General features: G+C 43.1%; 45 protein-coding genes, 11 tRNA genes and 1 pseudogene (2 of these 57 running past the window's edge). 31 read left to right on the top strand and 26 right to left on the bottom strand.

The window, feature by feature from the left end:
• Positions 1 to 3,176: the 5' portion of a chromosome segregation SMC family protein gene (locus JF50_RS05155; RefSeq protein WP_039608413.1), read on the bottom strand. 214 nt of this gene lie to the left of the window's left edge; the window shows 3,176 of its 3,390 coding nt (coding positions 1-3,176); its start codon is at positions 3,174 to 3,176; its stop codon lies off the left edge, out of view.
• Between the two features lie 43 nt (positions 3,177 to 3,219).
• Positions 3,220 to 3,951, bottom strand: a complete 732-nt coding sequence (locus tag JF50_RS05150; RefSeq protein ID WP_039608412.1) for a TrmH family RNA methyltransferase — start codon at positions 3,949 to 3,951, stop codon at positions 3,220 to 3,222.
• Positions 3,952 to 4,166: 215 nt separating this feature from the next.
• Here JF50_RS05150 and JF50_RS05145 point away from each other — a divergent pair, with 215 nt between their 5' ends.
• Positions 4,167 to 4,460: a hypothetical protein gene (locus tag JF50_RS05145; protein WP_039608411.1), complete on the top strand. Its 294-nt coding sequence runs from the start codon at positions 4,167 to 4,169 to the stop codon at positions 4,458 to 4,460.
• Between the two features lie 73 nt (positions 4,461 to 4,533).
• On the opposite strand, the gene JF50_RS05140 is transcribed toward JF50_RS05145, so the two are convergent.
• Both JF50_RS05140 and JF50_RS05135 read right to left on the bottom strand, forming a co-directional pair.
• On the bottom strand, positions 4,534 to 5,121 hold the full coding sequence (locus JF50_RS05140) for a hypothetical protein (protein ID WP_039608410.1): 588 nt from the start codon (positions 5,119 to 5,121) through the stop codon (positions 4,534 to 4,536).
• A 52-nt stretch (positions 5,122 to 5,173) separates the two neighbouring features.
• Positions 5,174 to 5,446, bottom strand: a complete 273-nt coding sequence (locus JF50_RS05135) for a hypothetical protein (RefSeq protein ID WP_039608409.1) — start codon at positions 5,444 to 5,446, stop codon at positions 5,174 to 5,176.
• 231 nt (positions 5,447 to 5,677) lie between these two features.
• On the opposite strand from JF50_RS05135, the gene cysZ reads away from it, so the two are divergent.
• On the top strand, positions 5,678 to 6,403 hold the full coding sequence (gene cysZ / locus JF50_RS05130) for a sulfate transporter CysZ (RefSeq protein ID WP_039608408.1): 726 nt from the start codon (positions 5,678 to 5,680) through the stop codon (positions 6,401 to 6,403).
• Between the two features lie 64 nt (positions 6,404 to 6,467).
• The gene (locus JF50_RS05125; protein WP_039608407.1) at positions 6,468 to 7,682 is read left to right on the top strand and encodes a glycerophosphodiester phosphodiesterase family protein; all 1,215 of its coding nucleotides are present in this window, start codon (positions 6,468 to 6,470) and stop codon (positions 7,680 to 7,682) included.
• Between the two features lie 54 nt (positions 7,683 to 7,736).
• Here the strand turns inward: JF50_RS05125 and JF50_RS05120 are convergent, their stop codons facing one another.
• From JF50_RS05120 to hemA, 16 genes and pseudogenes are all read right to left on the bottom strand, one after another.
• The gene (locus JF50_RS05120; protein ID WP_039608406.1) at positions 7,737 to 8,006 is read right to left on the bottom strand and encodes a hypothetical protein; all 270 of its coding nucleotides are present in this window, start codon (positions 8,004 to 8,006) and stop codon (positions 7,737 to 7,739) included.
• Positions 8,007 to 8,226: 220 nt separating this feature from the next.
• The gene (locus JF50_RS05115; protein ID WP_039608405.1) at positions 8,227 to 9,855 is read right to left on the bottom strand and encodes an FAD-binding protein; all 1,629 of its coding nucleotides are present in this window, start codon (positions 9,853 to 9,855) and stop codon (positions 8,227 to 8,229) included.
• A gap of 293 nt (positions 9,856 to 10,148) precedes the next feature.
• A pseudogene (locus JF50_RS05110) lies at positions 10,149 to 10,409 on the bottom strand (23S rRNA (cytidine(2498)-2'-O)-methyltransferase RlmM); the annotation flags it as partial.
• Positions 10,410 to 10,918: 509 nt separating this feature from the next.
• Complete coding sequence (locus JF50_RS05105) at positions 10,919 to 11,287, bottom strand: hypothetical protein (RefSeq protein WP_039608403.1); 369 nt, start codon at positions 11,285 to 11,287, stop codon at positions 10,919 to 10,921.
• Positions 11,288 to 11,289: 2 nt separating this feature from the next.
• Positions 11,290 to 19,818 (bottom strand): FG-GAP-like repeat-containing protein, encoded by an 8,529-nt coding sequence (locus JF50_RS05100; protein ID WP_039608402.1) that lies wholly within the window; start codon positions 19,816 to 19,818, stop codon positions 11,290 to 11,292.
• A 169-nt stretch (positions 19,819 to 19,987) separates the two neighbouring features.
• Positions 19,988 to 21,073 carry a 23S rRNA (cytidine(2498)-2'-O)-methyltransferase RlmM gene (gene rlmM, locus JF50_RS05095; protein WP_039608401.1) on the bottom strand — a complete coding sequence of 362 codons (1,086 nt, stop codon included), beginning with the start codon at positions 21,071 to 21,073 and terminating at the stop codon, positions 19,988 to 19,990.
• A gap of 36 nt (positions 21,074 to 21,109) precedes the next feature.
• Complete coding sequence (locus JF50_RS05090; RefSeq protein ID WP_039608400.1) at positions 21,110 to 21,478, bottom strand: DUF423 domain-containing protein; 369 nt, start codon at positions 21,476 to 21,478, stop codon at positions 21,110 to 21,112.
• On the bottom strand, positions 21,471 to 22,112 hold the full coding sequence (locus JF50_RS05085) for an alpha/beta family hydrolase (protein WP_039608399.1): 642 nt from the start codon (positions 22,110 to 22,112) through the stop codon (positions 21,471 to 21,473). Before JF50_RS05085 ends, JF50_RS05090 begins: the two co-directional genes overlap by 8 nt.
• Positions 22,113 to 22,127: 15 nt before the next feature.
• On the bottom strand, positions 22,128 to 23,021 hold the full coding sequence (locus JF50_RS05080; RefSeq protein WP_039608398.1) for a transcriptional regulator GcvA: 894 nt from the start codon (positions 23,019 to 23,021) through the stop codon (positions 22,128 to 22,130).
• 97 nt (positions 23,022 to 23,118) lie between these two features.
• Complete coding sequence (kdsA, locus tag JF50_RS05075; protein ID WP_039608397.1) at positions 23,119 to 23,970, bottom strand: 3-deoxy-8-phosphooctulonate synthase; 852 nt, start codon at positions 23,968 to 23,970, stop codon at positions 23,119 to 23,121.
• A gap of 349 nt (positions 23,971 to 24,319) precedes the next feature.
• Positions 24,320 to 25,123 (bottom strand): tetratricopeptide repeat protein, encoded by an 804-nt coding sequence (locus JF50_RS05070; protein ID WP_039608396.1) that lies wholly within the window; start codon positions 25,121 to 25,123, stop codon positions 24,320 to 24,322.
• A 140-nt stretch (positions 25,124 to 25,263) separates the two neighbouring features.
• Positions 25,264 to 25,638, bottom strand: a complete 375-nt coding sequence (locus JF50_RS05065; RefSeq protein ID WP_039608395.1) for a SirB2 family protein — start codon at positions 25,636 to 25,638, stop codon at positions 25,264 to 25,266.
• A 7-nt stretch (positions 25,639 to 25,645) separates the two neighbouring features.
• Complete coding sequence (locus JF50_RS05060) at positions 25,646 to 27,193, bottom strand: DUF3369 domain-containing protein (RefSeq protein WP_039608394.1); 1,548 nt, start codon at positions 27,191 to 27,193, stop codon at positions 25,646 to 25,648.
• A gap of 67 nt (positions 27,194 to 27,260) precedes the next feature.
• Complete coding sequence (prmC, locus tag JF50_RS05055) at positions 27,261 to 28,103, bottom strand: peptide chain release factor N(5)-glutamine methyltransferase (protein ID WP_152614459.1); 843 nt, start codon at positions 28,101 to 28,103, stop codon at positions 27,261 to 27,263.
• A gap of 1 nt (position 28,104) precedes the next feature.
• Positions 28,105 to 29,190 carry a peptide chain release factor 1 gene (gene prfA, locus JF50_RS05050; protein WP_039608392.1) on the bottom strand — a complete coding sequence of 362 codons (1,086 nt, stop codon included), beginning with the start codon at positions 29,188 to 29,190 and terminating at the stop codon, positions 28,105 to 28,107.
• 7 nt (positions 29,191 to 29,197) lie between these two features.
• Entirely contained in the window at positions 29,198 to 30,454 is a 1,257-nt protein-coding gene (gene hemA, locus JF50_RS05045; protein ID WP_039608391.1) for a glutamyl-tRNA reductase, read from the bottom strand.
• Between the two features lie 83 nt (positions 30,455 to 30,537).
• Between hemA and lolB the strand changes: the two genes are divergently transcribed.
• From lolB to JF50_RS04960, 17 genes are all read left to right on the top strand, one after another.
• A complete protein-coding gene (lolB, locus tag JF50_RS05040; RefSeq protein ID WP_080760144.1) occupies positions 30,538 to 31,128 on the top strand; it encodes a lipoprotein insertase outer membrane protein LolB in 591 nt (196 codons plus the stop codon).
• On the top strand, positions 31,125 to 31,979 hold the full coding sequence (gene ispE / locus JF50_RS05035) for a 4-(cytidine 5'-diphospho)-2-C-methyl-D-erythritol kinase (RefSeq protein WP_039608389.1): 855 nt from the start codon (positions 31,125 to 31,127) through the stop codon (positions 31,977 to 31,979). The genes lolB and ispE overlap by 4 nt, the downstream gene beginning before the upstream one ends.
• An 84-nt stretch (positions 31,980 to 32,063) precedes the next feature.
• Entirely contained in the window at positions 32,064 to 33,011 is a 948-nt protein-coding gene (locus JF50_RS05030) for a ribose-phosphate pyrophosphokinase (RefSeq protein WP_023397324.1), read from the top strand.
• 202 nt (positions 33,012 to 33,213) lie between these two features.
• Positions 33,214 to 33,822: a 50S ribosomal protein L25/general stress protein Ctc gene (locus tag JF50_RS05025; RefSeq protein WP_039608388.1), complete on the top strand. Its 609-nt coding sequence runs from the start codon at positions 33,214 to 33,216 to the stop codon at positions 33,820 to 33,822.
• A 19-nt stretch (positions 33,823 to 33,841) separates the two neighbouring features.
• Positions 33,842 to 34,426: an aminoacyl-tRNA hydrolase gene (gene pth, locus JF50_RS05020; RefSeq protein ID WP_039608387.1), complete on the top strand. Its 585-nt coding sequence runs from the start codon at positions 33,842 to 33,844 to the stop codon at positions 34,424 to 34,426.
• Between the two features lie 46 nt (positions 34,427 to 34,472).
• Positions 34,473 to 35,564, top strand: a complete 1,092-nt coding sequence (ychF, locus tag JF50_RS05015; protein ID WP_039608386.1) for a redox-regulated ATPase YchF — start codon at positions 34,473 to 34,475, stop codon at positions 35,562 to 35,564.
• Positions 35,565 to 35,883: 319 nt separating this feature from the next.
• Positions 35,884 to 35,960 (top strand) — tRNA-Met (locus JF50_RS05010).
• A 47-nt stretch (positions 35,961 to 36,007) separates the two neighbouring features.
• Positions 36,008 to 36,092: transfer RNA gene (locus JF50_RS05005), tRNA-Leu, on the top strand.
• A gap of 42 nt (positions 36,093 to 36,134) precedes the next feature.
• Positions 36,135 to 36,209: transfer RNA gene (locus tag JF50_RS05000), tRNA-Gln, on the top strand.
• Between the two features lie 2 nt (positions 36,210 to 36,211).
• Positions 36,212 to 36,288, top strand: a tRNA-Met gene (locus tag JF50_RS04995).
• Between the two features lie 22 nt (positions 36,289 to 36,310).
• Positions 36,311 to 36,395, top strand: a tRNA-Leu gene (locus JF50_RS04990).
• A 42-nt stretch (positions 36,396 to 36,437) separates the two neighbouring features.
• A tRNA-Gln gene (locus JF50_RS04985) sits at positions 36,438 to 36,512 on the top strand.
• Between the two features lie 22 nt (positions 36,513 to 36,534).
• Positions 36,535 to 36,619 (top strand) — tRNA-Leu (locus JF50_RS04980).
• Between the two features lie 42 nt (positions 36,620 to 36,661).
• Positions 36,662 to 36,736, top strand: a tRNA-Gln gene (locus JF50_RS04975).
• A 22-nt stretch (positions 36,737 to 36,758) separates the two neighbouring features.
• Positions 36,759 to 36,843: transfer RNA gene (locus JF50_RS04970), tRNA-Leu, on the top strand.
• Positions 36,844 to 36,885: 42 nt separating this feature from the next.
• Positions 36,886 to 36,960, top strand: a tRNA-Gln gene (locus JF50_RS04965).
• Between the two features lie 29 nt (positions 36,961 to 36,989).
• Positions 36,990 to 37,074, top strand: a tRNA-Leu gene (locus tag JF50_RS04960).
• Between the two features lie 163 nt (positions 37,075 to 37,237).
• On the opposite strand, the gene JF50_RS04955 is transcribed toward JF50_RS04960, so the two are convergent.
• The gene (locus tag JF50_RS04955) at positions 37,238 to 38,401 is read right to left on the bottom strand and encodes an FAD-dependent oxidoreductase (protein WP_039608385.1); all 1,164 of its coding nucleotides are present in this window, start codon (positions 38,399 to 38,401) and stop codon (positions 37,238 to 37,240) included.
• Between the two features lie 266 nt (positions 38,402 to 38,667).
• Here JF50_RS04955 and miaB point away from each other — a divergent pair, with 266 nt between their 5' ends.
• From miaB to JF50_RS04915, 8 genes are all read left to right on the top strand, one after another.
• Positions 38,668 to 40,101 carry a tRNA (N6-isopentenyl adenosine(37)-C2)-methylthiotransferase MiaB gene (gene miaB, locus JF50_RS04950; RefSeq protein WP_039608384.1) on the top strand — a complete coding sequence of 478 codons (1,434 nt, stop codon included), beginning with the start codon at positions 38,668 to 38,670 and terminating at the stop codon, positions 40,099 to 40,101.
• A gap of 54 nt (positions 40,102 to 40,155) precedes the next feature.
• Positions 40,156 to 41,205, top strand: a complete 1,050-nt coding sequence (locus tag JF50_RS04945; RefSeq protein ID WP_039608383.1) for a PhoH family protein — start codon at positions 40,156 to 40,158, stop codon at positions 41,203 to 41,205.
• Entirely contained in the window at positions 41,202 to 41,663 is a 462-nt protein-coding gene (gene ybeY / locus JF50_RS04940; protein ID WP_039608382.1) for an rRNA maturation RNase YbeY, read from the top strand. The genes JF50_RS04945 and ybeY overlap by 4 nt, the downstream gene beginning before the upstream one ends.
• Positions 41,664 to 41,681: 18 nt before the next feature.
• A complete protein-coding gene (gene corC, locus JF50_RS04935) occupies positions 41,682 to 42,560 on the top strand; it encodes a CNNM family magnesium/cobalt transport protein CorC (RefSeq protein ID WP_039608381.1) in 879 nt (292 codons plus the stop codon).
• Entirely contained in the window at positions 42,538 to 44,115 is a 1,578-nt protein-coding gene (lnt, locus tag JF50_RS04930; protein WP_039608380.1) for an apolipoprotein N-acyltransferase, read from the top strand. The genes corC and lnt overlap by 23 nt, the downstream gene beginning before the upstream one ends.
• A gap of 191 nt (positions 44,116 to 44,306) precedes the next feature.
• The gene (locus tag JF50_RS04925) at positions 44,307 to 44,546 is read left to right on the top strand and encodes a helix-turn-helix domain-containing protein (RefSeq protein ID WP_039608379.1); all 240 of its coding nucleotides are present in this window, start codon (positions 44,307 to 44,309) and stop codon (positions 44,544 to 44,546) included.
• A gap of 1 nt (position 44,547) precedes the next feature.
• The gene (locus JF50_RS04920; RefSeq protein WP_039608378.1) at positions 44,548 to 45,084 is read left to right on the top strand and encodes a GNAT family N-acetyltransferase; all 537 of its coding nucleotides are present in this window, start codon (positions 44,548 to 44,550) and stop codon (positions 45,082 to 45,084) included.
• A 100-nt stretch (positions 45,085 to 45,184) separates the two neighbouring features.
• Positions 45,185 to 45,529, top strand: a complete 345-nt coding sequence (locus tag JF50_RS04915) for a hypothetical protein (RefSeq protein WP_039608377.1) — start codon at positions 45,185 to 45,187, stop codon at positions 45,527 to 45,529.
• A 500-nt stretch (positions 45,530 to 46,029) separates the two neighbouring features.
• On the opposite strand, the gene JF50_RS04910 is transcribed toward JF50_RS04915, so the two are convergent.
• Positions 46,030 to 46,428: a hypothetical protein gene (locus JF50_RS04910; protein ID WP_039608376.1), complete on the bottom strand. Its 399-nt coding sequence runs from the start codon at positions 46,426 to 46,428 to the stop codon at positions 46,030 to 46,032.
• Between the two features lie 402 nt (positions 46,429 to 46,830).
• Between JF50_RS04910 and JF50_RS04905 the strand changes: the two genes are divergently transcribed.
• Positions 46,831 to 47,196, top strand: coding sequence for a hypothetical protein (locus tag JF50_RS04905; protein ID WP_039608375.1), 366 nt, complete (start codon positions 46,831 to 46,833; stop codon positions 47,194 to 47,196).
• Positions 47,197 to 47,207: 11 nt separating this feature from the next.
• Positions 47,208 to 47,660: a hypothetical protein gene (locus tag JF50_RS04900; protein ID WP_039608374.1), complete on the top strand. Its 453-nt coding sequence runs from the start codon at positions 47,208 to 47,210 to the stop codon at positions 47,658 to 47,660.
• Positions 47,661 to 47,748: 88 nt separating this feature from the next.
• Here JF50_RS04900 and JF50_RS04895 read toward each other — a convergent pair whose 3' ends face one another.
• Entirely contained in the window at positions 47,749 to 48,492 is a 744-nt protein-coding gene (locus JF50_RS04895) for an SDR family NAD(P)-dependent oxidoreductase (RefSeq protein ID WP_039608373.1), read from the bottom strand.
• A 410-nt stretch (positions 48,493 to 48,902) separates the two neighbouring features.
• On the opposite strand from JF50_RS04895, the gene JF50_RS04890 reads away from it, so the two are divergent.
• The gene (locus JF50_RS04890) at positions 48,903 to 49,277 is read left to right on the top strand and encodes a hypothetical protein (RefSeq protein ID WP_039608372.1); all 375 of its coding nucleotides are present in this window, start codon (positions 48,903 to 48,905) and stop codon (positions 49,275 to 49,277) included.
• A gap of 744 nt (positions 49,278 to 50,021) precedes the next feature.
• Here JF50_RS04890 and JF50_RS04885 read toward each other — a convergent pair.
• The 3 genes from JF50_RS04885 to JF50_RS04875 all read right to left on the bottom strand — a co-directional run.
• A complete protein-coding gene (locus JF50_RS04885) occupies positions 50,022 to 50,471 on the bottom strand; it encodes a hypothetical protein (RefSeq protein ID WP_039608371.1) in 450 nt (149 codons plus the stop codon).
• A gap of 2 nt (positions 50,472 to 50,473) precedes the next feature.
• The gene (locus tag JF50_RS04880; RefSeq protein ID WP_160290452.1) at positions 50,474 to 56,410 is read right to left on the bottom strand and encodes a toxin TcdB middle/N-terminal domain-containing protein; all 5,937 of its coding nucleotides are present in this window, start codon (positions 56,408 to 56,410) and stop codon (positions 50,474 to 50,476) included.
• Between the two features lie 62 nt (positions 56,411 to 56,472).
• Positions 56,473 to 57,671, bottom strand: partial view of a fibronectin type III domain-containing protein gene (locus tag JF50_RS04875; protein ID WP_039608369.1) — the 3' portion only. The gene runs 3,856 nt beyond the window's last position; the window shows 1,199 of its 5,055 coding nt (coding positions 3,857-5,055); its start codon lies off the right edge, out of view; it ends in the stop codon at positions 56,473 to 56,475.

Raw genomic sequence — 57,671 nt, 5'->3', positions numbered from 1 at the left:
TCCAACATACAAAAAGGTGCTGGATTTAATCTGAAGATAGAAAATACCAATGATAATGCGGTCAGCGCTTTTTCTCCACCACTTAACAGATGAATTGTCGAGTTTTTCTTACCCGGTGGTCTTGCCATTATAGTAACACCACTTTCCAACAAATCATCACTGGTAAGCTCTAAGTAGGCATTGCCACCTCCAAACACTTTCGGAAACAACTCTCCCAAATCACGGTTTACCTGATCAAAGGTCGCTCGAAAACGTGTTTTAGTCTCCCTATCGATCTTTCTTATGGCATTTTCAAGGGTTTCCAATGCCGACGTTAAGTCATCTAACTGTCCATCAAGATACGTTTTTCGTGCCAGAGCTTCGTCAAACTCTTCAATGGCAGCCAAATTGACCGCGCCCAACATCGATAACTTTTGAACCGTGGCTGTTAGTTGACTCTGATACACGCCAACGCTTAACTTTTCATCCAATGTAGCTAACACGCCTTTTAACGTTTGTTTGAGCTCTAACAGCGGCTCAAGCGCGGCTTGAGCTTTAACAACTAAGCTTTGTTCTTGTAATTGTAGCTGCTGTTTTTGCTCTTTGAGCTTCAAACTATTTGCTTGCGCATCCTGCACACTGCTTTGCTTTTCAGATAGCTGTGTTTTTGCCTTTGCAACCTCTTGCTCCATATCCGTCAGCTTTTGTTGCTGAGTCTGGTGCATGGTCAATAATGTCGTTATCTGTGTTTGCGTGTCTAATAGCGGAGCCTCCAGTTGCATCAACTGCTCTGCATTGGCTTCTAACGCAACCACACACTGCTGCATACTCTCTTTTAAATGCTGAGTCTTTGTCGCACTTATCTGTTGATCACTTTGCGCTTGCTGTAACGCTAACTTTGCCAGATGCACTTGCTCTTGTGCTTGAGTTTTACCGACGAGTGTCGCTTGTATTTTCTGTTTGTTCGCCTCAACGAGTAGCTTTTTATCAGCTAACTCTGTTTGTAACCGCTCTATCTGTTCAGTCACTTGCTGATGACTTGTCGCACACTGCTGGACAAGCGTTTGCGCGGATGTGATTTCTTGTCGGATGTTTGTCAACTCGTCAGCGAGCTTATCAGATTGCGCTTGCCACCCTTGCTGCTGAAGTTCTAATACCTCTATACGACTTTTATTCGCGGCAACTTGCTGCGCAACGCGGTGCACGGCTTGCTTATTATTTTCAATAGCCGCTTCAAGCTCAGTATGTTTAGCAATAGAGCGTGCTTTGTCTTTTTCGGCGTTATCAAAAGCCACTTGCAGTTTAGGTAAGTCGGCATTCAAGTTATCCAGCTTTTGATAGTTGGCCAGCTGACTCGCGCTCCCCTCTGCGCGCGGCATTTTAAAATTATCGCCATACACGCACCCCATATCATCAATGGCTAAGATAAAGTGTGCATCTGAAGTAAACGCCCTAGATGAAGCCAACCATTTGATATGATTTATCACACTGGGGTAAATGCCTGACTCTATAAATTGAGCAACACTGTCTGGATCAGGCGCCTTTGCAAGGGCCCAAACTCCAGCACTCTTGGGCGTCTCACTCAAAGGCAATCCATTGAGACCCAGTAGCGCGCTTTCAACTATGTCAGCAAACCCATCTTTCACCTTTAATTGAGCCAAAAAAGAAGGCTGTTGAGCGGCCTCAATTTCACCTAACAATGAAATCAACGTGTCGCGCTCAGCGGTACTTTGCACTAACTGCTGCTGCGTGGCTTGAACACTATTTTGACTTTGCCGCACTTGCTTATCGCTATTTTGGCGTTGTTCCGCCAGTTTTTGTGCTTGACTTTGCAAGCTCGCCATTTCTTTAAGTAGTGACTGTTGCTTTGTACTTTCTTGCGCTAATAACTCGCTACTATTTTGCGACGATAATGTTTCACTATCGAGCACTAGGCTAGCATGACGCTCTTCAACATGAAGTTGCTGTTGCTTTGCCTGTTGCAAAGCAACATTACTGCCTGCATGTTGCTCTTTTATCTGTGCTTCTTGCTCAATGAGTACTTTCAGCGTGTCTTCAACGTCATTATTCAACTGCTGATTTTGCTCATACAACGCCATTCGCTCTTCCAGCTCTGCCTCTACAAGGGCTAAGCGTTCGGCCGCATCTTCGCATTTTTGCTGCTGTAAAGCACAACTGGATTGTTGCTCACTCAACAGAGCCTGCGCCTTTGCCTGCTCCGATTGTAATTTTACTTTTGCTTCGCCCAATTCAACCCGTTTTTCTGTAAGGTGAATTTTTTGCTGTTCAGCTCGGGTCAGCTCTGTATGTGTTTTATGTAACGCTTGCTGCAATACACCAAGTGCATCAGTTAAATGCGTCACTTGCTGCTCAAAACTCGCTACCACATCATTTTGCCCACCATGGGCTTGTTCTAAAAACTGTAGTTTTTCATCTAATTTAGCAATTTGCTGCACTTTTTGTTGCAGCTTATCGTTAAAGTCCTGCCACTTTAACACTGCCAATTGACCTTTTAAGGTTCGTTCTTTGGATTTTAATTCTTTATACTTTCTTGCGGCTTCCGCTTGCTGGGCCAATCTATCAAGCTGCGATTGCAGCTCTTTACGCATATCCAATAAACGCTCAAGATTATCTCGCGTGCTCTTTATTCGCGTTTGCGTTTCTCGTCTACGCTCTTTGTACTTGGAAACTCCGGCCGCCTCTTCTAAAAAGACCCTCAGTTCATGTGGCTTACTTTCGATAAGCCGCGAGATCATGCCTTGTTCTATAATCGAGTAGCTACGAGGTCCTAAGCCTGTGCCGAGGAAAATATCCGTAATATCACGACGACGGCACTTGCTACCGTTTAAGAAATACAAAGATTGACCATCTCGGGTCACTAAACGTTTGATAGCGATTTGATTTCTGTCTGCCAGCGAACCTGGTAATGTCCCTCGGGTATTATCAAACATCAGCTCGACAGAAGCTTGTGAAATGGCTTTACGGTTTGTCGAGCCATTAAAGATAACATCTGTCATCGCATCACCGCGTAAGTTCTTAGCCGAACTTTCACCTAATACCCAGCGTACCGCATCAATAACATTAGATTTGCCACAGCCATTTGGCCCAACCACACAGGTCATTTGATCAGGAAATGGGATCTTAGTTGGCTCTACAAAGGATTTAAACCCGGCGAGCTTAATGTGACTTAAACGCATAGACAGAGTTGTTTATTTTTATGACTACAGTAACAGTCGTACATTAGATTGAGCGGCGAAAGTTATCAAGTATGATACCCGTGGCCATCGCTACATTCAGTGACTCAGCTTGTCCATATGCGGGGATCGTAATAGGTTGGTTAACGTACTGCCCTGCTTGCTCACGGATCCCGTGTGATTCGCTGCCCATCACCAACACACCTTGAGTTGAGAAAGGTGTTTTATGCACACTTTGTCCATCTAGGTAAGCACCATAAATCGGCCCGTCATACTGACTTAAAAACTGGTTCAAATCGGTCCTAACCACATTCACTCGAACAAAAGAGCCCATTGTGGCACTGATCACTTTTGGATTTAAGTGATCTGCACAATCTTCACTGACCACCACTTGCTTAAGCCCATACCAATCCGCTAAACGAATGATCGTCCCTAGATTACCCGGATCAGATACTCCATCAAGCGCTAACACAAGACCGCTGTTATCAATGTCTTTTGTTTCAGGGATAGGCACTATGGCAAGCGCGGCATTATTACTCACTAAGGTGCTCACCTTACTGAGTGATTGCTCATCACATTCGATTACTGAGCACTGCTTTAAGGCTGTTTGATGCGTGCTGATAAACTGTGGCGTGGCAAATACCTGCTGTACTTCAACACCTGCTTGCAATAATTCCAAGACATTTTTTTCACCTTGAACAAGATATAGACCATGTTGTTTACGGTATTTTTTTTGTGCCAGAGCGCGAACAAGTTTTTGTTGATTTTTAGACAGCATACACACCTCATTTGGTTAAGGAGCGAAGTATATACACAATATAGAATAAAAGGCAGTGTAATTGCCCAAGACGAGGTAGGATGCACTACAAATGAGCAGAATAATCACACGCAGCTTACTTTGCACTCAGTTAAAAGAGTGATTACAATAGCGGCACAATATTCATGTGATACCGATTGATATCACTCTCACCAACCCCTAGTTGAGACGCCGTTATGTCCGCAGAGCTTCATGTAATTCTTTTAAATGTTGTCATCCTCTTTATTGCTTATTTTGCGATATACCCAACATATGCAGGAAATGACTTTAAAAAGATCTCTGCTCAGGATTTTATTGCTTCAATGGTCTCTTTAGGTATTGCAGGATCAGTTTATTTTGCGACAGGTGTCGAATTTACTCTGTTCTTTTTTGAAGTTAACTGGGCATGGTTTACCTTGGTGAGCTTTACCATCATCGAGTTACCATTATTTTATTGGTATGCCAAGCGCCATAATGTCAAACTTCCTTAGACTGCAAAAAGGCATTAAAAAAGGCATCATTAAGATGCCTTGGCTTTAATTTACATTAACTTTGGGGGAACTGTTACATTTCTTTATTGTGCAGAATTTGCGCAATCACATCTTTAAAATCATGACTCGGCTTCAAGGTTGAAATCACGCCATTACTGCTCTTAACCAGATCGATAATATCAAAATAGCCCACTGCTTTTTTCTGGCTATTTTGCACAAACAAATAAGATAGACCATCCGCTTCAATCGTCGCCTTGATATCACCTACATGCGCGTTAACCACCTGTGCAGTCGATATTTGTCTAAGCGAAGTCATCGGTACCATCAAGTCAGAGACCACCAGCTCACTGCGACTCAAGCCCATGGTTTGCGCCTTTTCTAGCACGTTACGGCTACCCAGTTGAGCCAATGCGATTAACCCCACAGGCTCATTCGCTGAACTCATAACTAAAGCCACCGACTGATGCGTTTTATTTAATACCAGAGTCGCATCGTCCAAACACGCATCAACATCAATATGTATTGCTGGCAATGGTCGAAGAAACTGCTCTGCTGGAAGCTGTTCAAATGTTTGAGTACTGGTAGTGACGACATTAAATGTATTGTTAATGACAGCGCCCTCGTCAACGGCTGCTGTTTTTAGTGCATGATAAAAGCTCATGATCCACCTCACGACGATTAATTAGAATTAATAATGTTGTTTTAAAAGGGGATTAATAAGCTGGGGGCGCGCGAATTCGAGTACTTTGCGGTTGAGAGTTAAAGGTGGCAGAAAAAACAAGCAGGATCTGTTGCGCATCAAACTGAGTACTTTTTGATGCAACAAACGGCAAAGCTTCATCAATATCGACATCTAAAAACTGAATGTCTAAATCGGCAATGAGCTCTACAACCTGTTGTCTTTCTTCTGCTGCATGCGCACCCGCCGCCGTTACACAAAGTAACGTCGCTAAGCTGACTGCAAACAATAGATGAAAGACGCGCATGCTATTTTTTCTCCACAAGAATCTAATAATTAGTGTATGGACTCACCTAACCGTTTACAAGGGGGAGGCGGTGAATATGTACCTAAGATAATTGTAAGAGAGTGTGACATAAGTTCATGAGCCTAAGAAAATCAAGCCTTTGACGTAATTCAATGAGACGAAAAAATCACTCACTAAAATGACAATAACGATTATAATAAGTGTCAACTGTTCCCAATTTAGAGTTTACTTATGCAAATTACCAAAGGGATGGAGTACTTTATCGCAGGCTTCTCAATGCTTGGCCAAAAAGGATTAAAACGATTCGTCTTTATTCCGCTTTTGATCAACATCGTTTTATTTGGCGGCTCGCTTTTTTTCTTGTTTGACTGGTTAACACAAGGATTTGAGTACTTAAACAGCGCCTTGCCAAGCTGGCTAAGTTGGCTCGAATGGTTACTTTGGCCACTGGCCATTTTAATTATTTTATTCAGCTACAGCATGGTATTTACGGTGATTACTAATTTTATCGCTGCACCTTTCAACGGATTATTGTCTGAAAAAGTAGAATTACATCTAACAGGCCAGCCGATCAATGACGATGGTTTTGCTGATATCGTTAAAGATGTGCCGCGTATGCTGGGTCGGGAGTGGACTAAACTCTGTTACTACCTGCCTCGCGCCATTATTTTCTTTTTAATGTTGTGGATGTTACCCGTCATAGGGCAAATTCTGTGGATCCTATTTACCTGCTGGATGTACAACGTGCAATATAATGATTACCCATTTGATAACCACAAGATTAGCTTCACACAAATGAAGCAAGATCTTAAAGGCCAGCAAGGGCTTTCATATGGATTTGGTTTTGCTGTTTTTGTGCTTACAGCCATCCCGTTTGTTAACCTCATAGTGATGCCTGCAGCAGTGTGTGGCGCAACCAAGCTCTGGGTAGAAAATTATCGCGGTAACTACCGCTAACGGCTCATACAAACGTCATAATTCATACCGATAATAGTTAAAAAAACAACCTTACTGGGACGTTATGCAATTTTTAACTACTATCGTACTTACCGGGGCACTGCTATGCAGTGCCTATTCACACGCCACTGCTCAGCTAGGGCCTCGACCTTTTTATTTGGTCGAACAAATGGCCCCTAGCGCTTTAAAAACAAAACTATCACGATGTATGAATAGGCCCGTATTTAAAAGTGATTTTTCTATTGGCCACCGTGGTGCGCCAACACAATTTCCTGAACATACCAAAGAGTCATATCTGGCAGCTGCGCGCATGGGGGCGGGTATCCTTGAATGTGATGTCACATTTACCAAAGATAAAGAACTCGTTTGTCGCCACGCACAGTGTGACTTACACACCAGTACCGACATTTTGCTACGCCCCGAGCTTGCCGCGAAATGTAGCCAACCTTTTACACCTGCAAATACAGAAACGGGCACGCCTGCCAGCGCGAAATGCTGTACGTCAGATCTAACGCTCAATGAATTTATGCAACTTAAAGGTAAAATGGATGGTGCCAATCCAAACGCGCAATCACCTCAAGAGTACGTTAAAGGAACTGCCAATTGGCGAACTGACTTATATTCTGCTTCAGGGACTTTAATGACACACGCGCAAAGTATTGAGTTGTTTAAGTCTTTGCGTGTCAAAATGACACCTGAATTAAAAGCCCCAGCGGTCGATCTGCCATTTGACGGGATGACTCAAGAGGATTATGCACAGAAAATGATTAAAGAGTATCGCTTGGCAGGCGTCTCTCCTCGTAAAGTATTCCCTCAATCATTCAATATTGAAGATGTACAATATTGGCGACATCAAACACGCTTTGGTAGACAGGCGGTGTATTTGGATGGACGCTACAGTGATGAGAATTTTGACCCTAATAACCCTTTGAGTTGGCAACCGAGCATGGGTGAAATCAAAGCCAGTGGAGTAAATATTATCGCGCCGCCACTGTGGGTGTTATTAACATTAGACGAAACAGGTAAACTTGTTCCCTCCCCCTATGCAAAAGCAGCCAGAACCGCAAATTTAGATATTATTACTTGGACACTTGAACGTTCAGGCTTAATTTCCCAAAACGGGGGATGGTATTACCAAGGGATCAATGACGCAATCAAAAATGAAGGCGACGTCTATACCGTATTGGATGTACTGGCAAAACACGTTGGCGTTAAGGGCGTGTTTAGCGACTGGCCTGCGACCACCACATTTTATGCAAATTGCATGAACCTGTATTAACCCTTTCTGTGCGATGTGCAATCTACTTTGCACATCGCACTTGTTACAACACGCTTAGAAGTACTTGCTTGTACCGATCGTGCCAGGGCCTGTGATTGGTCCAGTGATGGTACCTGGGTTTGTAATTGTGCCAGTGTAAGGACCATCTGGATCAGTTGGACCTGTCTGAATAATCGTGCCATGTGGCGTCACTGTGCCGATATGGTCGCCACCCACATTGACATATGCACCATCTGCACCACCGATATGGTTAGTCATCTTTGATGGGATAACGGCAGCATCTTGAGAAAGCGCTTTTAATTTACGTTTTTTAAGATTTAACATTTTTTACTCCTAATTAAAATCGCCTCAAATACTACAAACCAATTAAAGTTCAGCAACTTATACAATAAAATAAAAATAAAAAATTAGCCTAAATAATATAAGTGCACATTTTTTAGCACGCTCATATTCTAATAAAAACCCATTAATTAGGGTTTGATAACAAAAATATAAGGCAAATAAGCAAGCTTAATTTGCCTTATCTATGACAAGTAAAGTGAATTTATACTTCGATTGACTGGCCGTGATTTAAACGGTTGGTAGGGTCTAATAAACGTTTTACTTTTTGTAATCTAGGATAATTGCCTTTGTAATACAGATATTGCCAATTCACAATATCCATATCTGCATAGTTGACATAACAGCCATCCATAACACCATCAGGCACCGGACCTTTTTCACCATACATCTTATGATAAAAGCTGCTCATCCATCCTAAGTGATATGGATCTTGGCTTGGGTCAAACCAATAGGTTTGATATTGCAGCTTCATCACAGAGCTGCGATGTGACACCGCTGTATCTTCAGGTGACAGCGCGTTAATTTGTCCGCCATACGATGACAACTGCAACGTACCGCTTGGATTTAAATAGTCACCATGTCTGAGCTCATCCCACAACGTCCGAATTTGCGCTTCTGGAAAGGGCTTATTCATATAGGCAGACTTGTTTTTACCTCGGGCACCTATCAAAGGCCCCGCCGCATACTGGGTACCATACCACCAAGGCAAACTAAAATAACTGCCCGGCGGCGTGGGCCTTGGCGGTGCATCTTCTTGGCTCTGTATCCCCATGTGATCAGAAGTACGTAAACCCACTTTGGCTTGCGCTAATTGCGCCGCAGAAAAAATAGCATCTAAAAACTCATCAATTAAACCAGGGTTACCTGCACAGAATAACTGTAAGCGAATACTGCCCCCACCACCAACCGATTTTGGCATAGACATGGATGTATGCAGCGCATTAAAACGACTTTCTGGGCCGTTATTTTTGGTCCAAAACTCGCCGTAATTTTTAATCAAGGCAGCAAATTGCGGATAGTCTAAGCTTGCCCACGGCAGCGACACCTCTTGTGTATGAATAAAGGCAGGTACGTCAGGTAAGTCTTTGAAAAAGTATTTGGTTACGATACCAAAGTTACCGCCACCACCGCCTTGGTGCGCCCAGACAATGTCATCTGCCTGTGCAGATTGACCTTTAAAGTATTTACGTGGGTAAGTAGCCTGACCACCCCACTCATTAAATGCCACCAGCTCTACACCAGCCAAATAATCGCTCGACAAGCCATATTGACGTGAATGTACACCAAACCCACCGCCACAGACATGACCACCAATCCCGACGCCAAAACAAGACCCTGCTGGGATTATTTTGCCAAACTCTTTAAATAGCGTTTTATAGGTATGTCCTAAATTCGCCCCCGCTTCCACTACGTAGTAGTCACCCTCTTTGTAAATACGGTCCATATTACTGATGTCGATAACCACCCCATTGTCATTATCAACAAACCCTTCATAGCAATGCCCGCCTGAGCGCACGGTGATGCGTTTGCCCTGTGTGATCGCATCACGGGCAGCCATATACACTTCATGGGCAGAGCTACAGGCACCGATGTAAGTTGGCTGACTTAAAAAGCGCATATTAGACCCCAGTAACATAGAGATATACCGCGGATCATTGCCAAATACTTTGTGATATTGCCCATACTCTCCACGGGCCTCTGCAGGCGTTGATTGCAACGCCAAGGGTGCAGCCCCAACCACCCCACCGACTGCCAGTGACTTTTTCAAAAAACTACGGCGAGATGTTTGCTCTGTTGCCTGTAACACTAACTCTTGTTCTTTATTATCCATCGTACTGTCCTTACATGTTATTGTTATTGGTCACACAACGTCCTGCCACTATCCAAACCCGACACGCTACAGCATGCGACGTTTCCAATGTAGCAATAAACAAAACAAGAACTGTATATAAATTAGACTAAAGGCGTAGATTCAAAAGGTACTAATAGGAACTAAAAACAAGCATTGTAGAAACCTTTAGTGATAGTAAGTAATTACATTCACAATGTATCAAAATATTTCTTCTGCGTATGAGGAGTTTTGGGGGTGGGTTAAGCCACATCCATGTGACTAGAAAATAGTGATTAACTATACAAGTTTTGTGGGACTTTTAAGACCTGAATATGTACGGTGACTTCTTCGCGGTCATGGTATAAGTGTTTGGCTTGGAGCTGATAACCTACATTGTAATGCGCCAATTCATCATCGATCAGCTGCAAACATTCATACACGCTATCAAAGCGCTTTTTCATCGGCAGCTTGAGGTTAAATATTAACTCTTTAACAAAGCCATTCACTATCCAATCAATCATCAATTGCGTTACTTTACTCGGCTTTTCAACCAAAACGGTGCAGTGATGATGTGTGTTATGTACCTGCTAAATGGTCAACTTTAAAGTGCCATAAAAAAGCCGCCTAGGCTTCAATATTGATTAAATCTTAGGCGGACTTTAAATTATTACTCCCATGATAGTGAGTGCTTTTTATATTTATCTCGGTTGATAAGTCTCTTCTTTTATTTTGCTTTTTATGTGGTTCACTTGCAGGTTGAATTTTGGGGATGTATGTCAGAGCAACCCTTTATTACACATGGCTAGTCTTCGAAGCGTGGGTGGAAGGTATTAAAATAAACAATAACGGGGCAGTAAAAACCGCCCTGCTACAATTACTTAAATTGACATAAATGGTGTGTCCATATATGTCTGTTGTATTGATGTCTTTTCTCTTCAAAAGGTTGATAGCAAACTTTCTTAAAAAGACTTTGATTACGCCAAAATAACGACCAAATTTTGGTTTTATTAATGGGTTGGTAGGACCAGAAAAAGCCCCGAAGGGCTTTGGTGATCTTAGTTGCTTATTTAAGCTTTTCGCCCTTAAAGCTTGCTACACCACAAATAACTTTTAATGATACTTCTCCACCTTCTGCAGCAATTACAAAAAGATTACTGCTGAAAATTTCATCACAAGAAAAAACATAGCCGGAGTTTTTTAAATAATCTGATACTTCGCTTGCATGAATTACCTTATAGTTTACTTCGCCAACATAGGCTGCTAGTGAATCATCGTCTTTAAAACAGTTTTGATAATCAAAGGAGTATACAGATGAGCACTCTAGTTCACCAAGACTATCTCCTTCATACATATCAATGAAAGATAGCCTGACAGATTTTCCATCTTTTCCAAACGCAATATTATCTAAATTAACATCATTTAATAAATTCATAATCAATTATTCCCCTTGAAAGGGCCAACAATTGGCTCTACATAATGGTCTGTTTTGTGGGATTGGTCTCGCAATGGCTTAAAATTGTAGTCTTGCCTCTGAGGGAATTTACCCGAGCCGTCAGGCTTCCAAATTTTTCGTACAGGAATCACTTCACCAGTAGGTTTTACAGTTACGATTTTTCCCTCAGGGCCTTTATAGGTTGTATAACCTTGATTTCGGCTGACACCTTTAAACTTAAATCCTTTTTCTGTTAGATCAGCGTGTAGAGCAGCCCTAGTTGTAGGGAGATTGTCTGCTGCTTTATTTATAACACTTTTAACCCCATCTATAGCCTTACCGGCTAACTTACCGGCTAACTTACCGGCTATATGAAGCTTTGCAACTGCTCCTATGACTGAAGTGGCACTTGGGTCCTCCAAAGCCTCCTCTATTTCAGAAAAGCCGAATACCTTATCTAGCACATCTGGTGCATATTCCATTACTGTCCCAATGGAATCAGCCATATCTCCAAAAGTATACTTATCTGAAATATTAATATCCACACCGGCAGATCTAACATAAATTTTCTGGCGATCTTGAGAAGCTTCAAGCTGATGAGCTTGTACAGAAGTATTATCATTACGCTCACCACTACGTAAACTCATACGGCCTAAACGACACATTGTAAGTAAGCACTTTTTACCACCGCTATCAACGCCTTCATCCTTTTCGGCGTCACACACTCGTTTACCATCTGCCTCGCATTGGCTCGTATAACCGCTGGGATCTGTCCCCGCAAGAGGGTTATTCATGATATAGCTGTAGGGGTTGACACTCTGCGTGTTGGTCGGGCTTTGTATGACTGGATCGACCGATAAAAATCGACCAAGTAATGGATCATAACCACGGCCATTCATGTGGATCAAACCTACATCCGGCAAGTGTTCGTGCCCAGTAAATCCACGGCGGGTATGTAAAAAGCTCGCTAGTTTATCATTTTTGTAAGCATCAAATGCGCGCCCAAAACTATCATAACTGCGGCGCTGCAGTGTCATTGCTTCTTCAGTATGTTGCGCACCAAGCATTTCCCCGGATGTCATGCTAGCAATTGACCCTAGACGCTCAACATGGGTGTGAATAACCCGAGGGGACTTCGCCTCATTACTTAAAATGGTGTGGTTACCCACGTACACTTTAAATGACTTCGTGTTGTGCTGGTCAACTTCAATTTCATATCCTGATAAATAATAAACCGATTTACCAGCACTACTGCGTACTTGCTTGATCCGTTTATTATTTGCATCATAAGCAAACTGTACTGTATTGCCATTACGATCGATCTTATGTGGCTTCATACCAGGGGTATACTTGATAGACAAATCCCCATCGGAAGAAGACGTTAAATTACCATTGTTATCATAGGTAAATGTCGCCTTTTCACCTGAATTCAAAAGCACTTCGCGGATCGCATTAGGCCCTGCGTTACCACCTAAACTCCTTTGCCCGTCACCGTATACATAACTGGAAGCGTAATCTGATTTGAGTGTTAAATTACCAACTAGATCATATTCATAATCAGTTTGCACCGTGACTGTGTCAACTGAGATATCAACCTTATCCAGTCTGTGTAGCTGATCATAATAGAACTGTTCTTGGCGGCCACCAGCAATGTCATCGCGATATGTTAAGTTACCAAAACCATCATACAAATAAGACTGATATTGCACATTACCAATATTACAGCTCCCAGTTTTACTGGTACATACACTCTCCATCAAAGATGTATTAGTATGATAATTAAAGCGCTGTATTAGCCCATTACTGAATGATTGCTGAGTAATATTGCCTGTTGCACTGAATGCATCAAACTCTACCAAGCGCTTTTCAATGCCATTAACTAGCTGAATATCACCTTGATGGCGGCCGTAAGGAGTATAAACGTGCTTAATGTGTGCATCGGTACCGTATTGCGTTTCACTTAGGTTGCCAAATTCATCATGTTCATAAAGCTTAGTAAATGTGTGACCATCGATTGATAAAGTTTCCTGTTCAACACGGCCCAACCCCTCATAGTTATAGCTACGAACATAGCCACCTTGCGCATCATTATCTAAAAACCCAAGACCTACACGTGTCGTATCGTATTGCCAAGTCGCAATGCTGCCATCTGCGATACGCTTAACCATACGTCCCAACGCATCATAGTGAAGTGTTGTTAGTATGTTTTGCGCATCTTTTTGCTCTCGCAATTCATTGAGCACATTATACTTAAAGTGCCACGACCCCATATTTGGGTCATCAACTTGAATTTTATGACCCAAACCGTTATAGGATGCACTAAGTATGGAGCCTTTCGCATCGCGAATATAATTTGGCTGACTATTGGCATGATACGTAAAGTGCGTACTACTGCCATTAGCATCAGTGGTTTGCAATAATTGCTTTTGGCTATAAATACGAGATACCGAAAACTGGCCAACGCCCCCTGTGATCGCACGCTTTGGTGTTACGGTAATATCTGTTTTGAGTCCACTGTACGTATAATCTACCGTGTATTGCTGCGGACCAAAATAAGTTTCTTTTTGAGCTGGGCGACCTAACACATCAAAGCCGCTTAAAGCCTCATACGCTACTTGTGTATCCCCTTTAAAATGAGGCTGACTCTTATATACCAGGTTACCGTTCACGTCATACTCTGTGCGTGTGATCACCTGTTCATTGATAGATGGCATACTAAGTGTGCCTACCTCTCTACCTAGAGAATCTGTATATACAACATGTATCGGGCGGCCATCTTGAACTTGCCACACTTGATGCGTTGCACCATCCACACAGCTAGACCCCACCGGACAACCCAAATAAGCGTAATAGACGGTTTCCTCTGATTGCGGCTTATTTTCTTTGGTATTTTTTATCCCAGACGTTGTTTTACGTAATGGGCGACCTAATAAGTCTAATGCCGTGTTGGTATGAACACCTTGTATCGTAGACGTCGAAGTAACTTTGCCCCACATAGCATCATAGGCAAATGTGCTGGCATTAGTGCTCAAGCCCCATAAGTTATTTTGCTGAGATTGAGGAAAATAGCCTTCCGTTTCAAATTGAGTCGTGACTGTACGCGCGTGTTCAAGACTTGCTACAGACGCATCCTCACCCGTTTGAGACGTAGTTTGAGACTCTGTATTACCATAACTATCAAACGCCAAAACAACGGTTTTAGTTACGTCTTTATCTATGATGCAGCTTAATGCGTTTATATCAGTATGAGCAACACTAGTTTCACTGCCACAAACTCGGCGATCTCTGGCTTTATTGCCTACAAAATCGTCATATTTGGTATAACTATACGCGCTTGAGCTACTATTATCATGACTATAATCAGCAGCATAACTAACCGAAGACAAGCTTGCTTTAGACTGTAAGACATAGCTGCCACTGACATTGCCATCAATGTAATCATTTTTTGTTTGCTGTATGCGTGTCACCGCTTCGTCTGTTAGCGTCACAGATTTGGTTTTGACACGCCCAAAGCAAGTGTAACTTGATGTACTTTTTTTGGTTTCTTTTACAGCTTGTGATGTTAAGTCATAATGATATTCAATGCTTTTTGTGACTCGAGGTGAATAGGTTTTTGTGGTATTACTTTCACACCACTGTGCTTTAACTTCTTGGGCTAAAAACTCTGACACCAAGTTGTCATTCGAAGCCAGTTTAACCTGACGTGATTTCACCATACCCGAGTATGGGAATTCAGTGAAAAACTGCGTTTGCGTGACTAAACCACGGCTGGTATTGGTTTCTGTGATGGTTTCAAACCCCTGAAAACCTCGACCTTGAGTATGAAAAATACCATTTGCATAAGTAAAGTTTTTACTTTGCGTTAAGCCGTTACCCGCATCTAAAGACAATTGCGACACAACAGTCTTGCTGCCACCAGCACGCTGTAGCCTTGGGTCATCAAGTGGCGTATTGTCGGTAAAATAAATACCTTCACTGGTATTGGCATTAAGACCTAAACGCGTATAGCTGACTGACGCTTCAACAGCTGATTGCCCATTAACAGCCTTAAGCAGGTTCTGATTCTCTGCTTTTGCAAAGTACACATGCACACCTAGGTTATTACCTTGATAGCAATGTACCTGACCGAATTGCCCCTTGGGTTGACAGGACAATGTTTTTGCCTTCGTTGCATATCCTTCAGATGCAACAATATCCTGATGACCATCACCATTAACATCAGCAAGGCCGGTTGCAGTTAAGGCTCCACGGATCGTCTCAGGCAGCTGATGTTCATCAAAACCAGCGCCATCCTCTCGTGCAATGAGAATTTTCCATGACCATATATCATAAGCATAAAGCAAAGGGAGTACCCCACTGGCTTCTTCAATAGCCACTATACATTCTTGATTAGAGGCTAAATCCCAGCAAGAATATCGAGACAATACACGATTAGGCACTAATAAATCAGCTCGACCATCTTTATTAAAGTCTAGTGTTTGTACATACTGATTATAGGTACTGCCTTCGTCTTGAACTGTAAGAGACGGCAAACCAAATTCATCTTGACCTATATCAATGCCTTCTGAAAAGCTCCCTCCGCCTTGATTGTAATGCATTTTCCAATAGAGCCTATTTTGGTCTCTATCTAGGTTCATGGCCATAATATCTAATAGGCCATCGCCATTATAATCTAACCAAATTGCTCTTTTGCTTCTGTAACCTCGACTCACATTATGATGTAAGGCTAAATCATGTTTTTGAACAGTAATCGTGCCTTGTTCATGTTTAAGCTCAAACCATTTACTTTCGTTTGAAACATAAATATCTACAACGCCATCGTTATTTATATCGGCAAAGCTAACTCCGCTTGAATTGCCAAGACCTGTAATAATCCCGGCATTTGTAAACCCGTCGATCGGCAAGCCATCCCGCGTATTACGCAGATGAATGGAGACTCCACCAGCTTCTTCACTTAACGACAGAATATCCATATATCCGTCACCATTTAAATCAGCTTTGTGGGAGTAACAAAGAATATTAAGGTGATAAATGGTTTTACACTTACCATTGATCCCCGTATCAAATAAGTGCTTGCCTGTTTTAGTTACAGGATCGTATTCAGCAATCTGCCAAATAAATTGGCTGTTGTAGTACATAAAGTCAGGAATGCCATTACGATTGTAATCCATAACTGCGCCGTTCATGATATTCCAATAGACCTCAGGCAGCTCACGATCACCATCAACAGCTATTGCACTTTGATAATCAGGTAAAGACTTAACCCAGTCGTTGCTTTTTTTGGCTGTGCCAATAAAAGAAGTGCCTCCGAATGCATAACTTAGATCTGCGATCCCATCACCATCATAGTCTTGTGAAGTTGAGTAAGGCACTGAGCTCAAGGTCAAATCATACTCGTTAGTCAAATTCACCAAAGGATGGTCGTCACCTTTCACATACTCATCAACGCCTGCTCTAACCCAATCAAATGACTTTTTCGCCAGCTCAGTGGTACATAAAGCGTCATCACATAAACGGATATTTTGAAGTTGACTTTGATCATATTTAAGTACATAACTTTGCGACTTACTTGGGGTGCTATTTGTCACTGAAGACAGCTTGGCACCTGTTGCAAACTTACCTCCCCACAAAAAGGCGACGCCGACTGGATTTTCCCATGCAAAGTCAACAGTTCGACTACCTCGGGTATCTCCAAAACCAGTATATTCAATACGCGATAATACCTTTTGATAGCCTATTTGCGCATCCCCAAGCTCAGTGTATGTGTAGTGAATAGTATTGTTAAATGGATCCGATGTTCGGTTCATTAACCATTGATATGGCGCGGCCTGTCCTGTGTGTATTTCACGCGCATTCACCACTTCGCCAAAACGTTTTTCATTACCATTGCTATCTGTCAGCACAAAGTATGCTGAATTTGAATTAACACCACCACCAAACTGCTCTATAAGAATATTAGGAGCTCGCTCTGGTTGATAAATAGCACCGACTTCACCATATTGACCACTAGTCAAAATCAGGCGACTTCCATTTAGACAAAGCTTATCATTATGATAGGTTACATTTTTTTGATAACCATCAATGCTATAATTAGTACTACAGCGAGCTACCCCTTCGGTACCACTTAATGACCAGCCCATCCCTGCATTGCCAATACCCGACTGACTACTATAACTCAACGTTAATTTAGGCTGCATGCCATTTCGACCAGGAGCAACATGCAGAGGTAATTGATATGTAAAAGCACCGCCATCTACACCTGCTTGCCCTTTTAAATCAGCATCATATTCTGAGTCTGGCAGTGTAGCACTTGGTAAAGAAGCATCGACCTCAATTGATTCACCTGAAGTGTCAATTGTAATTGGAATAGTGGCATTCTCCACACCACCGTCACCATCTGTCGCCGTCAACACCAAGCTTGAACTTCCAACAGCTAACAAGTCTGCTTTAATTGTTAGGTCAAAGCGATTACCTTCTTTATGTATTTGTACAAAGCTTATACTGTCAGATAAAGCATCATGCGTTAATTGCAATGCGCTAACGGGTGAGTCCTCATCCTCTACACGTACGGTATAAACTTGCAACTCATTTGGTTTAAGTGTAATACCATTGCCCCAGAAAATAGTTGGCGCAGAGTTAACACATGCGACATCTACAACCACACGCACTGATTCTATCCCTGCCAGAGGTGTGTCTACATTCACATGAGTTTCAACAATAAAAGATGAAGTGCCACAAAAATCATGAGCCGGCGTAAACTCGATGCCATTACTTAGTATACTTGCACTGCCATTATGCACCGAATTGATACTTGAATATGCATGGCTAAATGGAATACCAAGTGATGACCAAGGTATGGAAACGGAGGTATTTTCTTGAGTAGAAAAAGAAACCGATTCACTCATGTTGTATACGATAACATCTGCTGACTGAGAGCAACCGTAATCATTACAAGCGCTGACTCTGAATCGCTCACTACTGCCTTGCTGTACTCGATAATAAGAACTTGTTATGTTGCCAGCAACTTCTTGCCAAACGCCATCCACCAACTGCTCTAAAATATAGTACTGTGCACCCGAAACCGACTGCCAACTGATATTATAGTAACCATTACTTGCCGTATTTGAAAATCCACCAGGTTGGCTCGGCCGCCCATCATAAGGCACGAAGATTGTAATATTTTCATTAATAATGGGAACAAATCGCGTTTTGCGTATTTGCCCGGGCACATGATTCACAGTCACCTTGAACGACTTATAAACGCTTGCATTACTGCTATCAGTAGCGCGCAAGGTTACCGTCGACTCTCCATGACCATCAGCTGATGGGACTATTTCTAGTGTTCGACTTCCACCACTTCCTGATAATTTTATACCCGATAAAGGGATTAGTGCCGTATTTGAAGAAGATACCGTTGAAACTCGGACCGCTGATGCGCCACTATCAGTATCAGCAACTGAAAAGTTGATGGCTTTTGTTGTGCCTTGCTCCATGGATAGGTTTGCTAAACCAAACCCACTGAATACTGGCGGATCATTTATACATTTAACCTCCACTTCAATGTCATGCTCCCAGGCTTTATAAGGCAGGTTGTCAGCATCAACTGGTGGCATATATGTTCTTATTGAGAAACTATCTGTACCACAAAAATTCTGCTTCGGCGTATAAAACAAATCAGCCAGCGTAAAAGATAAAGGGTCTTGAATTCGGATTGTGCCATGCTTGGGCTTTATGTGATTTTCAACAGCCCCCATAGCCGTGGGGTCTATATTTGATACATTGATCTCTAGTGTAGAATCCTCATTCATAGAGAAACTGCTTGAGCTGGGCACAGGTAATGGTACATAGTCAACCTTCACCTTGAACACTTTATCGGTACTGCCATTTCCCCCATCAGTAGCACGGATCCTGATGGTTGCTTCACCATAATATTGGGCTACCGGCTGAATTGTCATAGTGCGACTTGCCCCACTACCAGAAAAAGAGATACGAGATAGCGGGATTAGATTTATATCAGAACTTGATACAGCTGAGACATCGATAGTAGACACTGCATGATCGTCATCAATAAGCGTGAAATTAACAGTTCTAGTTGTCCGTTGGTCCATGGTGATATTACCGAGCTGATTATGACCAAACCTAGGCAACTCATTCATACAAACCACAGTAACCTTAACCGTACGCTGCCATGGTATCGAAATAGGAGCATCAATATCCTCTGGTGGTACGCTTGTTTCTAAAGAAAAGCTGTCTTCACCGCAATAGTCTTTGTCCGGAATATATGTCAGCTCAGCCGTATGAAAAGCGTACTCATTTCGCAAACTTAATCGGCCATTTTTTGGCCTCACCACATCATTTACCATACCTATTGGTTGAGAAGCACCAGCGGTTACTAACTCTCCTGAGATATCAATAAATAAGCTTGTGTCCTCATTAATCGTATAACGTTGTTCACTGGCGATACTTGCAAAACTGAATAATGTAAAAAAATAAATTATTAAAGTAAAAAATGAATGAAAATATAAAGGCATATCCCTAGTTCTTATAATTCGAAAAGTTAAAATTCTGAAACGATGAAGTAGCTATTTAAATAGGCGAGATTTTATTTTTTATTCATAAAACAATCAAATAAACAGGGGTAATTTGTACGCATTACTTGGCAAATCGCATTTACTTCCCTGTAAATGCAATAATCGCTCGTTAACTATACAAGTTTTGTGGGACTTTTAAGACCTGAATATGTACGGTGACTTCTTCGCGGTCATGGTATAAGTGTTTGGCTTGGAGCTGATAACCTACATTGTAATGCGTCAATTCATCATCGATCAGCTGCAAACATTCATACACGCTATCAAAGCGCTTTTTCATCGGCAGCTTGAGGTTAAATATTAACTCTTTAACAAAGCCATTCACTATCCAATCAATCATCAATTGCGTTACTTTACTCGGCTTTTCAACCATGTCACACACCAACCAATCAATGTTGCGCTTTTCTGGGCGGTATTTAAAGCCATCTTCTCGAAAGTGCTTCACTTGACCACTTTCCATCAATTTGTCGTTCATTGGACCGTTATCAATGGCCGCGACAAACATGCCACGTCTAACCAATTGATACGTCCACCCTCCAGGACAAGCGCCTAAATCGACACCGCGCATGCCTGGGCGAACGCGATCCTCCGCTTGCTCCTTAGTTAAAAAGACATTAAAAGCTTCGTCTAACTTTAACGTTGAGCGACTGGGACCATCTGCGGGCATTTTAAGTCTAGGGATCCCCATAAAAAATGGAGAGTTATTATCGCTAAACGAGTAACCCACATAAGCGGTATCATTTGCTAAAAACAAAATATGCAACACTGGCTTTTGTGGTTTCACGTTACGCGTTAGCTTATTTTGCTTTTCAAGCGATTTGGCCAATGGCGTCGAGATCTTCTTACAGAACTTCGACAGCTCTTTGCCTTCGTTTGTGTCTGGTGTTTCTACACGGAGATCGCCACACAATGGGAAATCCGCCACACATTGCTTAATTTCTCCGACGCGATCTTCCAATGGCATATTTGTCAGCAAAGTGCCTGCAAACCATTGTCTTGCAAATACCAAGCTCTTAAAATCAATTTGCTTGACCAGCCGCTCAGCCTCTTCTTTGGCGTAACATTCAAAGGTCACAAACCCAGTATTTGGCTTGGCTTTGACATAACCGGCAACACCTTGTTGCATCGCATGGTGATTAATTTCAGCAGCTGCATCACTTTCAAAACCGCTACGACAGTAAATTACTACACTCGACATTGTTTCAATACTTCCAAAGTTAAAGAGTTTCTAAGATTAAAGAGGTTGCCTAGCAGCTTTTACAATCAGTATTAGCCAACCAATAATAAAACACACTCCACCAATGGGAGTAATGGGCCCTAGCCACTTCGCGCCAGTTAGAGCCAGCAGATATAAACTGCCACTAAATAGCAAAATACCCATGATAAAAGCATAGCCTGCCCATTTAAGTTGCATGCCCCACTTAATCAACAGCGCCACAGCGATGAGAGCCAAACCATGTGTCATTTGATAGTGTGCTGCAGTTTTAAAGATACCCACTGCATAGTCACTCACATGGTGCTTCAAGCCATGTGCTGCGAATGCACCTAATGCCACTGATAACATGCAAAAGAGGCTGCCTGCTAATAAAAATAGTTTAGCCATGACAATTATCTCGAATAAATTGCACAGCTTTTTGTGCTGCTGCATCGCGATTTTGCGCTTCAGTTATGCCACTTGCCTTACGAGGCTTTAGTGAGTGATCGCCATCTGGCAACCAAAAGTATTCAGGTGTCGCATCCAATTGCAAAGCACTCACTTCAGTTTTATTGCCAAATGTATCTCGCTCCCCCTGCAACACTAAAAACGGACACGGTATGTCACCAAAGTGCTCTATCCTTAACTTTTCAGGTTTGCCCGGTGGGTGAAATGGATAACCAAACGCTAACACGCCTTTAACCCTGACTGTTGTCTCACATACCAACATAGACGCCATACGCCCCCCCATTGACTTACCGCCTATAAATATCGGCAACGTATCATCGAGCTGTGACAAAACCTGTTCGTAACACGCTAATAACTTGGGTGCTCTGTCCGGCGGACGCTTTTTGTTTTGCGCCTTGGCCGTGGCCATATACTCAAAGTCAAACAGTGCGACATCAATACCTTGTTCAGAAAGCTTAATCGCCATATCTTGCATAAAGTCTGAATCACACCCCGCACCTGCGCCATGGGCAAATACAAACTGTGCCACAGGGTTTTGGGCTTTGTGCCATTCAATGGCGACCTTATCACTCATAGTTAAAATACCTTATTATATTTGTTCTTGCTCAACCATGCTGAGCATCCACTCTTTAAACGACACAATTTTACCCAGTTCAGCCTGAGATTCTCGGAAAACCAGATAATATGCATTTTTACTTTCCAAGCTATGACTAAACGGGATGACTAGGCGGCCGGCATCGAGATCTGGTTTTGCCAGTACACTGTTGCCCAATGCGATACCTTGCCCGTGCACAGCCGCTTGCAATACCATCGACGAGTGACTAAAAATAGGGCCTGTATTGGCCGGTACATTACGCACTCCGGCCGTTTTAAGCCACGACTTCCATGAGCGGCGTGTCGTATCATGCAATAAATTATGATTTGCCAAGTCACTGGGTTGGTCGAGGGGCTTTGGGCCATTCAGAAGCAAAGGACTACATAGGGGCACCAAATATTCAGTATGCAACTTATGGGTCTGTACGCCGCTCCAATTGCCCCGGCCATAATAAATTGCCACATCGACATCATCAGTCAACGAGTTCTCATCCTGATCTTGTGCTTTGATCCGCACATCGATATCGGGAAACAATTCATTGAATTTACTTAACCGTGGCACTAGCCATTGAATGGCAAAACTTGGCGTTAAACTGACAGTGAGCGAGCCCTTTGCACCGCGCGCCAGTAGCTTTTCTGTTGCATCAATCAGTTGTGAAAAGATATCTTTGATATCTAAAAAATAACCTTGTCCTTCTTCGGTCAATAACAAGGAACGATTTTTCCTGAGGAACAGCTTTAACCCCAAGTGTTCTTCAAGCGTTTTTATTTGGTGGCTAATAGCCGCTTGTGTCACGAAGAGTTCTTCAGCGGCTTTGGTAAAACTCAAGTGCCTGGCTGCTGCTTCAAACGCTTTTAAAGCATTCAGTGGTGGTAACCTTCTTGCCATAGCAGGACGCCTTTACATGTTGTTATATTTTATGTTGTTGTATCTTTTGGGCAACCACCATCCTATGGTCACTGCCCGGCCTAACTAATCAGGCAATTTACACGCTCGCACTGGTATCAAGCGCGTCAAAGCTTTTGATTAATTCATCAACCGCTTTCATTTGCTTTAAGTAACCTTCCAATTTATCTAAAGGCAATGCGCATGGACCATCACATTTAGCGATATTTGGATCTGGATGTGCTTCAATAAATAATCCAGCTAAACCTAGTGCCATTCCACTGCGAGCCAGTTCTGCCGCTTGTGCCCTGCGACCATCTGCTGAATCTGCACGACCACCTGGGCGCTGCAATGCATGCGTTGCATCAAAAATAACTGGCGCCATATGTTTCATGTCATCCATACCCAACATATCAACGACTAGGTTGTTATAACCAAAGCTACTGCCACGTTCGCATAAGATCACTTGGTCATTGCCTGCCTCATTTAGCTTTTTAATGATATGGCGCATCTCATGCGGCGCTAAAAACTGCGGCTTTTTCACATTAATCACCGCGCCTGTTTTCGCCATTGCGACCACTAAATCAGTTTGACGCGCTAAAAATGCAGGCAACTGGATCACGTCTGCCACTTCAGCAACCGGTGCTGCCTGAAATGGTTCGTGTACATCGGTGATCACTGGCACATCAAACGTCTTTTTAATTTCTTCAAAAATTTTCAACCCCTCTTCCATACCTGGGCCTCGGTATGAATTAATCGAAGAACGATTGGCCTTGTCGAATGACGCCTTGAAAACATACGGAATATTTAACTTTGAGGTGACTTCTACATAATGCTCTGCAATTTGCATTGCTAAGTCTCGAGACTCTAGCACATTCATTCCACCAAATAAGACAAACGGTTTGTCGTTTGCCACTTCAATGTTTCCAACTTTTATAATCTGTGTATTCATATTTCAATCCAATTTAGACTGGTAACAAGCAAGTATTCAACTCGATTACCAAGCACACTGTATTTTTTATTCTCTTAGATAAGGGGTGCACGAGTGACAATCCAAGCATAGTCCCTAATTAATTAACACGCTATAAATCGTTTAATCCATACCAGTACCTTGTCGCAAGCATCGAATTGTACGTCACTACGGAGACCTGGTTCAGTTACTAGCAGCAATAAAGTGTTTTGAGCATATAGTCTTATGTGTAGTTTGACTACTCGCGCATAGTCGAACTTTAGAATTATACTTTCGGTAATTTAAACCCCAAGTGTATTAAAACACTGGGGGCGCATATGAAAATAATAGGTTAGTGCAGTATATTATTATGATCAGCGAGTTCTTCAATTTGGCTCTGTATCAGCTCAATGGTAGGGTCATCAGGGCACTCATCTACAAAATACTGTAGATCATCTTTGGCCATCTTCGGGCAGTTTAGCTGATTGAGTAGGTAGCCTCGGTCACGTCGCTCATACGGATCATCACCGAGTAGCTCCATAAGTAACTCAACACAACTTAGTGCATGACTAAATTTTTCTGCGGCAATAAAAGACCATTTCTGCTGTGCTAGATAAAGCTTAAACGCCTCATCACCTATCACCAACTCCATCGGCTCCTGCTCTTGTTCAGCCCCGTTTTCAGGCGTGACATACCAAGATTGCTGACCTGAGCTTGGATCTATGATGTAACCTTCTTCACTACTTAGCGCAACATGCACCATGATTTCACTTTGCAGCAGTGCAACAGTGGCATTAAAATGTGCGCGCTCTAGCAAATGCGAAAGTAGAATCGCTAAAGCCGTACTGGTACCACTGCGCATTTTGATCACATAACTTATATTGTTGAGCAGGTATTCTGGTACTTTTTGACCTGTGCCACTAAATAGCCATTTGGTGTAAAACGTATCGAGGATCAAATCGACACGCTTATGCAGGTCTTTTTCCTTCACACACATTTCATCGACTGCCAGTTCTAGCTCAGCCAATTGGCACAGCGTTTGTTCGGTGTCGGCTTGCGCATCCCATCGCTGTTCAGCATAAATGCTACGAAGTAATGCAGGAACGGAATAATCCATACCTAATTCTTGTTGTTCATCAAACCAAGTATCCGTCATAGACTGTACTGCTAACCCATGTGAAAATAATAAGCCGCTAGTGTAACACTTTTTAGTCCATTCCCAAGGGGAAATTTTACTCACACCTGTGTGTTGCGTAGGATAACTGCACCACATGATGTGAGTATTATTGAAGAAGTTTAAAGAATAAACGCACTCTTTGTGCTGGCAAGATAGCCAATGGCAAGTAGAGATGCTGTTGCCCCAATCAATGCAGGGATTTGTTTTGATTTATGTTTTGACTTTGCAATCACAAACCCCAGACCAATATATCCCACCACTAATATGATTTTTTCCATCAGCCACGGCTGAGAAGATGGTTTCATACCCAATGTCACAGCTAAATAGACCGCAGACACAAGCAACAGCGTATCCACACCATGACTGGAAATAAATACCAGTTTATTTTTTGCAAGCTTGCCCGTTGCTAGACGCGACACTGAACGGGTGTAAAACAAGACAATACTGAGTACTGCAAACACCATATGGGTATGCTTTAGAGCTAAATAATCCACGTTCACCTCATTGCTTATCTGGATAACGCGCAAGAATGGCTTCAAGGTCGTCAATAATGTCGTTAAATACGGAAACTAATTTAGGGTCAAAGTGTTTACCGCTTTGATTATTAACCTCTTTAACAACCTCAGGTAAGTCCCATGCTTCCTTATAGCAGCGTCTGTGACGCAACGCATCATACACATCAGCCATCGCAACAATGCGGCCGAACACATGTATATCCTCGCCTTTTGTGCCTTTGGGGTAACCAGTGCCATCCCACTTCTCATGGTGGTCTCTGGCAATTAACGCGCCGGCATTGACTATTTCGCGTTTAGAATCTCGCAATAGCTGATAGCCCTTTTTAGCGTGGCTTTGCATGACCGTCCACTCTTGCTCATCCAGCTTGGCTGGTTTATTTAAAATCGCATCTGGAATACCGACCTTACCGACATCATGCAGCGGTGAAGCAATGCGAACTAAATCCGCTTCTCGATTGCCGAGCCCATACCCAACAGCAAGTGCGTGACAGATATGCGCAACACGTTTTACGTGATTGCCAGACTCCGTTGAGCGCATCTCTAATGCCTCACTTAGACGGTATACCAGCTCTTGTTGCGTGTCTTCAATTTCCGCTTGTAACTGCACGTTTTCATATGCAAGTTGTACGTTTTGAGAAAAAATTTCGATTAAATGCTTTTGCGTATCGGTTAAGAACTCCGGGATCCCAGAGACAAATAACATAGATGCGTGATTGTACTCACTTGAGCAATACGAAAATAAGTAATTGTCTTTGTAAACAATACTTTTTTCATTCAGCGCCTTTTTGCACGCTTGTATTTGCTCTTCATTCAAAACATCTTCAATCGGTTTACCTTCACTCTTTGCAAACTCACCACGGCCAGTAAACACCACTAGGTCTTCGCTACAGGTATCTGGTTCATTGCTGGCCACCAAAGAAGTAGCATACATGGCTTCATCAACCGTGCCCAATAACGAAGTCAGCTGTTGCATCACCCCTTCGATAAATTGCTCAATTGAGTGCGTTGCAAAAATATCCCGAGATGCGGTAATGATTTTCTCAAGACCTTGACGAGACTGGTCGATAGACAAAATATCGCGGTAAGAACGCAAACTAGACATCACCACAGTAAAGAGCTTTTGAGCGGTCAGTTCAGTTTTCGATTTGTAATCATTGATATCGTAGTTCACGATAACTTGTCGCTCAGGAGCCTGACCTGGTTGCCCTGTCCTGAGGATAATACGAATATTATTATTTTTAGCCGTTTCGCGAATATACTGGGCGACTTTTAAACCCGCATCATCGGTTTCCATCACCACATCTAGCAGCACTATGGCTGCATCAGGGTGGTCGGTCACCACTTGTTTCGCTTCCTCTCCTGAGTATGCACTGAGAAACTCAAGCTTCTTCTTTTGAAACTCGAAGTCACTTAACGCCAGCTTGGTGACAGCATGTACTTCTGGTTCATCATCAACAATGATGACTTTCCAAGTGCCACTTTGCTCCGTTTCTATGACATCAGTCGGCTCATCTGAAAACAAAAAATCATCCATAGAGAGTCCTTAACGCTTGTTTGACGCGGGCTATAATTTAAAAATATTTAATGCATTCAACGCATCACTAAGGCATCTGTGCCAAAGTTACTCTATCACAGCCTGCCATATCTTTTATTGTAAGTATATTGCGATAGTTCATTTGTGCAAAAATCTCTCTTACACCGCCGCCTTGCTCAAAACCATGTTCTACCAATATAAAGCCGCCTGAGCTCAGGTATTCTCTCGCTTGCGAAGCAATATGACGTATATCTGCATAGCCATTTTCCTCAGCGACCAAAGCAGAGAGAGGTTCAAAGCGCACATCCCCTTGTGACAGATGTATGTCATCATTTTCAATATACGGGGGATTGCTGACAATCAGATCAAATTGCTGAGCAGGCACATTTGAAAACCAATCACTTTGCACAATAGTGACATTGTTCAGTGCATGTCTCTGCTGGTTACGTCTTGCCAACGCAACGGCATCCTGTGAGTAATCGACAGCCCACACCTGCCAAGTCGGCATTTCACTCGCTAATGACAAGGCTATCGCACCAGTACCGGTTCCTAGATCCAACACCTTTGCAGTCTGAGGCAAGGCGAGACCAAGGGCATATTCAACTAATGTTTCGGTATCAGGCCTTGGGATCAAAGTACTGTTATTGACATAGAACGGGAGACTCCAAAACTCTCTTTCTCCGGTAATATGTGCAACCGGTTCGCCATGCAGCCGCCTTGCAATATGGTCTTTAAACAATTGATGATGGTTGTCTGATAACTCGGCTTCAGGCCAAGTAAACAAATAACTGCGAGGCTTATCTAGAATGTGTAGTAACAGGACTTCTGCGTCAAGTTTAGGGGAATCTGAGTGTTCAATTAGCTGCTGAGTTGCCCAAGCGATTGCTTGGGCATTGGAGATAGGGCTCACCTTAATCATCACCTATCGCAGCCAATAGGTCTGCTTGGTGCTCAAGAAGAAGCGGGTCAATAATCGCGCCAAGCTCACCACCAACCACTTCATTTAAACGATATAAAGTTAAATTGATACGGTGATCCGTAATACGACCTTGAGGATAGTTATATGTACGAATACGCTCAGAGCGGTCACCACTACCCACTAAGTTACGACGCTCGCTCGCCTCAGCTGCTTGGCGTTTTTCGTCTTCAGCCTGCTGCAATCGCGCTCCAAGTACAGATAATGCTTTAGCACGGTTTTTATGCTGAGAACGCTCATCCTGACATTCAACAACAACCCCTGTTGGAATATGGGTTATACGAATTGCCGAGTCTGTTTTGTTAACGTGCTGACCACCGGCACCTGACGCTCTAAACGTATCAACCTTTAGATCAGAAGGGTTAATCTCGATGGCTTCTGCCTCAGGGATTTCAGCCATCACAGCAACAGTACACGCTGATGTATGAACACGACCTTGTGATTCCGTCTCTGGAACACGTTGTACACGGTGCGCGCCTGATTCAAACTTCAACTTGCCATACACACCATCACCTTTGATGTTAGCAATCACTTCTTTATAACCGCCATGCTCACCTTCATTGGCACTCACGACCTCTACTTGCCATTTTTGCGTTTCCGCGTAGCGGCTGTACATACGGAATAAGTCACCTGCAAAAATTGCGGCCTCATCACCACCGGTACCCGCACGTACTTCTAGGTAGACATTATTATCGTCTTTTGGATCTTTTGGCAGCATCAGTACTTGTAGCTGATCTTCTAACTCAACAATCGCCGCTTTGGCTTCTTTGTATTCTTCTTGCGCCATTTCACGCATATCAGGATCTGAATCCTTTAGCATCTCTTCTGCTGTAGCGACATCTTCTTGTGCTTGCTGATAAGCAGTAAATGTTTTTACAACATCTTCAAGCTCTGAGTATTCTTTAGAAAGTGCGCGAAAGCGGTTCTGATCGCCAATCACTTCTGGATCGCCTAGCATCGCTTCCACTTCTTCATGACGCTCAACTAGGGTTTCTAACTTACGATAGACAGACTCTTTCATCTAAATTTTATTCCTGTTCAATACCTAATGCCTGCTTAAGTACCATCAATCGCTCCATATCCCCTTCTTTTGCGGCTTTTTGAATCGCGTGCGTTGGGGCATGAGTGAGTCGATTGGTTAGCTTATTTGCTAGTTCAAGCAAGACTTTTTCTGAATCTTTACCCGATTGTAGCTGATTTACAGCCTTTTCCACGAGCTCTAATTTTATTTCTTGTGCTGATGTTCTGTACTGGCGGATCACATCAACCGATTTTAAAGAGCGCTGCCAATCTGCAAACTCTCTGGTTTTATCATCAATGATCGCCTGTGCTTGTGTTGCCGCCTGTTCGCGGCTGGCGATATTTTCATTGACGATGGCCTGTAGGTCATCCACCGTATATAAGTACGCAGCGTCCAATTCATTAACTTGGCTTTCAATGTCTCTTGGCACTGCAATATCGACGAACAACATAGGACGATACTTTCTTTGCTTTAATGCTTGTTCAACCACCCCTTTACCAATTATTGGTAGGGTGCTCGCTGTTGAGCTTATCACGATATCCGCATGCTGTAATTCGTCAGGCAGTTGAGCGAGAGAGATCACATCTCCACCAATTTCTTCGGCCAAATTTTTTGCCCGTTCGATAGTTCGATTGGCAACGGTAATATGCTGTGGATGATGTTGAGATAAATGTTTAGCAACTAATTCTATGGTTTCACCCGCACCGATTAACAAGACTTTGGTTTTATCGAGCTTACCGTAAATATGCTTAGCAAGATTTACGGCCGCATAAGCCACTGAGACGGCACTGGCACCAATCTCTGTCTCTGTTCGAACTTGCTTGGCAACCGAGAACGTTTTTTGAAATAACCGCTCGAACATGGGCTGGATCACATGATGGTGTTTCGAGCTATTATAAGCTTGCTTTATCTGACCAAGGATCTGTGGCTCACCCAATACTAAAGAGTCTAAACCACAAGCAACTCGCATCAAATGGTTTACGGCATCTTGATTTTGATGGATATACACATTGTCTGCTAACTCTTGTTGCGAGATATCATGGAAATTTGCCAGCCAACCGAGAAGTGCTTGGGAATTGTCATTGTCGAGGCTACAATAAATTTCGGTACGGTTACAGGTAGACACAATCACAGATTCATGAAATTCTGATAACTGATTGAGCTGCTCCAAAGCACGAGACAATTGCTCGGGTGAAAAAGCGACTTTTTCACGTAATTCGACGGAAGCGGTTTTGTGATTAATACCAAGTGCGATGATGGTCATAAATGCCAGTGTTGCCCAAGCCCTGCTTTAAAGCGGCCAATTTTACCAAAAATCAATCGAATATGGAAAGTAAGGAACCTCATTTGAAACAATTTCATTTGATTTTGCTCATGTTTTTTTTGTTTCTAGGCGGATGTGCGCAGTCTCCACGGCACCCGGTTCAGGGACAAGCAACGTTAAACACCCTTGCCGAGTTCAATAAATGGCAAGCACGAGGCAAAATCGCCTTTATCGCACCCGATGACAGACAGTCGGTCAACTTTAATTGGCAATACACAAATAAAAAGCAAGCGCTTACCTTAACCAGCTTCATTGGTACTCAAGTATTAAAACTGATGGAACTAGATCAATATAGTGAACTGGTTGTAGATGGCAAGTCTTATACAGGGCCCGAAAGCGCCGCCCTCATTCAACGTATCAGTGGTTGGCAACTGCCAATAACGCAAGCGCCAAACTGGTTCACTGCAACTCGCTTTGAAGATGGCTATGAACTCAACAAAGCGGGCAATATCCAACAAGCCAGTTGGCAGGACGAGCAAGGACAAATGTGGACCATCAATTATCAACGTTACCGAAATTTCAATGGCCTCACGCTACCTGCTAGGCTGACACTCACACATCAAGATATTACAATTAAAATTCAAATTAATGCATGGCAGTTCGATCCACAATGACCAAACTCACTTTAACAGCACCCGCGAAGCTCAATCTCTTTTTACATATTAATAGTCGAAGAGCAGATGGCTATCATGAACTTGAAAGCGTCTTTACCATGCTCGACTTCGGTGATGAGCTCTGTTTCGAATTGACTGAGCAAGATGACATCTGCATTGACGGTGATGTGGCGGGGATCAATCGCGACGATAACCTGATTTATAAAGCGGCCAATGCACTTTTACCCCATCGAACAGTAAAAAAAGGGGTAAACGTACATTTAACGAAACACTTACCTATGGGCGGAGGAGTTGGGGGAGGCTCATCTGATGCGGCGACGACCCTACTTGCCTTAAACACGCTTTGGGAATGTAAACTGTCACTGCAAGCACTGGCAACAATCGGCTTAAAACTAGGCGCAGATGTGCCCGTATTTGTACATGGTAAAACCGCGCTAGCCCAAGGTGTTGGGGAAGTTTTGACCCCTTTCGACTATCCTGAAAAGTGGTATTTAGTGGTGGCGCCAGGTGTACATGTAAGTACCGTAAAAGTGTTCACAGATCCGGACCTACCTCGCAGCACTCCGAAACTAAAAACCCCTTGGCAAATGGCTGATACACACAATGACTGCGAAGAGTTAGTTAAAAAGCTTTACCCTGAGGTTGAAAAGACCCTGACGTGGTTGCTAAAATATGCGCCGTCAAGAATGACTGGAACTGGAAGTTGTTGTTTTGCAGTTTTTGATGACGAGCAATCAGCACTGCGTGTACTCCAGCAAATGCCGTCATCTTGGCAAGGCTTTGTAGCCAAAAGTGCACGTGAGTCGATCACTCACAAGCAATTAGCTACGTGGCTAAACAAAGAGAAGTAAATTAGTTTAAGTTAGCCTGTATCGACTGTGCTATTTTAGTCTTTGCATGTTAGTCCAAAAATTCAGTGCCTGAGGAACCCTACCGTGCCCGACATGAAGCTCTTCGCTGGTAACGCAACACCCGAGCTAGCTCAAAAAGTTGCAAAACGTTTATTTATTGAGTTAGGTGATGCCGTTGTAGGCCGTTTTAGTGACGGTGAGATCAGCGTTCAAATCAATGAAAATGTACGTGGTTCAGACGTCTTTATTATTCAATCAACTTGTGCACCAACAAACGATAACCTGATGGAACTCATCGTTATGGTTGATGCGCTTCGTCGTGCTTCTGCTGGTCGTATTACAGCAGTCATTCCATACTTTGGCTATGCACGTCAAGACCGCCGCGTTCGTTCAGCACGTGTGCCTATTACTGCAAAAGTAGTCGCGGATTTCCTATCAAGTGTAGGTGTTGACCGCGTATTAACTGTGGATCTGCATGCAGAACAAATCCAAGGCTTCTTCGATGTCCCAGTAGATAATGTATTTGGTAGCCCAGTACTTATCGAAGACATGAAAGAGCGTGATTTCGACGATGTCGTTGTTGTCTCACCAGACATTGGTGGCGTAGTACGTGCGCGTGCTATTGCAAAACTACTTGACGACAAAGACCTTGCAATTATTGACAAGCGTCGCCCTCAAGCAAACGTATCACAAGTAATGCACATCATCGGTGACGTAGAAGGCCGTGACTGCATTATCGTTGACGATATGATTGATACAGGTGGTACGTTATGTAAAGCAGCTGCTGCGCTTAAAGAGCACGGTGCTAAGCGTGTATTTGCTTATGCAACTCACCCAGTGTTATCTGGTAACGCTGCTGAGAATTTACGTAACTCAGTCATCGACGAAGTCATCGTAACAGACTCTATTCCATTGTCTGACGAGCTTCGCGCAATCGATAAGGTTAAAGTACTAACCTTAGCTGACATGATGGCAGAAACTATTCGCCGTATCAGCAACGAAGAATCAATCTCGGCAATGTTTGAACATTAATTCATTGCAAGATTAAATAAAAAAGCACCGTTTGGTGCTTTTTTATTGCTCTAATGGTTTTAATCTAGCCATGATAGTGCTATATTAGCGCGCCTTTTTTACCTACTGGGCAGACAAAATTTGTTAGCTTGATAGGTATACGCCAGAAAATTTGGTCGCGAGTTTTCTGACATTATTAACTTTATATATTTTGGAGACAGTTATGTCACAATACGTTTTAGACGCTGAAGTACGCGTAGAATTAGGTACTGGTGCGAGCCGCCGCCTACGTCGCGCTGATAAAGTTCCTGCAATCCTTTACGGTGCGGGCAAAGAAGTTGTTTCTCTTACTCTAGATCACAACAAAGTGATCCACATGCAAGAAGACGAAGGTTTCTACACTCACATCCTTACGCTAAACATTGGCGGTGAGTCTGTTGAAGCTATCGTTAAAGACATCCAGCGTCACCCGTACAAGCCTAAGATCACTCACTTAGACTTCCAACGTGTTGATGCTTCTCAGAAGATCCACACTAAAGTACCAGTACACTTCATCAACGAAGACGCTGCTACTAAAGGCGGTAACACTGTTGCTCACCACGTAACAGAAATCGAAATCACATGTCTACCAGCTCAACTTCCTGAGTTCGTAGAAGTTGATGTTGCTGCAATCGCTGTAGGTGCAACTGTACACCTATCTGACGTTGCACTACCTGCAGGTGTTGTTTCAGTAGAACTAGCTAAAGGTGCGGACCACGACCAAGCTGTTGTTACTTTAAACGCTCCTAAAGGCGCTGCTTCTGAAGAAGAAGCTGAAGAAGCAGCTGAGTAATTTTTAAGGTGTTAACACCTTGAATAATATTCAAATGCTTGTGGGCCTGGCTAATCCAGGCCCCGAATATGCAAACACTCGTCACAATGCCGGTGCGTGGTTCATAGAAGAACTGGCAAAACGCTACAATTGCATTCTCAAACCTGACTCTAAGTACCATGGCCTTACGGGCAAAGTACTCATCAATAATCAAGAATTCAAATTGCTTATTCCTACCACTTATATGAATTTAAGTGGCAAAGCGGTCTCAAGCCTCGCAAACTTTTTTAAAATTCCAGCTGAAAACATTCTCGTTGCACACGACGAAATGGATATGGACCCTGGTATCGCCAAAATTAAAAAAGGCGGTGGTCATGGTGGGCATAATGGCTTGAAAGACATTATTTCTAAGCTTGGCAATAACAAAGAATTTATGCGCTTACGAATAGGCATTGGTCACCCGGGTCACCGAGACAAGGTCACGGGCTGGGTATTAGGTAAAGCACCAAAAGCTGACCAAGAAAAAATTGATGCGGTCGTTGATGAAGCGGTTCGTTGCATGGAAATTTTAGCGAAAGACGGTGTGTTAAAAGCACAAAACAGACTACATTCATTTAAGCCGTAAAGTATTTTTATACGGCAACAATTTGATTAACTGAAGGTTCAAAATTATGGGTTTTAAATGTGGCATTGTGGGTTTACCAAACGTTGGTAAATCAACCCTATTTAATGCATTAACTAAAGCGGGGATCGAAGCCGCAAACTTTCCGTTTTGTACAATCGAACCAAACACAGGCGTTGTTGCCGTTCCGGATCCTCGTCTAGACCAACTGGCTGCGATTGTTAATCCACAAAAGACCATCGCAACAACGATGGAATTTGTTGATATTGCCGGTCTGGTAAAAGGCGCATCAAAAGGTGAAGGTCTTGGTAACCAGTTTTTAGCAAATATCCGCGAAACAGATGCCATTGGCCATGTTGTTCGCTGCTTTGAAGATGAAAATATCGTACACGTGTCGGGTCAAGTAAACCCTGCTGATGATATTGACGTTATCAACACTGAGCTTGTTTTATCAGATATGGAAGCCGCAGATCGCGCAGCTCAACGTAATGCTAAAAAAGCAAAAGGCGGCGATAAAGAAGCTAAATTCCAAAACGATGTATTAGAAAAAGTTAAAGCACACCTTGATGAAGGCCTAACACTGCGTTCTTTAGAGCTAACTAAGGAAGAGCTTGCAGCTATCAAGCCGCTTAACTTCTTAACGATCAAACCGACAATGTATATCGCCAACGTCACAGAAGATGGTTTTGAAAACAACCCATTCTTAGACAAAGTACGTGAAATTGCAGCAGCTGAAGACGCCGTTGTGATCCCTGTATGTGCGGCGATTGAATCAGAGCTGTCTGAACTTGAAGAAGAAGACAAGCTTGAGTTCATGGCTGATCTTGGTCTTGAAGAGCCTGGCCTGAACTTAGTGATCCGCGGCGGTTACGAGCTTCTTAAATTACAAACCTACTTTACAGCAGGTGTAAAAGAAGTGCGCGCATGGACCATTCCTGTTGGCGCAACTGCACCACAAGCTGCTGGTAAAATTCACACTGACTTTGAGCGTGGCTTTATTCGTGCACAGACTATTGGGTTTGATGACTACATTGAATACCAAGGTGAAAGCGGTGCAAAAGACGCAGGTAAAATGCGTCAAGAAGGTAAAGATTACATTGTAAAAGATGGCGACGTGATGAACTTCTTGTTCAACGTTTAATGACCTCTTTTATATAATGACTAAAAAAGCCCTCATTCAGGGCTTTTTTTGTACCCGATCGACGCTTTTATCTATTCAAAAACGCCCCTGTTGCGCTTTTTACCTTAAAAGGTACAAAGCATGCCTATATTTTTTAACCTTGGTTGTTGTCGATAATTGTACTTTCCTGTTTGTTTTGGTATAAAAACAGGCCGTTTCGCTTAATTTATCTGCAAACAATCTGTGATACGAAATTTTTTCGAAAAAAGGTGTTGACGGCATGGGGGCATATACGCATAATACGCCCCGCACCAGCGATGGTGATGAACGAAAAAGAGATGGCTATGTAGCTCAGCTGGTTAGAGCACATCACTCATAATGATGGGGTCCCCTGTTCAAATCAGGGCATAGCCACCATGCTTTTTCAAGTTGATTAGCAACGTTAAAACTAACTACCTTAATGTGCGGGAGTGGCGGAATTGGTAGACGCGCTGGATTTAGGTTCCAGTATCTTCGGATGTGAGAGTTCAAGTCTCTCCTTCCGCACCATGTTCTTAAAGTTTGAACTAAAACAACTTTGACTACCTTTGTTGGAGTATCGCCAAGCGGTAAGGCAGCGGGTTTTGATCCCGCCATTCCCAGGTTCAAATCCTGGTACTCCAGCCAATGGCTATGTAGCTCAGCTGGTTAGAGCACATCACTCATAATGATGGGGTCCCCTGTTCAAATCAGGGCATAGCCACCATTTTCTTTATAAGAAAATACATGCGGGAGTGGCGGAATTGGTAGACGCGCTGGATTTAGGTTCCAGTATCTTCGGATGTGAGAGTTCAAGTCTCTCCTTCCGCACCATGTTCTTAAAGTTTGAACTAAAACAACTTTAACTACCTTTGTTGGAGTATCGCCAAGCGGTAAGGCAGCGGGTTTTGATCCCGCCATTCCCAGGTTCAAATCCTGGTACTCCAGCCATCTCTTTATGAGATAACTCTATGCGGGAGTGGCGGAATTGGTAGACGCGCTGGATTTAGGTTCCAGTATCTTCGGATGTGAGAGTTCAAGTCTCTCCTTCCGCACCATGTTCTTAAAGTTTGAACTAAAACAACTTTAACTACCTTTGTTGGAGTATCGCCAAGCGGTAAGGCAGCGGGTTTTGATCCCGCCATTCCCAGGTTCAAATCCTGGTACTCCAGCCATCTCTTTTTGAGATAACTCTATGCGGGAGTGGCGGAATTGGTAGACGCGCTGGATTTAGGTTCCAGTATCTTCGGATGTGAGAGTTCAAGTCTCTCCTTCCGCACCATGTTCTTAAAGTTTGAACTAAAATAACTTTGACTACCATTGTTGGAGTATCGCCAAGCGGTAAGGCAGCGGGTTTTGATCCCGCCATTCCCAGGTTCAAATCCTGGTACTCCAGCCAATTATCTACAAAGATAATTATTAAACATTGCGGAAGTGGCGGAATTGGTAGACGCGCTGGATTTAGGTTCCAGTATCTTCGGATGTGAGAGTTCAAGTCTCTCCTTCCGCACCATGTTTAATTAACCTCACTATTCTGTTAATTTCACCCCTCTATATTTTCTCCTATTTTTATTTGATTCCAATAGTCTCAGTTTAATTCCTTTGCTATTTCATCTACGCATAAAAAAGGAAGCCCGTAGCTCCCTTAACTTAACTAGTTCGCGGTTTTAACTAAATCAAAAGCTACCACCCATTGCATGCTTTAGCACTTCTCGTTTAATGGGACCCGCTTTATTCGCCACTTTTAATGCAAGACTGCGTAATGACTTAAGGGGCTTAATCTCATTTGAAAAGCCAAAATAGCAGGCGTCCATCATGCTCATCATTAATAAATTATCTTTTCGACGCATTTTTTCATACTGATGAAGACGAGCAAGCTCACCAACATCATCAAAGCCTTGCAAACATCCGCCAAGTGCTGCCACATCTTTAAAGCCAAGATTGACGCCCTGCCCCGCAAGCGGGTTTATCGTATGGGCCGCATCTCCAACTAACACCAAACGCCCTTTGCTATATTGGTTGGCATGTTGGCGCGCAAGTGGAAATACAGCGCTTTGTTCAACGGTAAAATCTCCCGGCAAGTCAAAAAAATGCGCCAGTATTTCTTGCTTTAACGCTTCATTTGATAACCCTTTTAAGCGTTTTAGTTCACTGCCATGGTGATACCAAATTAAATTAGCATAGGGTGCCTGCATGGGTAAAAATGCGATTGGACCTGTTGGTTTAAACTCTTGCCACGTTTTTACCTGTTGTGGTCCGTCAAGCTTAATCAGAATACCCATACAATGCTGCTGATATTGCCACCCCGTTACGCCAATGCCAGCAAGGCTTCGTAGCGCAGAGCGACCACCGTCAGCAGCAATCACTAAATCCGCGCTAAAACGCTGCTGAGGATACACTAGGTCAATGCTACTTAAGTGCTGCTCAATCGCCACAGGTGTGTCAGTGACCGTTTCAACTTGAATGTGATTGTCTTCAAACTGCGACCACAGCGACGCTTGAATAATGCTATTCTCGACCAAATGGCCTAAATGAGACGTCGATACATCGGCTCTATCAAACACCAAATGCTCGCTGCCTCGCTCATACGCCTCTAACTGATGATAAGGCGCATTGCGACTTGCTCTTATCAATGGCATTGCGCCGAGTTTATCTAATAACGCTTCTGAAAAACGGTTGATGGCAGAGACCCGAATGTCCACATGCTCGCCCTCAAGTATCGCTTTCGGATCTATGGGATTATTTTCTATCACAGTGACCTGACATCCTTGACGAGCAAGCTCCACCGCAGCCGCTGCGCCAACCATGCCGCCACCGACTATCAACACGTTATTTTTCATAAATTTGCCTAAATTAGCTGGTGTAATTACATTGTATCTTAATTAGTGAAAAAAAGATCTCTTTGCCTGATTGTAGTCGAATAATTACAACCGTCCTTGATCCCCATTTTGAAAGATGAAATCTATACTTGGCTAGTGACTATAGGTCAGATAAAATACGCCTCTTTTTAAGCTATTTTAGTAAGTGTTTGCCAGTTATTGGGGTATTTTTCACAACTGGCAAGGCGTTGTGCTGATCATCGAATTGAAAACGAGGCTTTATTTCAATGGGTAAAAAATTGCATATCAAAACCTGGGGCTGTCAAATGAACGAGTATGACTCCCAGAAAATGGCGGATCTGCTTGATGCCACTAATGGCTATCAGCTGACAGAAGAAGCTGATCAGGCGGATGTGATCCTACTCAATACGTGTTCAATTCGTGAGAAGGCACAAGAGAAAGTATTCCACCAGTTGGGTCGCTGGAAGTTATTAAAAGAAGATAACCCTGATTTGGTTATCGGTGTAGGTGGGTGTGTAGCATCGCAAGAAGGTGACACAATCCGTCAACGTGCACCATTTGTTGATATCGTATTCGGTCCGCAAACACTGCACCGTTTACCTGAAATGATCAAGCAAGTGCAAAGCAAAGAAGGCTCAGTGGTCGATATCTCTTTCCCTGAGATTGAAAAGTTTGACCGTCTACCAGAGCCAAAAGCAGAAGGCCCTACGGCGTTCGTATCAATTATGGAAGGCTGCTCTAAATATTGTACTTTCTGTGTTGTACCTTACACGCGTGGTGAGGAAGTAAGCCGTCCATTAGACGATGTTATTTTAGAAGTGGCGCAGCTTGCAGAGCAAGGCGTGCGTGAAGTGAACTTACTGGGTCAAAACGTAAACGCTTATCGCGGTGAAATGCACGATGGTGAAGTGTGCTACTTCTCTGATCTACTGCGTTATGTGGCTGCGATTGATGGTATTGACCGTATTCGTTATACCACGTCACACCCTGTTGAGTTTACGCCTGACATCATCGAAGCCTACGCAGACGTGCCTGAGCTTGTTGATCACCTGCACTTGCCGGTACAAAGTGGTTCTGACCGTGTACTTAATCTGATGAAACGTGGCCATACTGCGCTTGAATACAAGTCGACTATCCGTAAGCTACGTAAGATCCGTCCAAACCTAAGCATGAGTTCAGACTTCATCATTGGTTTCCCAGGCGAAAGCAAAGCAGACTTCGAAGAAACCATGAACCTTATCAATGCAATTGGCTTTGATATGAGTTTCAGCTTCATTTACTCAGCGCGTCCAGGTACCCCTGCGGCAGACTTACCAGATGATGTACCAGAGCAAGAAAAGAAAGAGCGGTTGTACCTATTACAAAATCGTATCAACCAAATGGCGCAAGATATCAGCCGTAAAATGTTTGATACTGAACAACGTATTCTTGTTGAAGGTCCTTCGAAGAAGAACCCAATGGAACTGCGTGGACGTACAGAAAACAACCGTGTAGTGAACTTTGAAGGTCCACACTCAGTGATCGGTCAGTTTGTTGATGTGCGTATTACAGAGGCGCTACCAAACTCATTGCGTGGTGAATTGATCCGAACTGAGGCTGAAATGGACTTGCGACGTGATGTTGCACCGTCTGATATCCTGAGTCGTGCACCGTCAGAACCAGAAGCTAATGAGATTGGTGTTGCAACCTTTACACCATAAAACACTTGTTTTGCGCCAGCACTTTGCTGGCGCAATCAATCTTAGGAAGTCATTTTGAGCAATCAAGTAAAAAATATTGAGTTTTATCTAGAACCTGCCGACAACAACCGTCTCTCCTCTCTTTGTGGTCCTTTTGACGATAATCTAAAACAAATTGAACGCCGTCTAGGTGTTGAGGTCGCACACAGAGATAACTGGTTCAAAGTAACAGGTAATCAAGTTACAGCTAAAGCTGCTGTTGATATTATAAAGTCTCTGTATGTTGATACTCAGCCAGTGAAAGGCAAAGCCAAAGACATAGAGCCTGACAATGTTCATCTCGCCATCACCGAAGCAAATTGCCTTGAGCAAGATGCCCCAAATGTATGGGAAAAAGAAGTTTTCATTAAAACTCGCCGTGGTGTTGTCAAACCACGTAACCCAAATCAAAGCCAATATGTGGCAAATATCTTAACGCATGACATCAGTTTTGGTATTGGACCTGCGGGCACAGGTAAAACTTACCTTGCCGTTGCGGCCGCGGTCGATGCGCTAGAAAGGCAAGAGATCAGACGTATTCTTCTCACGCGTCCAGCCGTAGAAGCCGGCGAAAAACTGGGATTTTTACCCGGTGATTTAACGCAGAAAATAGACCCTTACTTGCGCCCTTTGTACGACGCGTTATTTGAGATGTTGGGCTTTGAAAAAGTTGAACGCTTGATTGAAAAAAATGTCATAGAAGTAGCACCGCTGGCATACATGCGTGGTAGAACTTTGAACGACGCCTTTATCATTTTGGATGAAAGCCAAAACACCACCACAGAACAGATGAAAATGTTCCTAACGCGTATCGGGTTTAATTCAAAAGCCGTGATCACAGGGGATATTACGCAGGTCGACTTACCGAGAGGCGCACGTTCAGGTCTTCGTCATGCCATTGAAGTACTCAGCAATGTCGATGAAATTTCATTTAACTTCTTTAAGTCTCACGATGTCGTTCGTCATCCAGTTGTGGCACGAATTGTGGAAGCCTATGAAGCTAAAGAAGAGCAAGAGCGTCAAGAAAAAGTCGCGAAGCAAAAAGCGAAACAGCAAGCTGCTGAACAACAAGGTCCAGAGTCATGAGTGTCGATGTAGATTTACAGCTCGCCTGTGAGTTTGACAATTTACCCAATGAACAGCAATTTCAAAATTGGGCCGAAAAAGCACTTTTGCCGTATAGAGAATACGTCGAAGTGACCATTCGCATTGCTGACGAGGCAGAGAGCCAAGAGCTTAATAGCCAGTACCGCGGAAAAGACAAACCAACCAATGTGTTGTCTTTTCCATTTGAAGCACCGCCAGGCATTGAATTGCCGTTAGTCGGTGACTTAATTATCTGTCCTCAGGTGGTTTTTCGTGAGGCACAGGAACAAGAAAAAACGTTCCATGATCATTTTGCACATATGGTCATCCATGGGTGCTTGCATTTATTGGGCTTTGACCATATAAATGAACAAGACGCCATGGAAATGGAAAGTCTGGAAAAAGAATTTTTAGCCGATCTGGGCATTTCAGACCCGTATCGTGATGACATTAACTAATTGGAGTAAAGAACTACAATGAGCGACGATAACTCGCAAAGTAGCCAGGGTTCTTCTAGCAGAAACTGGCTGGGACGCATCACTCAGATGCTGCAAGGGGAACCCCAAAACAAAGAAGAGTTGGTAGAAGTTATTGCTGACGCTCAAGAGCGAGCACTTATCGACCCTGAGACTAAGGAAATGATGGAAGGCGTATTGAGCGTCTCTGAACTTAAGGTTCGCGATATCATGATCCCTCGCTCTCAGATGATAACGCTAGATATCGAGCAAGACTTGGAGTCTCAACTCCCTGCTATGGTGGAGTCTAGTCACTCTCGCTTCCCTGTGGTATGCGAAGACAAAGACCACGTAGAAGGTATTTTGCTTGCAAAAGATCTCTTGCCCCTGATAGTGCAGCAGAATGGCGCACTACCTGCGATTAAAGAGTACTTGCGTCCGGCTATTGTAGTACCAGAAAGTAAACGTGTAGACACTTTACTCAACGAGTTTAGACAAAAACGCTACCATATGGCGATTGTTATTGATGAATATGGCGGCGTATCAGGCCTTGTCACTATCGAAGATATCCTTGAAACCATCGTCGGTGAGATTGAGGATGAACATGATGATGAAGGCGAGCAACAAGATATTCGTCAACTGTCAAAGCATGTGTTTAATGTACAAGCGTTAACACAGCTTGAAGAATTCAATGAATTCTTTAAGACAGATTATGATACACAAGAAGCTGACACCATTGGTGGTATTATCCTGCATGCATTTGGTCATATGCCAAGCAAAGGAGAAACCATTGATGTAGGACCGCTACAATTCAAGGTAACCAATTCAGATAACCGCCGTATATTGCAACTTCAAGTCACTGTTCCAAAAACAGAGCATGTTGAAGACACCACTGAATAAACTCACCGCATTTGCAAAAGATAAAAACGCATGGCTTGCTCTCATTGCTGGCTGTGCGCTTACTTTTGCATACGCCCCTTTTGGCATATGGCCACTGACATTTATCTGCCTTGCCATTGCCTTTTATGTCACAGATCAACCCACCCCTAAGCAAGCTGCCAAATACGGCTTTTTATTTGGCTTTGGCTGGTTTGCGCTGGGTATAAGCTGGGTGCATGTCTCTATTGCACAGTTTGGCGGATTGCCCATTGTGCTGTCGCTCATGGCCATGGCGATGTTATGTGCGTACTTAGCACTTTACCCAGCTTTGGCATTTGCGTTTGCGACCCGCTACAGTAAACACCCCTGGCAGCGATTCGCCCTCTTAATAAGTGGTTTTGCCATCACTGAATATTTAAGAGGCACACTCTTAACGGGCTTCCCATGGCTCAGTTTTGGCTATACGCTTACTGACTCACCACTCAATACATTGGCACCCTGGATAGGTGAATTTGGCTTAACCGTATTGTGTGTCATCATCGCCTACTCACTTTATTGGTTGGTATATTATAAACAATATAAAGCAGCTCTCATGACGATGCTGCCTGTTTGTATCGCTTATTTATTATCGATGCAAAACACAGATACCAAATATACGGGTCAGCAATTAAAGACCTTACTGGTGCAAGGAAACATAGCGCAAAGCCTGCGTTGGGAACCCGAACAGTTTTGGCCTACCATGTCTAAATACCAAGACATGACCAGACCAAACTGGGCGGATGTTGATTTGGTTGTTTGGCCAGAGGCCGCAATCCCTGAGATTGAAGATTATGCGTTTGATTATTTGGTCAACTTAGACAAAGCCGCCGCTTTTAACAATACCGCCTTGATCACGGGCATTCCTGACTATCAATTCGACACACGCAATGTATACAACACCCTGATAGTGCTTGGTAAAAAACATCAAGATGATACCGAAGGGCAATATCAGTATTTGCACAGAAACCGCTATCAGAAGCACCAGTTGTTACCAATCGGTGAGTTTGTCCCCTTTGAGGACTTACTTAGACCCTTAGCCCCCCTATTTGATTTGCCCATGTCGTCATTTTCTCGCGGAGATGCGGTGCAAAATAACCTACTTGCCAATGGCATTCACGTGTTGCCAGCAATTTGCTACGAAATTGCTTTTAGTGAGCTTGTCAGAGGCAATTATACCGCCTCATCAGACATATTATTTACCGTGAGTAATGATGCGTGGTTTGGCGACTCGCATGGGCCACATCAACACATGCAGATTGCCAGAATGCGTGCTTTGGAATTGCAAAGGCCGATGGTAAGAGTCACAAACAATGGCATAAGTGGGGTATATGATCCTATTTCAAACCAACAGGTCACCATAGCCCAGTTTACCAGTGGTATTCTCAGTACAGATTTAAAACTGATATCCGGCCATAGTTTTTTTAGTCAGCATGGTCATACACCAGTTTGGATTTTAGTCGGTATTTTATTGCTACTGGTGTTAGTAATTAATAGTAAAAGTTACTTATCATCAAAAATGGAAAAGGCATTTTTTTAATGCCTTTGACTTTACTCCCCTTCGATATGCGCTTCAAAATGGTGCAAATTCAGAAACACAGCCCATTTTTGGCGCATTTGGTACACACCTAATAAAACTAACTTATTGAAATTATTAACCTTATATAACTGGCATTATTCTTTCTTGCTCAGAGGTTCACGATAACGACAAAGTCAATTAGGGAACCCAACTTGTTAAACAACACACCAAAACTCGTACAAGCCGTTTATATGGTGAGCAAACATGGATTGAGCATTAGCGATATCGCCGAGACTTATCAAATATCTAAGCAAGCGTTATATCGCGCGGTACGTGCGCACAATACCAGTCAAACCCAACAACTAAACAAGCTTTATAAACAAAAAGAAAAGTTATTACAGCAATTAAATGCGCTAGAAGCTGACATCGAACAGCTCAATAAGGGCTGCTAACATGCTCACAATCAAACAACTTAATACCCTAGATTTAAATGCGTATACTCAGCTGTGTACACTGCTAATAGATTGTATTGAGCAGGGCGCATCCCTAGGCTTTCATGCGCCAGCCAACCCCGACATTTTGCAGCAATATTGGCAATCAGTCGCCCAAGCAATGGCCAATAAAGAGCGCCAGCTCTTTGCGCTTTATCAAGGAGAGCGCTTAATGGCAGCGGTACAGCTCTCATTGTGTATGAAGGAAAATGGTCAACATCGAGCTGAAGTCGAAAAGTTGCTGGTTCATCCCAACACACAGCGTAAGGGCTATGCCACCATATTAATGCGCCATATGGAACTCAGCGCATTGGAAAATAAACGAACATTACTAGTTTTAGATACCCAAAGTGGCGATAAAGCGGAGCTATTCTATCAAGCCATTGGTTACACAAAAGTTGGAGAGATCCCCTGCTATGTTACTGATAAATGTGGTCAACTGCATAGCACCAGTTACTATTACAAATATCTTGATAGTCGTGAGTCTCAATCAATGTAAATTGAATGCAAATGACATGTGCAGTACACAATTTATTCATCGCTCAAGTTTAATCTGTTTATCACCAACTCTGGTACCCATTAAACTTAAGGAAGAATCAATGAAAACACAGACTTTAAGTGCTTTAATCAGCTTGTGCATGCTTGGCAGCACCTTCACTGCGCAAGCAAAAGTCTTTATTTGTTCAGGTATTGTGACAAAGGTTGTGTCTAAAGACGGCAATTTTGAAGTGCAATATAAAAACCCCCACACGGGGGACCTGATGGCACCCGTCTGGATTTATGACACCCATACATACTTACTCGGTCCAGTATTAAAAGCCATTGAAGAAGGTGAAAAATACGCGACTGAATATGTACTTGTACTAGAGAACAGAGAAGACGGAGACACGCATTGCTGGGACGGTAATACTGATAACGCACTGATCGCAATTGCGAAAAGATAAAAACCATTACACTGTGTATTTTAGGCCTTCTTATTATGTTCAGGGGGCGATTAATAAAAAGTAAACTCCTGAATAAAGCGACTCGTCATGACTTCACGGTAAGTAGGAGCGCGTTAATACACACCTGCCTATGCACAAATTAAATACACAGTTAAGCTATGTATTCCTAAATAAGCAGATGCGATGCGACTTTAAGTCCAGCATGAGCGAGTGTTTAGGATGATTATTGCGACTGAGGTCTAAGACCAAGCTTTCAGGCTCGCTTTGATACTTTATTTTCGTTCACACTAAATGCCGTGATTTGCATCAAAACAAACACTCAGTGCCAGCCTCCTGATGTCCTGATATCTTCATGATCAGACAAGACACTATAAAACGATAAAATACTGGCAGCAATCGCTGCCAGTTACACTTTTATTGTGAACACTTCATTTTTAGCGTTATTTTTGTTTTTCCAAAATCAGTCCTAATTAATAAAAAGCGCTAGGACCAATAAAGAATTAAAACATCACACCACCATCACTGTAATAGTATGTGGCGTCAGCACACCAATTGACATCTTTCCATGTGTAGTCTTTATAATAAATTCTATCTACACACCCTGTTACTTCACCTTCACCGCTGCGCACATCGACGATACAAGTGGTAGATGTACATGTGCCGCCTCTGACATTACGATATTGACCTCGGAATACCCAATCAACTCTAGCAACCGGTTTTGAGGCATTTACTTTAAACACAACTGCAGGCGCAAAACCCGGATAGTGCTCGCCACCCCAACAATTGCCTTGTCTATATTGATCATAAGCCATCGTATCGACATAACATGATACAGAGCTTGCAAAGCTGTTGAACGATAAGACGCCAGCAGCGACTGCCATAAGATATCTTTTTTTCATTTTAAATATTCCTTATATACCCGTTAGATTGTTCACAATTGATAAACACAATTGCTACAATCACTGTATGAAAAATATGCAACCTTGCCAAGCCTAGACGCGCAATTTATGAAAAAATTTATCGCAAGATCAGCACTTCAAAGGCACTTACCCCCTCTTTGAATAAATAAAAAATACCTATAGTAGGATATAAAATTAATTTTATTTGTTTACAAAAAAACAATTACAGTTATAGACATATAATAAACTCAATTAAAATCAGCGCATGTAAATATCCCCAGTAAATAACCCAAGCATATAAAAACATTTTAATTAAATTTAAAAACCACAACTAGATTGGCACCTTACTTGCTTATATACTATAAACAGTTTCAATCTATAAAAATTAACAAGGAAAATGTTATGCAACCTATCGCTGGTGGTTTAATGGATATCTATTTTGGCTACAATGGCCGAGTAGGTGACGTGCAAGGCGCAAAAAAAGATATACAGGAATTTCAAAGACTTGCAAAAACAGCCGACACTCCTGAGCAAAGAGAAAGATACGCACAAGCCGCTTTACAAGTCAAAAATGAAATCTTGCCACAAATGCAAGAAGAAATGGAGCAATTAGGGAAGCAACTTGGATTAAACTCTGGACAAATCGGCTCAACAATTAATAAGGAAGATTTAATAACCGATAATTTGTCTTTTAAAAAGGGACGCGGTGATATACTATCTTTGGTAACTGCTTATCAACCTGGCAGTTATTATTCAAATAAAACATAAAGGAATTATTAATGTTGAAAAAAGGTATTTTAGTCGCATCCGCCCTTTTAAGTCATGCAGCGCTCGCCAATATTCAAGTGACTGTTGAAAATGATTATCGCAGTGGTGAGGTCGTATTAACCAGTAAAGATGTACAAACATCAACATATGCTCCGGCTCCTGCAAGTACGATACGCGCCAACTCTTCTGAACGTTTCTCTGTATATAGCAACTACCCTACTGTTGTACGTTTAGTTGACTTGGAGTATAGCTTTGGTACGAGTTCCATCTCACCAAGATGTCACTTCCGATTTGTTGTTATGAAAGATTACAGAAGCGGCAAAATGCTTCCGCAAGAAGTCATTGCAGAAAGTGAAGGCGGCTCATACCGTGATAAAGCGGTATGCTCTGGCAAGCTAACATCATTCGATTTAAACTCGGGTAATGCTGCGGTAACATTCTCAATTAACCGCCGTAAGTTCTAAACCCAAACGCCTACAAAAGATTAAAGCGCTTATATCTGGCGCTTTTTTAGAACCTTTTCAGTAAAATACAACTCGGCGATAAAGAGGATCACAGACCACCAGCTAAATCAATAAACGTGCCTGTTGCATAACTTGCTTCATCTGATAGCAACCAGGCAATTGCGTTAGCGACTTCTACGCTGGTACCCCCGCGTTTTAGTGGCAACAAGTCTGCGACTCTATCCACACGATTAGGCTCACCACCATCCGCGTGAATATCGGTATAAATACAACCGGGGCGTACACCATTGACGCGTATTCCCTCTGCTGCCAGTTCCAATGATAAACCTTTCGTAAAGCTATCGATGGCGCCTTTTGACGCTGCATAGTCCACATACTCATTCGCACCGCCCAAATAAGATGCTGCCGATGACACATTTACAATGGCACATTGTTGGCCTGTATCACTCTGGCGCATGTGCTTAATCGCCTCGCGCGCGCAGATAAAGTATGGCGTCACATTTTGCGTTAGCATCCAATTAATCCGCTCAGCGGTCATTTCTTCGACCCGCATTTGCTGGGTCAAGACACCGGCATTATTGACTAAATGAGTGACTGGACCAAAGTGCTTTTCTACCGATTGGAATAACGCCACCACTTGCTGCTCTTCACTGATGTCGGCCTGAAAGCACGCAGCTTTGCCACCAGCGTCTATAATATCTTGTTTAACTTGCTGCGCAGCATGATGGTTTGATTTAAAGTTAATCGCAACAGCATACCCTTGCTGCGCAAGCTTCTTTGCTGTTGCAGCACCAATACCTCGACTGCCACCCGTGATCAATACAACCTTCATATGTACTCCTTAATATCAACCAGCTATGCCAGTCGTTCTGATGAATATACTCGCATACTAAAGCGCATTCCCCCCTTGGCGGTAACGCAATTACAGCAGGCATAAAATCCAAAAAGGCGATAAAAAAACAAAGCATCAAACTCACTCACCGAGTGTATAAACTAACATAACCCTGTATTTAAAGTCTTGATCGATGCGTGAATAAGCTCGCTAACGGACTACTAGAATTAAGTAAAAAATACCCCTCCAGATTTTCAAAAGCTTCATAAAAACGCATAAAAACCCGTTTACAAAACCTTTATTAAAAAAATAATAAAAACAAAGCAACAACACAATTTAATAAATTATCACTATTTAAAAATAGCATTTTTCAAATAGAATAGTTCGGGTTAAAAATAAAGGAAATTAATATGAAAAAACTGGCTTTAGCTGCATCTCTTGTTTTGTTCTCAAGCTTATCTCAAGCACAATCAGCAACCGTTATAACAGCCGATAAGGTAGTAAAGGAAGTACGTGTCGAAGTATATCACGGTAACGCTTACTATTACTTCGCGTCAGTAGACAGTAATGAAGCTGACAAAAATGGGACCAATACTACATGGGAAGCGCCGGGTTGCCCAACTGCAATTTACGCGTATATTCCAGCAAGCTCGCCTGGTGCTGAGCGTATGTTTGACCTCGCTATGCATTCTAAAACAACCAATACCCCGCTTCAATTCCATGGTATCTGTGGTGATAACGAGGGCGAAAACATCTATATTCAAGCAAAGTACGCGACATTCTAACCGCTATTTTTCGTACAAGCCGCATAAAGCGGCTTGTTTTAACTCCCTCATAAACAGCTCAACATAACCGAGTCACCGCTTTGCTAGTATAGGTAAAATTGTGTGATGGCCTCACCGCTTAGGCCAACGATTGACGACCGAGCAATTCGCCATTCTGTTCGAGACGTTGAAAAACACAGCACCATCCATCATTGTGACGCACTTCAGACTTACTTCTGCGTTAAACAATCCACTTATGTCTGTCGTAAATTGGAGTTTTTTATGGGCTTTACGAGTTATCTCTTCGTTAAGTGTTCCCTATTATCCGCTAAGTGATTTCTATATGTGTGTATCTCTGATAGCAAAAAACTTTTTGACTTGGTCAGTGACTCGTCATTGATATATTAATGGATTAACCAAGTTCCTTTAAATTGCTTATACCAACGAATAACAACTGCCTTATCATTTAGATATTTTTCTTTTTTATCATCTACATAAAAAAATACAAAATACCTTAGCAAGCTGCAATAACGTCTCTTCAACTCACGCTCCTCAGTGAGACTAGCCCGTTTCTGTATCCTCTTCGCATAAAACTGCGCGCCTTACACACCGAGCTCAGCTGCGATAGGACTTGATATCCACCAAACTTACTTGTCTATTCCTTGCAATTTCCATAAAAAAAGCCATCCATGCTTTAATAGTCATCAAAGCATAGACGGCTTCTTACTCCATTCCCATATTGGAATGGGTGTCATGTATTTACTTCTAGGTAATCTGTATCTTTCCTAGTTTAATATCAGATTTCATAGACTCAAGAATATCAAGTGAATCTTCGATTAACTTTTCATTATCTTGAACAATATTTAAAAGCATTTTAAAAAACCAATCTAGAAGTTCCCCATTATCATCTGAGAACGGCTCTGGATAAAGAACGCATATTACAGCCCTTACAGCACAAAACTCTCTTTGCTCAATATTTGTAGAAGCTGAATTTGCATCGAGGAAATTCCAACACTCTACTCTAGCTGAGTCCAACATTTCGCTATTAACTGCCGCTTTCACCCAAAAATCATTAGCAACTTTCATACTTTGACTAGCAACTTTAGGGCATTCGTCTGAGATCAGCTTTAAGCAACGAAGCATTAAGATAATACAGTACTTATATTTATCAGCAGTAACATAAATTACTTCATCTATTAAATCATCAACTTTCATTACTAATAATTTACTCCAAATTTATGCATTACATGACTACAGGTACTACATGCATCTTTATCTAAACCATGGCCAGGCTTAGTTTTTCCAATGGCTACAGTCTTCATATTTCCACCAGCAGGATCTACCCCTGATTGCAAGCTCTTATTTATACAAACAATTTCCGAGCAATATCCATGTGTTGGGGATTGCTGAGATTTTGGAACACTATTTAAGGCTTTCTTAAGTTTTGGATGATAATTTATTTTACTACCACTAACACCCGAAAAGAATTGTCCATCCACCTCGAGATAAGAAGCTGCCCCACGATTTTTTCCTCCAGCTAAAGCATCGTCCGCCACCTTCCCTGCCTCACTACTACCTGTAACAGCTCCCTTGTCTTTTTTACCTTGGCTGATATCGAGTAGTCGCTTGCTAGACTTTTCTTGCATCTTACGAAGGCTTTTGATCCCTTGATGCTGTCGCATCACAGTGTCTTTTAATTTGCCTTCAGGCAATAAATTAACAATGGCACCAGTTAGCTGCTCAGCAAAGACATTCCCTTCATATGCGACCTTGGATGGCTTTCGCAATAGCGAAGGAGCGCCTTTGGCTCTGCCATCAGGGTCGATAAACGATTGAGGGTTATTTCTTGTATAGCTATATGCAGAGAAATCTTGAGGATCAAAAAACCGGTTTGGCAATGCAAAAATCGGATCTGGCGAGATAAACTGACCATGGACACTGCTGAGGTAACGCTGCTCAAAGTACCCTAGCCCTGATATTTCATCAAACTCTTTACCAGTGAAGCGATAGGGTGTGATGGCATCATTGCCAAGGCTAACCGTTTGATTACCATAGGGGTCATAATTAATGGCACTGGTCACTCGACCGCTGCTATCAAGACTCAGCTCTGTTGAGGCCAGGTGGTTGGTCAGGTAGTACTGTTCACTTTGGTACGCGCCAGATGATTGGCGTGACAGCGCAACACGTTTACCATTGAGCGTCACGTATTTGTATAACTGACCCTGCCTAAACTCGATGTCCCTGTCGACATAGACAACGGTATTCGTTAAACCATCAGCCGCTTTACTGTACTTAAACAAACGCATATTGGCATGATCATAGCCAAACTCTAACTGACCTTTGTCTGCACTGACAGACATTAGGCGGTTTTCTCTGTCCCAAGAATAGCGCGTCGCACCATCCGTTAAGCGATTTCCCACAGGGTCATAGCTCAGCGATGAGGCCTTGCCTTGCACAGTCAGGTGAGTGAGGGCATTCGGGCCACCCGCTTCAGTGGCAGCACGACCAATGCGATGCCAAGCGGTCTGTGCATGTGTGCCACCACCATACATATAATCGGTTTGCGCACCACCTTGCATTAACCCAATCAAGCTTTTTGCCGATTGCACAGACTGTGTGCTCGCACTGATTCTATTTCCAATCAGGTCATATCGATAGTCGTAACTGACACCACCGACTTGGCCGTTAATCAAGCGATACCAATCATCATAAACAAAATTAGCCGATGTATTGAGGCCACTGATCAGGGTCGGCGACACACCGAGGTGCTCGGCAATTTTGGCCAGTGATTGACTGTCTCTAAGGTCATCTATTTGCGTTATATTGCCAGCATTATCATGGTGATAGCCCATCTTTTGATAGGTAACACCGTCTTTTTCACTGTGCAGTTGCGTCAAGCGCAAGGCATCATCATACTGATAAGTACCCAACACACCGTTATTCCATTGATAATGCTCTGGCATACCGGCTGCGTTGTATTGCATAGCACTGGCAACGCCTGATACCGACTCCACTAAACTACGTACATTATATTGATAGGTAAGGCGCGTATTATCAGGATAAACAAAAGCACTTAACCGATCGGCGGCATCATATTCGTAGCCCATTTGGTACTGGTTAACTTGTCCAGATGGCAACTTAATCGACTTATTCAGTTGCGCCACTTGACCACGAGTGGTGTAACTCTGTGTTTGACTGCCAAATGGATGCGTAATGGACTTCAAACGACCTGAAGATACATCTGCACTGCCATAATATGCATATCGCGTATGCGCCGATAACTTCGTGAAATCAATACTGGGGGTCCACTCACTGGCTTGCGGTAAGGCTTGCTTGGCTAAATGATAGCTGGCCACCAAACGGCTCGCGCCATCCACTTGATAGGCAACAGGTAGCCCTCGGGCATCCAGCGCCGCCAGCAATATGCTGCCTTGATATGCGTACCACTTTTGACCTCGGTTCGGGTCATTCACATAGGTTAGACGCCCTGCTTGGTCATAAGTCATCGAACGCATATTATTTTGTGGGTCGATATACTGAGTTAAATTACCCTGTAAATCATAGTTATAACGAGTCTGCCACGAATTCAAAGACGATAACTGACCATCTGCTGACACCGCAACAGTTTCATCAACTTGACGCAGCCGGCCTTGCTTACCACCAAATGCATCAAAGGTGAGTCGTGTCGCAGCACCATAGTGTGCACTGGTTGGATCGGTTTGCTCCGGGTCAAGGTGTAATTCAGAAAATGGCGAGTACTCAACGGTTGCATAGGCGTTCTGGCCTTGGCCATTTTTAAAGTTATGGGTGTGTTTAACCAATCGCCCTAAAGCATCATAATGAAATTGTTCGTCGGCTGAAGCTGACTCTAGCTGATAATCAAACCCAGTTGCAAAATACGGTAAATAATTGGCAACGATGGCGCCTCGCCCATTGTACTGCGTGCGGCCACTGACAATGACTTGTCCAGCATGCTCACTGTCTGAGCGCACCATCAATCGGCGGCTGTAACCATCTAAGTAGGTATAGCTGTTATGGTACTGTGTATCGCCCGCCTTGTGTTTAGCATGTACCCAATTATGTACTCCATTACCAATATGATAATTAAACTCAGACGTCGGTGATACAATACTGTCACCTGCTTTAATGACTTTCTTTAAACGTCCCAAAGCATCATATTCAAATGCAGAACGCGCTTTATCATAATGTTGATATCCGGTGATCACCCCTAATGACAAGTCATACTCTGCGGTTGCAGTCAGTGTGTCAGTGCCTGTGCTCAAATCGATTTGGGTGACATAGGTGTTTAAAGTGGGGTCATAGCTGAGTTTGGTTTCATGTCCAGGCTGTCGTCCCCATAAAGGACCATATACATGGCTGACTTGCCCGTATTGATTGTACTTTTGCCTAACCGTATCGATATAACCATTCGGGTCTTGTGTATTAAACCACTGGCGTGATTGCGTCATTAATCCGCGAGACAATGTCCCTTGCTGCGCAGAAAAACTGTCATCATCATAAAACCATTGCTGTTTAGCGACTACATTACCCACAAGATCCGTGATCTTCGTCTGGGTTGGTAAATTCACTATGCCCTTATTTACAGCGGCACCGAGCTGTGCACTATACTCATTGTAAATAATACGTGCATCTTGCCACTGCCCATCCTGACGACCAGATTGCTCAATATAAATCACATTACCAAATGCGTCATAATCAAACTTTTCACTGACAGTGACTGCTGTCCCCTTGCCTTTTTCTTGGATTGATTGCGTCGACGCCACCATCGCCGCAAACTGCACAGAGCGCTCATCGCCTTGCGCACCTTGGTGCCAAGTTCTCGGCTCAAAAGTGAATTGCTGGCTATCAAAAACTCCGTATTTATCTTGTCGAACAAGCTGTGTCAGTTTACCTGATAGCACTTCGTGTACATCACCGACATTAAATTGCGCTATGCGCTCTTGGGCTGCTTGATTGGTGCTTTGTGGCAGCGTGGTGGTGATTTGTTTAAAGCCTCTAAACGCTTTGTCCGGTGCGTAATAATAACTGTCTTGGTAGTTAAATATTTGTTCTGATACAACACCTGTCACGCTATCTCGCGTGGAAATCGCTGACACAACCGGCATAGAAACAGGACTTGTGCTCTGCCAAGCTTGCCCTGCGAGTGTTGCTTGATACATATACTGTGCAACAGATTGATACTGTAATTCAGTCGCCAACCCCATGCCATTGTCGATTTTGGTCAAAATATTGGCTGGTTGCTCGGCAAACAGATCGACAAAGTACACATAACTCAAAGCACCTGAGCTCAGCTGCCAAACAATGTCTGTGCTGCCATTGCCGTTTACATCCGCCAAGTCTATGCTCATGTTTCTCGCCACTTGAGGCGAATCAATATCATAGCTCTGCGTTAACGTGGCTGAGGTGGGATCTTGCGTGCTAATACCTTTGTTAAGCCAGATGCTTGCACGCATTCGCTCAGCAAACACGACATCTGCTTTACCATCGGCATTCATATCCGTGATTTTAACACTGCCTAATTTAGAACTATCGAACCTCGGTGAGTTTGAAAAGATCACTGGCGCGCCAAACCCTTTAAGACCTCGGTTAGGAAAGTAACGCACTCCGCTATTAACGATGGCAACTAAATCAGGTAACCCATCCCCATTCATGTCTGCAAATCGGATATTGCTGTCTCCGAACTCATACGCTATTGCTTGCGAAGGTACAGACAATGCTATCGGGTTGCTCCAACCGCTTTCTAAATTGAGCTGTGCAAGATGACGCAGCACCCGCCCACGGCTTGTATGGGCATACAAGACATCAGTGCGTTTATCATTGTTAATATCAATCAGAATGGTATTTCTGTTATCAAGCTGATAAGACAAGCCACTTAAACTGAATGACGTTTGCCAATTATTTGCTTCATCCAGTTCTTGAACCAAGGTATCGCGCTGACGGCCAATCAATAAATCCGTTTTACCATCACCATTCATATCGGCAAGGTGAACATGCTCATCCGTCAGTCGATAGCTCGATGAGATAGTCATGTTCTTATAATTATCCCAAACCGGTTTACCCGTTTGATCCGTGCCTTGATTTATCCAATAAGCGTGGCGACTTACCCCGGTATTGATCACATCAACCAGACCATCACTGTTTAAATCAACTAAGCCCGCATTATCATTCCAAAATGGCAGTGACTTTGCGCTATCAAGCGAGTGTGCCTGATAACTCCCCGGATACTCGCCATATTCAAAGCTTATGGTCGGCTGACTCAACTGCTTATCACCTGAGTAGGCAGTAAAAGATTTTAATCGAGATTGAGTGTGCCAATCCGTGCTAGGGTGGTAAGTAAGCTCATAATGAGAAACGACACTGTTTTGTACCTGCGTTGAGATACGCTTGAGTCGATGATTCATGATCAGCGCAAACCCAGGTTTGTAGTTTACCACTGCATCTTCACGGCGCTCGTAATCCAGTGATACTTGCACTTGATCAGCACTGTAACGGATCAATTTAGGATAGACCGTTGCGCTGTCATCTAGGCGCTGGTAGTCAATATCAATTGCATTGCCCGCTGTGTCGGTGACTTTATCCAGATGCCACGCATAGGTGTGACCCTCACCCACAGTACGAGATTGGTCCGCAGTACCAAATTGCCACTGACTGCCATCAGGCAAGGTCACCCGCCAAGCACCATTGGTAAATTCATATACTGATGGGTTGCCTGAGAGCTTTTCTTGATAACGCTGCCCACCTAGGTGCACTAACTCGGCACCGTTTGATAAGACAAAACGACTGTTTGCCGCTTGATAGTCGGGCAGCCCTTTATCTGTTTGGTGCCTAATTGAGGGGATTGACAACCGGTGGCCAATGCCCACTAAGCCATTACCAAACCCTGCATTATAATCAATACTGAGCTCCGGCGTTAACCCACCTCTGCCAGCTGGCAATTTAATGGGTAAGGTAAATTCTCCACTCCCTTGGTTGCCCGCAACAGAATAGAGCTCTCCAAGACCAAATTGCTTACCAGGTCCCTGAGGTAAATTAATATGTGTTTGCTGTATTGCACTATTGTCAATGGCCCATGCCGAAAAGCATGCACTCACAAGCGACAAACTCGCAATTACCAGCTTATTAGTTTGTTTCATAAAAGTCCTGTTTTTAAGAAAAATGGCTGCAAAAAATGCAGCCATTTAATTTTTAGGCGAGATTACAACTCGTTAGAGTTAACTTGATAAGGGCCTTTGTTGGTTTCAATCCATATACCATCTTTAGGTGCATTGCCTAATTCAGAGCGATGCATCAACTTGCCAACCACCTCTTCAATACTCGCTCTAGCAGGTCTTAAATCTGAACACAGTGAGTTGAAGGTTCTTAATTGGTGGGTATGCATAAACTCAAGTTCGATATCATAAATATTCGAAATCTTTAACCCTGAGTCAGCAAGGTCAAGCGTCAAGATCCAATTTGTCGCAGCCACATTTTGCTCATTAAATGTATTGAGCCACAGCTTTTCCTCTCCGGGTTGCGCGTCAATCGTTGCCTGAGACTGACCCATGATTCTGTTTGATTCAACCTGTAACTTACCATTGCTAGAGACACCCCAGCCATGTATCGGTAGATACTCAAACTCATTTTGTATGACAAACAGTCCATTTTCGTTTACATAATTACCTAAAGTCGGCGTCCTGCGAACAGATTGCCCGCCCATAGACAACGTGTAGTTCAGCTTGCCGGGGACATTAGCATCACCTGTGATGACATTGACCGATACCCCATGAATTTTATTTAAGTGATTACCACCGTCTTTAGGGCAGTTGTACCACTCAAAACCTGGAGGTAGTGGAGAGTAAACATACTCAGGTTTATTAAAGGCTGTTTCAAACTCTTTCACCGTACTAAAACCTATTCTCAGTGATTGTGTCGTTGGGGTCTGATTAGTTTGCTCACCCTCGACTGGAGCAGTTAACAGCGGATCAGTGATATCTAAATCAGCAAAGACCGCTTCCTGCTGCTCACTTAGCTGGCCCCTAGCTGGGGCAGGCCCAACGTGGATAACACTCTGAGTTAGCCTTCTTAGGAATGCTTCATCTGACGTACACGGCGCGCAATCAATACCTGGGGTCGAGTCCACAACATCATCTCTCAACTCACCATAGCCAAAACCATGCTTTCTCATTGAGTAAATACTAGGGATTGCTACCAGCGGCTTATTATCATCACCGCCATCAGCTTTTTTTAGATCAGCCAAAGCTTTTGATAAGTCAGAGGCATGCTGAGCACGTATCACTTGAATTTCTCTTTGAGTATATTGAGGGCGCGTTGTCGACGCTGTGCCACTGGTTTCAGCCGCGACAGAACGGTTCCACTTATTGTTGTATGCAAGCGCAGTGTAAAACACCCACTCTT

The sequence above is a fragment of the Pseudoalteromonas luteoviolacea genome (assembly GCF_000814765.1).
Lineage (GTDB): Bacteria > Pseudomonadota > Gammaproteobacteria > Enterobacterales > Alteromonadaceae > Pseudoalteromonas > Pseudoalteromonas luteoviolacea_H.
The sequence above is the reverse complement of the archived record's forward strand: the minus strand, read 5'-3'. Positions and strand labels throughout refer to the sequence as shown.

Coding starts and splice junctions, on each gene's coding strand:
- JF50_RS05150 (WP_039608412.1), bottom strand. CDS start 3,951: ATGCTGTCTAAAAATCAACAAAAACTTGTTCGCGCTCTGGCACAAAAA.
- JF50_RS05145 (WP_039608411.1), top strand. CDS start 4,167: ATGTCCGCAGAGCTTCATGTAATTCTTTTAAATGTTGTCATCCTCTTT.
- JF50_RS05140 (WP_039608410.1), bottom strand. CDS start 5,121: ATGAGCTTTTATCATGCACTAAAAACAGCAGCCGTTGACGAGGGCGCT.
- JF50_RS05135 (WP_039608409.1), bottom strand. CDS start 5,446: ATGCGCGTCTTTCATCTATTGTTTGCAGTCAGCTTAGCGACGTTACTT.
- cysZ (WP_039608408.1), top strand. CDS start 5,678: ATGCAAATTACCAAAGGGATGGAGTACTTTATCGCAGGCTTCTCAATG.
- JF50_RS05125 (WP_039608407.1), top strand. CDS start 6,468: ATGCAATTTTTAACTACTATCGTACTTACCGGGGCACTGCTATGCAGT.
- JF50_RS05120 (WP_039608406.1), bottom strand. CDS start 8,006: ATGTTAAATCTTAAAAAACGTAAATTAAAAGCGCTTTCTCAAGATGCT.
- JF50_RS05115 (WP_039608405.1), bottom strand. CDS start 9,855: ATGGATAATAAAGAACAAGAGTTAGTGTTACAGGCAACAGAGCAAACA.
- JF50_RS05105 (WP_039608403.1), bottom strand. CDS start 11,287: ATGAATTTATTAAATGATGTTAATTTAGATAATATTGCGTTTGGAAAA.
- JF50_RS05100 (WP_039608402.1), bottom strand. CDS start 19,818: ATGCCTTTATATTTTCATTCATTTTTTACTTTAATAATTTATTTTTTT.
- rlmM (WP_039608401.1), bottom strand. CDS start 21,073: ATGTCGAGTGTAGTAATTTACTGTCGTAGCGGTTTTGAAAGTGATGCA.
- JF50_RS05090 (WP_039608400.1), bottom strand. CDS start 21,478: ATGGCTAAACTATTTTTATTAGCAGGCAGCCTCTTTTGCATGTTATCA.
- JF50_RS05085 (WP_039608399.1), bottom strand. CDS start 22,112: ATGAGTGATAAGGTCGCCATTGAATGGCACAAAGCCCAAAACCCTGTG.
- JF50_RS05080 (WP_039608398.1), bottom strand. CDS start 23,021: ATGGCAAGAAGGTTACCACCACTGAATGCTTTAAAAGCGTTTGAAGCA.
- kdsA (WP_039608397.1), bottom strand. CDS start 23,970: ATGAATACACAGATTATAAAAGTTGGAAACATTGAAGTGGCAAACGAC.
- JF50_RS05070 (WP_039608396.1), bottom strand. CDS start 25,123: ATGACGGATACTTGGTTTGATGAACAACAAGAATTAGGTATGGATTAT.
- JF50_RS05060 (WP_039608394.1), bottom strand. CDS start 27,193: ATGGATGATTTTTTGTTTTCAGATGAGCCGACTGATGTCATAGAAACG.
- prfA (WP_039608392.1), bottom strand. CDS start 29,190: ATGAAAGAGTCTGTCTATCGTAAGTTAGAAACCCTAGTTGAGCGTCAT.
- hemA (WP_039608391.1), bottom strand. CDS start 30,454: ATGACCATCATCGCACTTGGTATTAATCACAAAACCGCTTCCGTCGAA.
- ispE (WP_039608389.1), top strand. CDS start 31,125: ATGACCAAACTCACTTTAACAGCACCCGCGAAGCTCAATCTCTTTTTA.
- JF50_RS05025 (WP_039608388.1), top strand. CDS start 33,214: ATGTCACAATACGTTTTAGACGCTGAAGTACGCGTAGAATTAGGTACT.
- ychF (WP_039608386.1), top strand. CDS start 34,473: ATGGGTTTTAAATGTGGCATTGTGGGTTTACCAAACGTTGGTAAATCA.
- JF50_RS04955 (WP_039608385.1), bottom strand. CDS start 38,401: ATGAAAAATAACGTGTTGATAGTCGGTGGCGGCATGGTTGGCGCAGCG.
- miaB (WP_039608384.1), top strand. CDS start 38,668: ATGGGTAAAAAATTGCATATCAAAACCTGGGGCTGTCAAATGAACGAG.
- ybeY (WP_039608382.1), top strand. CDS start 41,202: ATGAGTGTCGATGTAGATTTACAGCTCGCCTGTGAGTTTGACAATTTA.
- corC (WP_039608381.1), top strand. CDS start 41,682: ATGAGCGACGATAACTCGCAAAGTAGCCAGGGTTCTTCTAGCAGAAAC.
- lnt (WP_039608380.1), top strand. CDS start 42,538: ATGTTGAAGACACCACTGAATAAACTCACCGCATTTGCAAAAGATAAA.
- JF50_RS04920 (WP_039608378.1), top strand. CDS start 44,548: ATGCTCACAATCAAACAACTTAATACCCTAGATTTAAATGCGTATACT.
- JF50_RS04915 (WP_039608377.1), top strand. CDS start 45,185: ATGAAAACACAGACTTTAAGTGCTTTAATCAGCTTGTGCATGCTTGGC.
- JF50_RS04910 (WP_039608376.1), bottom strand. CDS start 46,428: ATGAAAAAAAGATATCTTATGGCAGTCGCTGCTGGCGTCTTATCGTTC.
- JF50_RS04905 (WP_039608375.1), top strand. CDS start 46,831: ATGCAACCTATCGCTGGTGGTTTAATGGATATCTATTTTGGCTACAAT.
- JF50_RS04900 (WP_039608374.1), top strand. CDS start 47,208: ATGTTGAAAAAAGGTATTTTAGTCGCATCCGCCCTTTTAAGTCATGCA.
- JF50_RS04895 (WP_039608373.1), bottom strand. CDS start 48,492: ATGAAGGTTGTATTGATCACGGGTGGCAGTCGAGGTATTGGTGCTGCA.
- JF50_RS04890 (WP_039608372.1), top strand. CDS start 48,903: ATGAAAAAACTGGCTTTAGCTGCATCTCTTGTTTTGTTCTCAAGCTTA.
- JF50_RS04885 (WP_039608371.1), bottom strand. CDS start 50,471: ATGAAAGTTGATGATTTAATAGATGAAGTAATTTATGTTACTGCTGAT.
- JF50_RS04880 (WP_160290452.1), bottom strand. CDS start 56,410: ATGAAACAAACTAATAAGCTGGTAATTGCGAGTTTGTCGCTTGTGAGT.